51 protein-coding genes, 1 tRNA gene and 1 pseudogene (2 of these 53 cut by a window edge) are annotated in these 57,671 nt (G+C 72.6%); 36 read left to right on the forward strand and 17 right to left on the reverse strand.

Features of this window, described 5'->3' with window-relative positions:
* From AB0D29_RS20225 to AB0D29_RS20240, 4 genes are all read right to left on the reverse strand, one after another.
* Positions 1-883, reverse strand: partial view of a chaplin gene (locus AB0D29_RS20225; RefSeq protein WP_362855825.1) — the 5' portion only. 287 nt of this gene lie to the left of the window's left edge; the window shows 883 of its 1,170 coding nt (coding positions 1-883); it begins with the start codon at positions 881-883; its stop codon lies off the left edge, out of view.
* Positions 884-1,002: 119 nt separating this feature from the next.
* Positions 1,003-1,236: a chaplin gene (locus tag AB0D29_RS20230; RefSeq protein WP_362855827.1), complete on the reverse strand. Its 234-nt coding sequence runs from the start codon at positions 1,234-1,236 to the stop codon at positions 1,003-1,005.
* Positions 1,237-1,473: 237 nt separating this feature from the next.
* Positions 1,474-1,884 (reverse strand): rodlin, encoded by a 411-nt coding sequence (locus AB0D29_RS20235; protein WP_362855829.1) that lies wholly within the window; start codon positions 1,882-1,884, stop codon positions 1,474-1,476.
* A 118-nt stretch (positions 1,885-2,002) separates the two neighbouring features.
* Positions 2,003-2,257, reverse strand: a complete 255-nt coding sequence (locus tag AB0D29_RS20240; protein ID WP_362855831.1) for a chaplin — start codon at positions 2,255-2,257, stop codon at positions 2,003-2,005.
* A gap of 101 nt (positions 2,258-2,358) precedes the next feature.
* Here AB0D29_RS20240 and AB0D29_RS20245 point away from each other — a divergent pair, with 101 nt between their 5' ends.
* The 9 genes from AB0D29_RS20245 to AB0D29_RS20285 all read left to right on the forward strand — a co-directional run bounded on the left by AB0D29_RS20245 (position 2,359) and on the right by AB0D29_RS20285 (position 14,156).
* Positions 2,359-3,519, forward strand: coding sequence for a DUF3344 domain-containing protein (locus AB0D29_RS20245; protein ID WP_362855833.1), 1,161 nt, complete (start codon positions 2,359-2,361; stop codon positions 3,517-3,519).
* Positions 3,520-3,538: 19 nt separating this feature from the next.
* Positions 3,539-4,738 carry a glycosyltransferase gene (locus tag AB0D29_RS20250; RefSeq protein ID WP_362855835.1) on the forward strand — a complete coding sequence of 400 codons (1,200 nt, stop codon included), beginning with the start codon at positions 3,539-3,541 and terminating at the stop codon, positions 4,736-4,738.
* Positions 4,739-4,740: 2 nt separating this feature from the next.
* Entirely contained in the window at positions 4,741-6,273 is a 1,533-nt protein-coding gene (locus AB0D29_RS20255; protein ID WP_362855971.1) for a sugar transferase, read from the forward strand.
* Complete coding sequence (locus tag AB0D29_RS20260) at positions 6,273-7,679, forward strand: O-antigen ligase family protein (protein ID WP_362855837.1); 1,407 nt, start codon at positions 6,273-6,275, stop codon at positions 7,677-7,679. The genes AB0D29_RS20255 and AB0D29_RS20260 overlap by 1 nt, the downstream gene beginning before the upstream one ends.
* Positions 7,680-8,206: 527 nt before the next feature.
* The gene (locus AB0D29_RS20265; RefSeq protein WP_362855973.1) at positions 8,207-10,009 is read left to right on the forward strand and encodes a lipid II flippase MurJ; all 1,803 of its coding nucleotides are present in this window, start codon (positions 8,207-8,209) and stop codon (positions 10,007-10,009) included.
* Positions 9,999-10,778, forward strand: coding sequence for a polysaccharide deacetylase family protein (locus AB0D29_RS20270; RefSeq protein ID WP_362855839.1), 780 nt, complete (start codon positions 9,999-10,001; stop codon positions 10,776-10,778). The genes AB0D29_RS20265 and AB0D29_RS20270 overlap by 11 nt, the downstream gene beginning before the upstream one ends.
* Complete coding sequence (locus AB0D29_RS20275; protein ID WP_362855841.1) at positions 10,775-12,136, forward strand: glycosyltransferase; 1,362 nt, start codon at positions 10,775-10,777, stop codon at positions 12,134-12,136. The genes AB0D29_RS20270 and AB0D29_RS20275 overlap by 4 nt, the downstream gene beginning before the upstream one ends.
* Positions 12,137-12,183: 47 nt before the next feature.
* The gene (locus AB0D29_RS20280) at positions 12,184-13,017 is read left to right on the forward strand and encodes a lipopolysaccharide biosynthesis protein (RefSeq protein ID WP_362855843.1); all 834 of its coding nucleotides are present in this window, start codon (positions 12,184-12,186) and stop codon (positions 13,015-13,017) included.
* Positions 13,014-14,156, forward strand: a complete 1,143-nt coding sequence (locus tag AB0D29_RS20285) for a GNAT family N-acetyltransferase (protein WP_362855845.1) — start codon at positions 13,014-13,016, stop codon at positions 14,154-14,156. The genes AB0D29_RS20280 and AB0D29_RS20285 overlap by 4 nt, the downstream gene beginning before the upstream one ends.
* Before the next feature lie 608 nt (positions 14,157-14,764).
* Here AB0D29_RS20285 and AB0D29_RS20290 read toward each other — a convergent pair.
* A pseudogene (locus AB0D29_RS20290) lies at positions 14,765-15,913 on the reverse strand (glycosyl hydrolase); the annotation flags it as partial.
* 294 nt (positions 15,914-16,207) lie between these two features.
* Between AB0D29_RS20290 and AB0D29_RS20295 the strand changes: the two are divergent.
* From AB0D29_RS20295 to AB0D29_RS20315, 5 genes are all read left to right on the forward strand, one after another.
* A complete protein-coding gene (locus AB0D29_RS20295) occupies positions 16,208-17,716 on the forward strand; it encodes an ATP-grasp domain-containing protein (RefSeq protein ID WP_362855847.1) in 1,509 nt (502 codons plus the stop codon).
* Between the two features lie 67 nt (positions 17,717-17,783).
* The gene (locus AB0D29_RS20300; RefSeq protein ID WP_362855975.1) at positions 17,784-19,085 is read left to right on the forward strand and encodes an NAD(P)-binding domain-containing protein; all 1,302 of its coding nucleotides are present in this window, start codon (positions 17,784-17,786) and stop codon (positions 19,083-19,085) included.
* A 24-nt stretch (positions 19,086-19,109) separates the two neighbouring features.
* Complete coding sequence (locus AB0D29_RS20305; protein WP_362855849.1) at positions 19,110-19,394, forward strand: hypothetical protein; 285 nt, start codon at positions 19,110-19,112, stop codon at positions 19,392-19,394.
* A gap of 60 nt (positions 19,395-19,454) precedes the next feature.
* Positions 19,455-21,494, forward strand: coding sequence for a SpoIIE family protein phosphatase (locus AB0D29_RS20310; protein ID WP_362855976.1), 2,040 nt, complete (start codon positions 19,455-19,457; stop codon positions 21,492-21,494).
* 71 nt (positions 21,495-21,565) lie between these two features.
* Positions 21,566-21,733 carry a hypothetical protein gene (locus AB0D29_RS20315; RefSeq protein ID WP_362855851.1) on the forward strand — a complete coding sequence of 56 codons (168 nt, stop codon included), beginning with the start codon at positions 21,566-21,568 and terminating at the stop codon, positions 21,731-21,733.
* Positions 21,734-21,909: 176 nt separating this feature from the next.
* Here AB0D29_RS20315 and AB0D29_RS20320 read toward each other — a convergent pair whose 3' ends face one another.
* On the reverse strand, positions 21,910-22,344 hold the full coding sequence (locus tag AB0D29_RS20320) for a DUF6299 family protein (RefSeq protein ID WP_362855852.1): 435 nt from the start codon (positions 22,342-22,344) through the stop codon (positions 21,910-21,912).
* Between the two features lie 173 nt (positions 22,345-22,517).
* Between AB0D29_RS20320 and AB0D29_RS20325 the strand changes: the two genes are divergently transcribed.
* Both AB0D29_RS20325 and AB0D29_RS20330 read left to right on the forward strand, forming a co-directional pair.
* Complete coding sequence (locus AB0D29_RS20325) at positions 22,518-23,117, forward strand: hypothetical protein (RefSeq protein ID WP_362855853.1); 600 nt, start codon at positions 22,518-22,520, stop codon at positions 23,115-23,117.
* Between the two features lie 57 nt (positions 23,118-23,174).
* Entirely contained in the window at positions 23,175-23,669 is a 495-nt protein-coding gene (locus AB0D29_RS20330; protein ID WP_362855854.1) for a DUF5949 family protein, read from the forward strand.
* 86 nt (positions 23,670-23,755) lie between these two features.
* On the opposite strand, the gene AB0D29_RS20335 is transcribed toward AB0D29_RS20330, so the two are convergent.
* Positions 23,756-25,003, reverse strand: a complete 1,248-nt coding sequence (locus AB0D29_RS20335) for a cytochrome P450 (RefSeq protein WP_362855856.1) — start codon at positions 25,001-25,003, stop codon at positions 23,756-23,758.
* Between the two features lie 81 nt (positions 25,004-25,084).
* On the reverse strand, positions 25,085-26,251 hold the full coding sequence (locus tag AB0D29_RS20340) for a low temperature requirement protein A (protein WP_362855857.1): 1,167 nt from the start codon (positions 26,249-26,251) through the stop codon (positions 25,085-25,087).
* Positions 26,252-26,488: 237 nt separating this feature from the next.
* On the opposite strand from AB0D29_RS20340, the gene AB0D29_RS20345 reads away from it, so the two are divergent.
* From AB0D29_RS20345 to AB0D29_RS20395, 11 genes are all read left to right on the forward strand, one after another.
* Positions 26,489-27,658, forward strand: coding sequence for an MFS transporter (locus AB0D29_RS20345; protein WP_362855859.1), 1,170 nt, complete (start codon positions 26,489-26,491; stop codon positions 27,656-27,658).
* Between the two features lie 68 nt (positions 27,659-27,726).
* Entirely contained in the window at positions 27,727-27,897 is a 171-nt protein-coding gene (locus AB0D29_RS20350; protein WP_362855861.1) for a hypothetical protein, read from the forward strand.
* 308 nt (positions 27,898-28,205) lie between these two features.
* Entirely contained in the window at positions 28,206-30,476 is a 2,271-nt protein-coding gene (gene pflB / locus AB0D29_RS20355) for a formate C-acetyltransferase (protein ID WP_362855863.1), read from the forward strand.
* 59 nt (positions 30,477-30,535) lie between these two features.
* The gene (pflA, locus tag AB0D29_RS20360) at positions 30,536-31,333 is read left to right on the forward strand and encodes a pyruvate formate-lyase-activating protein (RefSeq protein WP_362855865.1); all 798 of its coding nucleotides are present in this window, start codon (positions 30,536-30,538) and stop codon (positions 31,331-31,333) included.
* Between the two features lie 68 nt (positions 31,334-31,401).
* The gene (locus AB0D29_RS20365) at positions 31,402-32,538 is read left to right on the forward strand and encodes an MFS transporter (protein WP_362855867.1); all 1,137 of its coding nucleotides are present in this window, start codon (positions 31,402-31,404) and stop codon (positions 32,536-32,538) included.
* Complete coding sequence (locus AB0D29_RS20370; RefSeq protein ID WP_362855868.1) at positions 32,535-34,865, forward strand: molybdopterin oxidoreductase family protein; 2,331 nt, start codon at positions 32,535-32,537, stop codon at positions 34,863-34,865. The genes AB0D29_RS20365 and AB0D29_RS20370 overlap by 4 nt, the downstream gene beginning before the upstream one ends.
* 6 nt (positions 34,866-34,871) lie before the next feature.
* The gene (locus tag AB0D29_RS20375; protein WP_362855869.1) at positions 34,872-35,528 is read left to right on the forward strand and encodes a 4Fe-4S dicluster domain-containing protein; all 657 of its coding nucleotides are present in this window, start codon (positions 34,872-34,874) and stop codon (positions 35,526-35,528) included.
* Positions 35,525-36,199, forward strand: coding sequence for a Rieske (2Fe-2S) protein (locus AB0D29_RS20380; protein ID WP_362855871.1), 675 nt, complete (start codon positions 35,525-35,527; stop codon positions 36,197-36,199). Before AB0D29_RS20375 ends, AB0D29_RS20380 begins: the two co-directional genes overlap by 4 nt.
* Positions 36,196-36,564, forward strand: a complete 369-nt coding sequence (locus tag AB0D29_RS20385) for a hypothetical protein (RefSeq protein ID WP_362855872.1) — start codon at positions 36,196-36,198, stop codon at positions 36,562-36,564. The genes AB0D29_RS20380 and AB0D29_RS20385 overlap by 4 nt, the downstream gene beginning before the upstream one ends.
* Positions 36,565-36,566: 2 nt before the next feature.
* Positions 36,567-38,000 carry a NarK family nitrate/nitrite MFS transporter gene (locus AB0D29_RS20390; protein WP_362855874.1) on the forward strand — a complete coding sequence of 478 codons (1,434 nt, stop codon included), beginning with the start codon at positions 36,567-36,569 and terminating at the stop codon, positions 37,998-38,000.
* Positions 38,001-38,037: 37 nt separating this feature from the next.
* On the forward strand, positions 38,038-38,256 hold the full coding sequence (locus tag AB0D29_RS20395) for a hypothetical protein (RefSeq protein WP_362855875.1): 219 nt from the start codon (positions 38,038-38,040) through the stop codon (positions 38,254-38,256).
* 49 nt (positions 38,257-38,305) lie between these two features.
* Here the strand turns inward: AB0D29_RS20395 and mscL are convergent, their stop codons facing one another.
* From mscL to AB0D29_RS20435, 8 genes are all read right to left on the reverse strand, one after another.
* A complete protein-coding gene (gene mscL, locus AB0D29_RS20400; protein WP_362855876.1) occupies positions 38,306-38,803 on the reverse strand; it encodes a large conductance mechanosensitive channel protein MscL in 498 nt (165 codons plus the stop codon).
* A gap of 123 nt (positions 38,804-38,926) precedes the next feature.
* Entirely contained in the window at positions 38,927-39,451 is a 525-nt protein-coding gene (locus tag AB0D29_RS20405) for a hypothetical protein (protein ID WP_362855877.1), read from the reverse strand.
* Positions 39,452-39,590: 139 nt separating this feature from the next.
* Positions 39,591-40,334, reverse strand: a complete 744-nt coding sequence (gene pyrF, locus AB0D29_RS20410; RefSeq protein WP_362855878.1) for an orotidine-5'-phosphate decarboxylase — start codon at positions 40,332-40,334, stop codon at positions 39,591-39,593.
* Complete coding sequence (locus AB0D29_RS20415; protein ID WP_362855879.1) at positions 40,331-40,810, reverse strand: hypothetical protein; 480 nt, start codon at positions 40,808-40,810, stop codon at positions 40,331-40,333. Before AB0D29_RS20415 ends, pyrF begins: the two co-directional genes overlap by 4 nt.
* A 59-nt stretch (positions 40,811-40,869) precedes the next feature.
* Positions 40,870-41,703 carry an S-methyl-5'-thioadenosine phosphorylase gene (locus AB0D29_RS20420; RefSeq protein WP_351288149.1) on the reverse strand — a complete coding sequence of 278 codons (834 nt, stop codon included), beginning with the start codon at positions 41,701-41,703 and terminating at the stop codon, positions 40,870-40,872.
* Between the two features lie 74 nt (positions 41,704-41,777).
* Positions 41,778-42,095: an FmdB family zinc ribbon protein gene (locus AB0D29_RS20425; RefSeq protein WP_362855880.1), complete on the reverse strand. Its 318-nt coding sequence runs from the start codon at positions 42,093-42,095 to the stop codon at positions 41,778-41,780.
* Positions 42,096-42,162: 67 nt separating this feature from the next.
* Positions 42,163-43,539, reverse strand: coding sequence for an MFS transporter (locus tag AB0D29_RS20430; RefSeq protein ID WP_362855882.1), 1,377 nt, complete (start codon positions 43,537-43,539; stop codon positions 42,163-42,165).
* Positions 43,540-43,904: 365 nt separating this feature from the next.
* On the reverse strand, positions 43,905-45,431 hold the full coding sequence (locus AB0D29_RS20435; RefSeq protein WP_362855978.1) for a potassium/proton antiporter: 1,527 nt from the start codon (positions 45,429-45,431) through the stop codon (positions 43,905-43,907).
* Positions 45,432-45,646: 215 nt separating this feature from the next.
* On the opposite strand from AB0D29_RS20435, the gene AB0D29_RS20440 reads away from it, so the two are divergent.
* A complete protein-coding gene (locus tag AB0D29_RS20440) occupies positions 45,647-48,523 on the forward strand; it encodes a penicillin acylase family protein (RefSeq protein WP_362855883.1) in 2,877 nt (958 codons plus the stop codon).
* Here the strand turns inward: AB0D29_RS20440 and AB0D29_RS20445 are convergent.
* Positions 48,518-49,132 carry a 5-formyltetrahydrofolate cyclo-ligase gene (locus AB0D29_RS20445; RefSeq protein WP_362855885.1) on the reverse strand — a complete coding sequence of 205 codons (615 nt, stop codon included), beginning with the start codon at positions 49,130-49,132 and terminating at the stop codon, positions 48,518-48,520. The genes AB0D29_RS20440 and AB0D29_RS20445 overlap by 6 nt on opposite strands.
* A 94-nt stretch (positions 49,133-49,226) precedes the next feature.
* Here AB0D29_RS20445 and galU point away from each other — a divergent pair, with 94 nt between their 5' ends.
* The 8 genes from galU to AB0D29_RS20485 all read left to right on the forward strand — a co-directional run.
* The gene (gene galU, locus AB0D29_RS20450) at positions 49,227-50,129 is read left to right on the forward strand and encodes a UTP--glucose-1-phosphate uridylyltransferase GalU (RefSeq protein ID WP_319727959.1); all 903 of its coding nucleotides are present in this window, start codon (positions 49,227-49,229) and stop codon (positions 50,127-50,129) included.
* A gap of 4 nt (positions 50,130-50,133) precedes the next feature.
* Entirely contained in the window at positions 50,134-51,480 is a 1,347-nt protein-coding gene (glp, locus tag AB0D29_RS20455) for a gephyrin-like molybdotransferase Glp (RefSeq protein WP_362855886.1), read from the forward strand.
* 74 nt (positions 51,481-51,554) lie between these two features.
* Positions 51,555-52,034: a cyclic pyranopterin monophosphate synthase MoaC gene (moaC, locus tag AB0D29_RS20460; RefSeq protein WP_362855888.1), complete on the forward strand. Its 480-nt coding sequence runs from the start codon at positions 51,555-51,557 to the stop codon at positions 52,032-52,034.
* The gene (locus tag AB0D29_RS20465) at positions 52,031-52,615 is read left to right on the forward strand and encodes a MogA/MoaB family molybdenum cofactor biosynthesis protein (protein WP_362855889.1); all 585 of its coding nucleotides are present in this window, start codon (positions 52,031-52,033) and stop codon (positions 52,613-52,615) included. The genes moaC and AB0D29_RS20465 overlap by 4 nt, the downstream gene beginning before the upstream one ends.
* Entirely contained in the window at positions 52,612-53,241 is a 630-nt protein-coding gene (locus AB0D29_RS20470; RefSeq protein WP_362855980.1) for a GNAT family protein, read from the forward strand. Before AB0D29_RS20465 ends, AB0D29_RS20470 begins: the two co-directional genes overlap by 4 nt.
* Before the next feature lie 169 nt (positions 53,242-53,410).
* Positions 53,411-54,445: a hypothetical protein gene (locus tag AB0D29_RS20475; protein WP_362855890.1), complete on the forward strand. Its 1,035-nt coding sequence runs from the start codon at positions 53,411-53,413 to the stop codon at positions 54,443-54,445.
* A gap of 78 nt (positions 54,446-54,523) precedes the next feature.
* Positions 54,524-54,597, forward strand: a tRNA-Ala gene (locus AB0D29_RS20480).
* A gap of 195 nt (positions 54,598-54,792) precedes the next feature.
* Positions 54,793-57,671 carry the 5' portion of a hypothetical protein gene (locus AB0D29_RS20485; protein WP_362855891.1) on the forward strand. It continues 1,111 nt past the right edge of the window, so only the first 2,879 of its 3,990 coding nucleotides appear in the window; the start codon lies at positions 54,793-54,795; its stop codon lies off the right edge, out of view.

A 57,671-nucleotide genomic window follows, 5' to 3' on the forward strand; every position in this document is an offset into this window, starting at 1 on the left:
CCGGGTGCTCCACGGGCTGGCTGCCGTGCGGCGGCCGGGGCTCGGGGCCCTCGTCCACGACGGGCGCCGGGCCGGGTGCCGGAGCCGGGAGCGTGTGCGGGGCCTCCTCGGGCGCCGGGGCGGGCTCCGGCGCGGGGAGCGTGTGCGGGGCCTCCTCGACGGGAGGCTGCGGTGCCGGGGCCTCGGGGGCGGGGGCCTCCTCGGCGGGCGGTGCGGGCGGCGCCTCCTGGACCGGCTCCGGTGCGGGCAGCGGGGCGGGCTGCTCCGCCACGGGCTCCGGCATCGGGTGCGGCGCCTCGGGCGCGGGCGCGTGGTGCTCGGCCGGGGGCGGCGCGGACTCGGAGTGGTCGTCGCACTCCTCCTCGCCCTCCTCCTTGCCGGGGCCGCCATAGCCGCCCTCGTGGCGGGGCTCCTCGTGGCGCGGCTTCGCGTGCCGGGGGCCCGCGGGGCGGGGCTCGTCGGGCCGGGACGCCTCGTGCCGCGGTTCCTCGTGGCGCCGCGACTCCTGGCGCTGCTCGGGCACCGCGTGCCGGCCACCGCGCTCGTCGAGGTAGCGCTCGAAGGCCTCGGCGTTCTCGGGGCTGAGGTATCGCCCGTAGTCGTACCCGTCGTCGGCGTGCGAGCCGGTCGACGTGGCGCACGTGTTGCCCATCGCAGGGTTGAGCGCCGCACCGCCGTCCACGCTGTTGCCGCACACGTTCGGCGCGAAGGTGATGGGTACCGAGACGCTGTTGCCGGCCAGCACACCCGGCGAATGCGAGACCTCGGCCGTCGCCCCGGGGTGCGCGTACGCCGCGCCGGTCGCGATCGACAGCAGACTCGACGCGGCCGCCGCCGTGAGCATCCCCTTGCCCAGTACCTGTCGGCTCAGTACCTGTCGCATGGGTCCTTCCCTGTCTACCGGCGCTGGGGCCGGTGCTGAATCGAAGGTGGCCTCGGAGTGCACCGCCGTGCACTCCGAGGCCACCCCGAGGAGGTTTGCCCTTGCGGGCAGGCGCTTCGTCAGGCGTTGACGCAGACGTTGCCGAACGAGGGGTTCAGCAGCGCGATGACGTTCACGGTGTTGCCGCAGACGTTGACCGGGACGTGCACCGGAACCTGGAGCAGGTTGCCGGACAGGACGCCGGGGGAGCCCACGGCCTTGCCCGCGGCGCCCGCGTCGGCCATGGCGGGGGAGGCTGCACCGACTGCCATCAGCGCGCCGGCGGCCAGCACCACTGCCTTCTTGTACGTCATTTTGATTTCGATCCTTCCCGCAGAGGCGTATCCACTGCAGAATTAACAACGAGCGGCGAGGGGAAAAGAAACCGCACATTTTCGGCGGCTGGCCGGCAATTCACTCCGATGCCCGGGGCGAATTCGGGGTGCCGGCTGATTTGTGTCGCGAATTACTCGGGCGGTACGGCCCGGCTCCACATGCGGCGAGGCCGCCGCGACCCGAAGGTGCGACGGCCTCGCTGGCGCGGGCCTCGGTCAGCTGCCGTTCGAGACGTTGCCGGACAGGACCGGGATGTTGTCCAGGATGTGCGAGAGGGCCTCGTCGCCCTTGGCCTGGGTGGAGTTCTCGGTGCACTGCTGGTTCTGCGGGCTGGACAGGACCGGGATGTCCTGGACGCCGATGTTGACCAGGGCCAGGACGGACTGGACGTTGGCCTTCGCGGGGAGCGCGATGCAGGGCTTGTTGAACGAGCCCTGGATCAGCGCCATTTGCGGGCTCATGTTGCCGTAGGTGGCCTGGTTGCCGTAGATCTGCGCGGCGCCGTTGCCCTGGACGGTGGTGACACCGCTGTCGTTCCCGATTGCCATCGCCTGCGGCGCCATGGCGGCACCGATGCCCACGACCGAGGCGGCAACCGCGGCCGAGGCCATCATCTTCTTGATCATTGTCGTCCCTTTTTTGCAGGATTGCCCGGTAGTGGAGCACCCGGATCAACGGACCGGCCCCGGCTCGGGTTGCGTGCATTCACCCGGATGCAGCCGTTTCGGGCGGCGCGGTTGACGATCAGGCGTTCACGCAGGTGTTCCCGAAGGAGGGGTTCAGCAGGGCGATCACGTTCACGGTGAGGCCGCAGGCGTTCACCGGGACGTCGACGGGGACCTGGAGCAGGTTGCCGCTCAGCACGCCGGGGGACCCGGCGGTGGCGCCCTCCGCGGTCGCTCCGCCGCCGCCGTGCGCGGAGGCGAGGCCCGCGCCGCCCATCAGCATGGCGACGCCCGCGACGGCGATGGTGGTGCCGCGCACCAGCCTCTTCTTCATCTCCGTATTTCCTTTCGGTTCGAGCAATGGTGCCCGGATAACGACTCGCCCGTTCCGAGGGTGCGTGCCATCGCCCAAAAGGCCGTACGAGCGAGTCCGGCGTGATTTCCGGCCCGATTTCTGCCAAAGTTCACTCCTGTTTTGTCCCCTTGATCGAAAATGGAGACAGGGTCATGGGTTCCTCCCGCAGAATCCTCGGCACGCTCGGTCTGCTGTCCTGCCTCACCCTTTCCGCGACCGCCCCGGTGGCGTGGGCGGCGCCCGGTCCCAAGGAGCTGCCCCGCGTTCCTTTCACCCAGCGTTACCAGGCCGTGCAGCACGGCGGGCTGGTACGTGCCTCCAACTCCGGCATCAGCTGCCGCAGGGAGGAAGCCCCGCAGGCCGAGCCGTGCGCCGACGTGAAGCGCGGCGCGGCCGGCGTCAACAGCGACTTCGAGATGTTCTACAGCGAGGTCGACAAGGACCCGGACACCTACAACTCCACCCGCGCCGAGCTCAAGGTCCCGCAGGGCGCGAAGGTCTCGTACGCCCGCCTCTACTGGGGCGGGAACCTGCGGGTGGGCGAGCAGAAACCGCCGGAGGACAACGGCCGCGTGCTGGTCGCCGAGCCCGGCGGCGCGTACAAGGAGGTCCTGGCCGACACGGTGATGGGCCACCGCACGGACGCGGGCAGCGATGCCTACCAGGCCTCCGCCGACGTGACCCCGCTGGTCCGCAAGGGCGGCGCCGGCATGTGGACGGTGGCCCAGCTCAACATCGCCATGGGCCACTCCGAGGTCGGGGCCTGGGGCGGCTGGACGCTGCTCGTCGCCTACGAGCACCCGCAGGAGCCGGTGCGCCGGATCTCGGTGTGGGACGGCTTCGAGGGGCTCGCCGCCCGCGCCGGGGACGGAACGGTCGAGATCGAGGGCCTGAACGCGCCGGCCGGGTCCGCGGGCCGGGTCGGGGTGGTCGCGTACGACGGGGACCGGGGCACCCTCGGGGACTCACTCACCGTGACGGCCGACAGTGGACGCCGGGTGAGCCTCAGCGACGGAGAAAATCCTTTTAATGATGTTATGAATTCCACGATCACGGAATTCGGCGATCAGTCGTTCGTGCGACAGCCCGAACATATGAATAATCTCGGATATGACGCGGACGTGTTCGACCTGAGTCCCGCCCTGTCCGGTGGTGCCCGCAGTCTGAGCTTCAGGTTCACGGGTGAAAGTCAGGGTCATTTCCTCGGTGTGCTCTTCGTTCAGACAGACGCGCGCCGCTGAACGTAGGAGACCACTCCACGTGCCCACACAACCTCGGGCGGCACAGCCCACGACCGTCCTCCATCTCGTACAGCCCGTCGACGGCGGTGTGGCCAGGGTCGTCACCGACCTCGTCCGCGCCCAGACCGCCGACGGCCTCCGCGTCGTCGTCGGCTGCCCGCCCGGCGGCACCCTCGGCGACGCCGCCCGCGGCGCCGGCGCCGAGGTGCTCACCTGGCGGGCCGGGCGGGCCCCCGGCCCCGGGCTGCCCGCCGAGCTGCTCGGCGCCCGGAAGCTGCTCCGCCGGGTGCGGCCCGACCTGCTGCACGCCCACAGCGCCAAGGCCGGACTCGCCGGGCGGCTCGCCGCGCGCGGCACCGTGCCCACCGTCTTCCAGCCCCACGCCTGGTCCTTCGACGCGGTCGGCGGGGCCACCGGCGCGCTCGCCCTGCGCTGGGAGCGGTACGCGGCCCGCTGGGCCGACCGGGTGCTCTGCGTCAGCGAGGCCGAACGCCGCGCGGGCGAGACCGAGGGCATCACCGCCCGCTGGTCGGTGATCCGCAACGGCGTGGATCTGGAGCACTTCCGCCCCGGCGGACCGGACCCCGGACAGGACCGGGCCCGGGCACGCGCCGAACTGCCGCTGCCCGCCGCCTTCCGGGACAGCCTGGAAGACGGGGGTCCGCTCGCCGTCTGCGTGGGCCGGATCTGCCTCCAGAAGGGGCAGGACATCCTGCTGCGGGCCTGGCCGGAGCTGTTGGGCACCGTCCCCGGAGCCCGCCTCGCCCTCGTCGGCGACGGCCCCGACACCGAACGGCTGCGGCGAACGGCCCCACCGGGCGTTCTCTTCGCGGGCGCCGCCGCCGACATCCGACCGTGGCTTCGGGCCGCCGATCTCGTTGTACTGCCGTCGCGGTGGGAAGGCATGGCGCTCGCCCCGCTCGAAGCCATGGCCTGCGGTCGGCCGGTCCTGGTCTCCGACGTCAGCGGCGCCCGGGAGAGCCTGCCGCCCGGCCAGGGACGCCCGTGCCTGGTGCCGCCGGAGGACCCGACGGCGCTGGCCAAGGCCCTGGGACAGCTGCTCGCCGAGCCACGGCTCCTCGCCGAACTGGGGGAGCAGGCCCGGCAGCACGCCCGGACCGACTTCGACGTGCGGCGGACCACGGAAGCGGTCACCGGCCTGTACCACGAACTGCTGGGCAGGCCCCGGCCCTTGAACCAGGAGCGCATCAGCCGATGACGATGGACAGCGCACCCGCCCGGCACACCGGGCAGGGCGGCACGGGGCCCGCCGGCGGCAGCGCCTTCGCGCCCGCGCCACACGCGGCAGGCCGCCGTTCCGCGACCGCCATCCACCCCCCGCGCGGGCCCAGGACGGACCAGGCCAGGTCCGCCGTGCGCCCGCGGCGGGTCCGTCGCCGCAGCCGGGTGCTGCCCCTGCTCACCGCCGACGCGCTGGCCGCCGTACTCACCGCGACGACCCTGCCAGGACCGGCGCTGCCGGCCCAGGCGGCGGTGCCGGCCGTCGTCGCCCTCCCCCTGCTGCTCGCCGCGCTGCACGCGCAGGCGGGGCTGTACCGGCCGCGGCTCGCACCCTCCGCGCTCCTCGAACTGCCCGCACTGGCCGGCCGGTCCGCCGTCCTGTGGTGCGGGGCGGCCGCCGTACTGGCCGCCGCGGACCCGGCCCGGGCCCTCGGCTGGCACGTGCTCTTCACCGCCGTCTGCCTCCAGGTCGTCCTGGTCTGCGCGGGACGCGGGCTCGTCAACCAGCTCCAGCGCCGCGCGGCCGTCCGCCGGCCCGCCTCCGCCCTCGTCGTCGGACCCGGCGCCGGGGCGGGCGCGGTGGCCGCCGCCCTGCACAGCCGCCCCGAGTTCGGGCTGCGCCCCGTCGGGCTCGCCGACACCTCGGCCGGCGCCGAGGCCGACAGCGGCGCCCTGCCCTACCTCGCCACCCACGAGGACATCCGGCGCGCGGTCATCCAGAACTCCGTCCGGCACGCGGTGTTCACCCGCCCGCCGGAGGCCGACGAGCGCACCGCCTCCCTGGTCCGGCTCTTCCACGACCACGGCTGCCGACTGTGGCTCGCCGACCCGGCCGGCACCGCCAAGGTCACCGGGATGCGCCTCGCGCACCCCGCCGACCAGCTGTGGGGGTACGCCGTGCAGCCGCTGCTGCCGCGCCCGGCACGGCCGCTGGAGCGCTGGGCCAAGCGGGGCATCGACTCGGCGCTCGCGCTGGTCGCGCTGGTCGGCGCCGCACCCGTGATGGGGCTGTGCGCGCTGGCCGTACGGCTCTGGGACGGGCCGGGGGTGATCTTCCGGCAGGAGCGGGTCGGCCTGTACGGGCGCCCCTTCACCCTGCTGAAGTTCCGTACCCTGCGCGCCGACGAGCACGAGGCCGCCACCCGCTGGACCGTCGCCGGCGACCGCGGGATGAGCCCGGTGGGCTCCTTCCTGCGCAAGTCCTCGCTGGACGAGCTGCCGCAGCTGTGGAACGTCGTGCGCGGCGACATGAGCCTGGTCGGCCCGCGCCCCGAACGGCCCTTCTTCGTCGCCAAGTTCTCCACCGTCCACCCCGGCTACGAGGCCCGCCACCGGATGCCCGTCGGCATCACCGGCCTCGCCCAGATCAACGGCCTGCGCGGGGACACCTCCATCGAGGACCGGGCCCGCTTCGACAACCACTACATCGACACCTGGTCGCTGTGGCAGGACCTGTGGATCCTCGCCCGCACCGCGGCCTCCTTCTTCCGCTTCCGGCTGGGGGGCAGCTGATGAGCCTCGTCGTCTCCGGTCACCGGGCCCTGCCCGGCCTGCCGGTCCTGTTGCGCCGGCACTGGCCGCTGCTGCCGCTCGCCGCGACCGTGCTGTTCCTGCTCGCCCCGCTCCCGGCGGGGGACGCGACCGCCTCCGGGAAGGTCGGCCCGGCCGACGCCGCCTCGCTGCTGCTGGCGTTCGTCTGCGGGGTGCAGGCGCTGCGCGGCCGGGTGCGGGCGCTGACCCCGCTGGGCGTGCTCGTGCTCGGCACGCCGGCCGTGGGCCTCGCGATCGCGACGATGACCGCGGGGGATCCGTACGCCGCCCTGCCCGGCTTCGTGCGCTACCTCCAGGTCTTCGTGCTCGTCCCGGCGGCCGTGGTGCTGCTGGTGCGCGACGCCGCGGAGTTCCGGCTGGCCGCCGGGTGCTTCGTGGTCCTGGCGCTGGTGCAGGGCGCGGTGGGGGTCGTGCAGTACGCCACCCACACCGGGGCCTCCTACCAGGGCCAGGACGTCCGTGCCGTGGGCACCTTCGGCCCCGGTGACGTCATGGGCATGGCCACAGTGGTGGCGTACGGGCTGATCGTGGCCACCGCGGTCGGGCTGGCGCCCGGGCTGCCGCGGCGCGTCCGGCGCATCGGCGGGGCCGCGGCCCTCGTGCTGGTGCTGCCGCTCGTGCTGTCGTTCAGCCGGGGCGTGTGGATCGCCACCGCCGGCGCGGCGGTGCTGGTGATGGTGCTGGCCGGGATCCGGCGGGCGCTGAAGGTGCTCCTCGCGCTCGCCGCGGCGGGCGTGGTCCTGGTGGGCGGGCTCGGTGTCGGCTCCGACATGGTCGCCGAGCGGCTGACCTCCATCACCCAGGTCTCCAGCGCCCCCGACCAGTCGGTGACCGACCGCTACACGATGTGGGCCGCGGCCGAGTCGATGTGGCGCGAGCGGCCGGCGGTGGGCGTGGGGCTGAAGGGCTTCCCGGCCAACCGCGACGGCCACTCCTCGCTGGGGCTCTCCTCCGGCAGCGACACCGCGGGCGCGGGACAGGCGTACCTGCGCCAGCCGCTGCTCTCCCCGCACAACATGTACCTGCTGATCCTGAGCGAGCAGGGCCTGATCGGGCTGATCGCGCTGGCGGGCGGCTGGGCCGCGCTGCTGGTGGCGGGGCTCCGGCGGCTCGCCGCCGGCGAGGGCATCCGGGACTGCGGGCTGATCGCGATCGGGCTGTTCGTGTGGCAGCTGACCGACTTCCTGTACGCGGACATCGGAGGGCCGTCCACGGTCCTCACCGGGGTGATCATCGGCCTGGCGGCATGGTGGGCGCTGCCCTCCCCGCAGGACGCGGGTCCACCGCGCGGAACGGCCGCGATGTCCGGGGCCTTCGGCGGTGCGGGTGCACGGGGTAGGGCCCCCGGGGTTGCGGCCCGCCCGTGACGGACACGACGCCTTGGCGGCCCGCCTCCGGCCCCCCGGCCGGGGCGGGCCACGCCCGTGTCCCGGGTGCCCCGGACTCCCGTCCCCCACGGGCCGCCCCCGGCTCCACCGGCACGCCCCGCCCGGCCGCGGCCCCCGGGAACGCCGCCGGCGCCCTCCCGGGGCGGGGTCCGGTCCTGCCCGGTACGCCCCCCGGACAGGACCCGGGTGCGCCCGGCTCGGCGGACCCCGGGTTCGTCACCGGCGCCCTGCCCGCGCGGGGCGGCTCCGCGGCGGGGGCCCGTTCGACGGGAGCCCCCGCCCCGTCGGATCCGGGCCCCGCCGTCCACGCCGTGCCGGGGCGCAACGTCGCCGCGGGGGCGTCCCGTACGGCCGGAGCCCCCGCGGCGCCGGGTGCGCGTGCGCGGGGTCCGGTGGATCCCGGGTTCGTCGCAGGGGCCGTGCCCGGCGGTGAGCCGGCCGTGCGGCAGCCCGTGTTCGGCTCCGCCGGCCATCCGGGCGGCGCCTCGGGAAGGCGCAGCGTACGGGTGGCGGCGCGCACCAGCGGCGCCCAGGCCGACGCGCCCGAGGCCTCCGTGCCCGCCGCCCCCGGCGGATCCCAGCCGCCGTCCACCGGGGGCCGGTTCGGCAGGGCCCGCGCCGCGGGCGGGACCTCCGCCCCCGCCGCCCCCGGCCACGGCCGGGCGGCCGGGTCCGCCGAGCTCCCCGATCCCGCCACCCCTGGCGGGAGTCCCCCGCTCGGGCGGTTCCTGGCGAAGGCCGCCGCGGTCACCGCCGGGCTGACCGCCGCCGGCGCGGTGTTCGGGCTCGTGCGCGACCAGACCATCGCGCACCTCTTCGGGGCCGGGCACGACAGCGACGCCTTCCTGATCGCCTGGACCGTGCCCGAGATGGCCTCGACGCTGCTCATCGAGGACGCCATGGCGCTGCTGATGGTGCCCGCGTTCAGCCACGCCCTGGCCCGCCGGGCCGCCAGCCGGGCCGGCCTCACCCGCAAGGAGGCCCGCGCACAGGACCCCGTACGGCTGCTCGTGGCGGCGACCCTGCCCCGGCTGGCCGTGTTCGTGGCCGCCGTCGCCTCCCTGCTCATCGTGGCCGCGCCGGCGGTCGTCGCCGTGCTCGCGCCCGGCCTGCCCGACCCCGAACTGGCCATCCAGTGCACCCGGATGACGGCCCTGACCGTCATCTCCTTCGGCATCGCCGGATACTTCAGCGCGGCGCTGCGGGCCCACCGCTCCTTCGTGCCGCCCGCCGCGATCTACGTCTCGTACAACGTCGGGATCATCGGCACCATGGTCGCCCTGAACGCCGTGTGGGGCGTGCGGGCGGCCGCGGCGGGCGTCGCCGTCGGCGGACTGCTGATGGTCCTCGTCCAGCTGCCCGCCTTCATCCGCAACGTGGGCTTCGGACCGCCGCGCGCCAAGCGGGCCCCGCGCAGCCAGCGCGACCGCGACCGCCCCACCCTCATCGCCTTCGGGGTCATCGCCCCGGTGATCTTCTTCGCGGTCTTCCGGCAGTCGCAGGTGCTCGTCGAACGGTTCCTGGCCGCCTCGCTCCCGCCCGGGGCGATCTCGCACCTCAACTACGCGCAGAAAGTCGCGCAGATGCCGATGGTGCTCTCCCTGATGATCTGCACCGTCACCTTCCCCGTCGTCGCCCAGGCCATGGCCGGCGGGGAGCTGGAGAAGGCCCGGCGCCGCGTCGAGCAGGACCTCGCGCTGGCCTCGCTCGCCGTCCTCATGGGCACCGCCCTCGTGATCGGCTACGCCCCCCAGATCATCCAGGTCCTCTTCGAACGCGGCGCCTTCACCCACCAGGACACCCTCGCCACCGCTTCCGTCATGCGGGTCTACGGACTCGGACTCCTCGGCCACTGCCTCGTCGGGGCACTGTCCCGGCCCTTCTTCTCGACCGCCCGGCCCACCTGGTTCCCGGCGTTCGCGATGGGTGCCGGACTGCTCGTCAACATCGTGGCCGGAGCCTTCGCCGTCGGCTGGTGGGGCACCTACGGGATCGCCGCCGCCAACGCCGCCGGCATCTCCACCACCGCCGCCCTGCTGCTCACCGGGCTCGGCTCGCGGATCATCGCCATCCAGGTCCGCCGGGTCGCCGTCAGCATCGGACGGCTCGCCGTGGCCGCCGTCGCCGCCTGCGCCACCGGCTGGATCGCCGGGCCGATGATCCCCGACCCGAAGCTCAGCGCCGCCCTCGGCTGCCTGCTGGTCCCGGCCATGTTCGGAGCCACCGGCATGGCCATACGCGCCCTCGAAGTCACCGCCCTGCCCGGTCAGATCTCCCAGTTCACGCAGAGGTTCCGCAATGTCCGCTGACACCGACACGGCCCCCGCCGCCGTGCTGGTCCCCGCCCGCCGGACCGCTTCGCCGTGGGTCCTGATGTACCACTCGGTCGCCGAGTTCACCGACCCCGCCGAGGACCCGTACGGGATCACCGTCACCCCGCAGGCGCTGGAGGCCCAGCTGACGTGGCTGCACTCCCGCGGCCTGCGCGGGGTCTCGGTCGGCGAACTCCTCCGGGCCCGCGCGGCCGGCCGCGGCGCCGGGCTGGTCGGGCTGACCTTCGACGACGGCTACACCGACTTCCTCACCCACGCGCTGCCGCTGCTGCGCCGCCACGACTTCACCTCCACCCTCTTCGTACTGCCCGGGCGGCTCGGCGTGGACAACGTGTGGGACCCGCTGGGCCCGCGCAAGTCCCTGCTCACCGCCGAGGGCATCCGCGAAGTCGCCGACGCCGGACAGGAGATCGGCTCGCACGGCCTGCTCCACCAGGACCTCACCGCGGCCCCCGACGACGTCCTCCAGCAGGAGCTCCGCGGCAGCCGCGACCTGCTGCGCGAGCTGACCGGGACCCTGCCCGAAGGGTTCTGCTACCCGTACGGGCACCTCGACGCCCGGGTCGTCGACGCCACCCGCGCCGCCGGCTACACGTACGCCTGCGCCATCGACCCGGGGCGGTTCGCCGGCCCGCACGCCCTGCCGCGCACCCACGTCAGCCAGGCCGACGGCGGTAGCCGGCTGCGGATCAAGCAGCTGCGCCACCAGGCGCAGGAGCTGCGTCGCCGGGCGGTGCGCCGGTGAAGGCCCTGCACATCATCACCGGCCTCGGGGTCGGCGGCGCCGAGCAGCAACTCCGGCTGCTGCTGCGGCACATGCCGATGCAGTGCGACGTGCTGACGCTGACCAACCCCGGGCCGGTGGCCGAGGGGCTGCGCGCCGACGGGGTCCGGGTCGTGCACCTGGGGATGCGGGGCAACCGGGACCTGGGGGCGCTGCCGCGGCTGGTGCGGTTCATCCGGCGCGGCGAGTACGACCTCGTGCACACCCACCTGTACCGGGCGTGCGTGTACGGGCGCCTCGCGGCCCGGCTCGCGGGCGCGCGGGCGACCGTGGCCACCGAACACTCCCTCGGCGAGGGAGAGATCGAGGGCCGGCCGCTGTCCGGCGGGGTACGGGCGCTGTACCTGGCCTCCGAACGCCTCGGCGCGGCGACCGTGGCCGTGTCCGACACCGTCGCCGCCCGCCTGGAGGGGTGGGGGGTGCCGGCCGCGCGGGTGCACGTCGTACCCAACGGGATCGAGGCCGTCCGCTTCCGTTTCGAGGAGGGCGTCCGGCGCTCCACCCGGGCCCGGACCGGCCTGCCCGAACGCGCCTTCGTCGTCGGCGGGGTCGGGCGGCTGGTCCCGGGCAAGCGGTTCGACGTCCTGGTGCGGGCCGTGGCCGCGCTGCCGGGGGCGCACCTGCTGCTGGCGGGGGACGGGCCGGAGCGGGCGGGGCTGCGCCGGCTGGCCGCCGAGCTCGGCGCGCAGAGCCGCATCCACCTGCTGGGGGAGCGGGACCCGCTGGGCGACAGCGCGGACGGCCGCACCCCCGGCATCCCGGCGCTGCTGGCCGCCATGGACGTCTTCGTCTCCCCGTCGCGGGAGGAGGCCTTCGGGCTGGCGGTCGTGGAGGCGCTGGCCGCCGGACTCCCCGTCCTGCACGTGACCTGCCCGGCCATCGACGACCTGCCGGCCGCCCAGGCCCCCGGGGCCCGCCGCATCGGCACCGGCACGGAGGAACTGGTCGCGGCGCTGCGGGGGCACATGGAGGCGGGAGCACGCCGGCTGCCCCCGCCGCCGGTGGTCCGCCGCTACGACATCGCCCGCAGCGCGCGGCAGCTGCTGGACGTGTACGACCTCGCCCTCTCGGCCGCGCCGGGCACCGCCGGGGCCGCCCGGGGCCCGAGTGCTCAGAGCGTTCAGACCGCTCAGAGCGTTCCGGGCGCTCAGAGCCCCTCGGGTCCGCCGGTCCCGGACCCGTCGCTCCCGGAGCCTTCCGGCCCGGGCGCGGCCGTACCCGGGCGGGTGCCCGGCGCCGCGGCCGCCACCGGAACCGTCGTCGGTGCCCGGCGCGAGCCGGTGGGCCCCGGACCGGCGGAGCCGACCGGAACCGGCTGAACCGTCCCCTCCCCGAACCACCCTCCACCCAGGAAGCGAGCACGCTCATGGCCGATACGACCGATCAGAAGAAGTCCGACAAGAACTCCGACAAGAAGCCCGAGCACAAGTCGGAGCAGAAGGCCGAGAGGAAGACCGCCGAGCGGAAGCCGGACCACCGCTCCGAGCGGAAGTCGCGGCGGCTGCCGAAGCCGCCCGCATGGTGGCCACTGCCCGTGTGCGCCGTGCTGGGGCTGGCCGCGGGCGGGGCGTACGGGGTGCTCAAGACCCCCGAGTACGCCGCCACCAGCTATGTCGTCGCCGTGCCCGACGAGACCACCGAGCCGGCCACCGCCCTCGGCTTCGCGCAGGCGTACGCCCGCATCGCCACCAGCAGTTCCACCCTCGGCTACGCCCAGCCCCGCGCGGGCGTCACCGCCCGTCAGCTGCGGACCCAGGTACGGGCCGAGACCTCACCCGAGTCCCCGATGATCGCCATCACGGGCACCTCGAAGAGCCCGTCCGAGGCCGCCGACATCGCGAACGCGGTGGCCGACGCCCTGTCGCTGAGCAGCAACCAGGCCGCCAAGAACACCGGGGTCCAGCTGCTCCTCTTCAACCAGGCCGTCGCCCCGACCGAGCCCGCCTCCCCGTCCGCCGCCATCAGCGGCGCCGTCGGGATGTGCGCCGGTGGGCTGCTCGGCGGGCTGTGGCTGCTCGCCCGGCCGGGCCGGGCACGGCGCTCCGAGGAGCACGGGGACGGGCCCGTGGTCCAGGCCCCGGCGCGGGCCGTGGCCGCGGCGCCGGCCGAGCCCGCGGTGGCGTCCCCCGTCGAGGAGTACGCCTCGCTCCCCGCCCAGGGTGAGCCCACCTCGGCCAAGGAGAAGGAGTCCGTGCGATGAGTTCGGGCTCCGCCGGGGCCCTGTCGGTGACGCTGTGCCGCGACCCCCGGCAGTTCGCCGCGCTGGAGGAGTCGTGGAACCGGCTCTTCCGCGGCTGTCCCACCGCCACCCCCTTCCAGAGCCACGCCTGGCTGCACTCCTGGTGGCTGTCGTACGGGAAGGACGGCCGGCTCCGGATCGTCCTCGTCCGGCGCGGCGAGGAACTGGTCGGCGCGGCCGCGCTGATGCTCGTACACCGGCCGATGCCGCTGCTGGTGCCGCTCGGCGGCCCCATCACCGACTACTTCGACGTGCTCGTGGCCGCGGAGCACGCCGAGCAGGTCGTCCCGGCGCTGGCCCGCGGGCTGCACCGGGCCGCCCGGCGGGCCGTCGTCGACCTGCGGGAGGTGCGTCCGGGGGCGGCCGCCGAGGAGCTGTACCGGCAGTGGCCCGGGGCCCGCGCACGGCTCGCCGACTCCACGTGCATGGAGCTGCCCACGCTGCCGTTCGACGAGCTGGTCAAACGGATGCCGGCGTCCGGCGCCCAGCGGGTGCGGGCCAAGCTGCGCAAGACCGACGCGGCCGGGATCGAGGAGCACGAGGTCACCGAGCAGGAAGTGCCGCGTGCCGTACGGACCCTGCTGCGGCTGCACGAGAAGCAGTGGCGCGGCCGCGGGGTGACCCCCGAACACCTGAGGCCCCGCTTCGCCGAGCACCTGACCCGGGCCACCCGGCGGATGGTGCGGGCGGGGGAGGGCCGGCTGACGGAGTTCAGGCTGGACGGGAAGGTGGTGGCGGCCAACGTCACGCTGCTGTCGGCCGGACTCAGCGGCGGCTACCTCTACGGGGCCGACCCGGACCTGCGGACCCGGAAGGTGGACGTGGCGACGCTGCTGCTGCGCTACGAGGCCGGGCGGGCGCTCGCCGAGGGCAGGCCGGTGGTGAGCTTCCTGCGCGGCAACGAGCCGTACAAGAACCACTGGCGGCCCGAGACGGTCGTGAACCAGCGGTTCCTGCTGGCCACCAGCGCGCTCGCGCCCCTGCTGCGGCTGCACGAGTCGCAGCTGACGGGGCGCGAGCGGGCGGTGGACGCGCTGCGGGAGGCGTTGCCGGCCGCCAGGGACTGGCGGGCGCGGCTCAACGAACTGCGGGTGCGATGACCCGTCTAGAAGGGCCAGAAGCCGGAGTCCTTGCCCCAGTCGAGCCTGATGCAGACCGACTGCTTGCCGACCAGCTTGGAGAGCCACTCGCCGAAGTTGAGCGGCACGCACCACTGCGAGCTGTTGACCGGCGGCTGCTGCGGCTGCGGCAGGGGCCTCGGAGGCGTGGGCTCGGGCTTCGGCACGGCGGGCGTGGGCACGACGGGCGGGGCCGAGGGAGAGGGCGACTGGACCGGGACCTCGGGGCTCGGGGCCACGGGCGTGGGCCCGGGGACCTCGGGCGAGGGCTCGGGTACTTCGGGAGTCGGGACCTCGGGGGTCGGGACGAGCGGGCTGGGCGTGACCGGCAGCGGGACCTCGGGCTTCGGGGTGACGGGTGCCGGGGTGACCGGCGCCGGGACCTCGGGCTTCGGGGTGACCGGCGCCGGGACCTCCGGGCTCGGGCTGACGGGTGCCGGGACCTCCGGGCTCGGGGTGACCGGCGTGGGGACGAGCGGGCTCGGGGTCACCGGCAGCGGGACCTCGGGGCTCGGCGTCACGGGGCCGGGGGCCACGGGCGAGGGCTTGGGGATCTCGGGCGTCGGGACCTGGGGTGTCGGGACCTGGGGCGTCGGGATGCCGGGAGTGGGGACCGAGGGCGTCGGGATCTGCGGGGTCGGGATCTGGGGCGTCGGGAACGACGGCGTGGGCACGACCGGCGTGGGCACCACGGGGGTCGGGACCACCGGGGTCGGGACCACGGGCGTGGGCACCACCGGGGTCGGGATCACCGGGCCGGGCCGCTCGGGCGTCAGCGCGTCGCGGAAGACCCTCGCGGACTCCGGGTTCTGCTTGCACTGCCACACGCCGTGCGGGCAGTAGTCGGTGATGGTGTGGTAGAGCGGCTTGTGCTGCGCGATCCACTTCAGCATGCGCCGTACGTACTCCGGATTGTCCCCGCGGCGGAAGAGCCCCCACTCCGGGTACGAGATCTGCTTGCCGTGCGCCTTCGCGAAGTCGACGTGCTTCTGGAGCCCGTACGGCTGGGTGATCTGGTCGTCGAAGGTCTTGCCGGGAGCCTGGTCGTACGAGTCCATGCCGATGATGTCGACCACGTCGTCACCGGGGTAGCAGTGCGTCCAGCCGATCGCGTCCGTACCCCTGTTCGGGGCGAAGTCGAACTTGAACTCCGCTCCGGGCACCGCGCGCATCGTGGTGACGATGCGCTTCCAGTACGCCTTCCAGCTCTCCGGGTCGGGCGCGCAGCGGTGGGTGTAGGTGGTGCCGTTCATCTCCCAGCCGAGCACGATGACCGTGTCCGGGACGCCCAGCGACACCAGCCGCTCGGCGAGCCTCCGGAAGTGCCGGTCGAAGTCCCCGTCGGCGCCCGCCCTGATCAGCCGGGCCACCTCGTAGTCGGGCACGCGGCCCTCGTTCCGTTCCTGCATGGGCACGTTGAGGACGAACATCCGGTCGTCCTCGGCCAGGCGCCATTCGGCCCAGTCCTCCAGGAACGAGACCCGGCCCTCGATGCCGGCCCACTGGTCACCGGGGAGATAGGTGTGTCCGACCCGGATCTCCCTGCCGCCCAGCCAGTTCGACAGGTGCGGGATCCGGGCCACTCCCGGCGGCCCGAAGTCGAGGTAGGCGCCCATGGCGATGTCGGAGCCCTTGGACCGGTCCTCTCCGGGAGCCGCGAGCGCGGCCCCGGTGGCGAGCAGTCCGGCCGTGACCGTACCGATGCAGGTGCTCGCCAGTCGGCGGCGTGGTCTGGGCATGGCGTCTCCCGAGCTTTCCTGAATCGGTGTGCTTTCCAAAGACGTTAGGCATCAGATCTGACGAATGGCCTGTTCGGTGACTGCCGCGTAGGCCATTAGCAGGTGCACACCACCCCCGCTTGGTCCGACTAGGTGAAAGACACCGTTGCCATGCACGCGTATCTCAACCATGTGCCCGCCGTAGTGCTCAGACTCGATCGGAATCCGTTCCACCACGGAACCCTCGGCGCCGTCAGATCCCTTGGCCGCAAGGGCGTGGAGGTCCATGCCGTCGTCGAGGCCGGGGGAGGTCCCATGGGGCGTTCGCGGTACCTGCGCGCCGTGCACGCCGGGCCGGCCGGCGGGTTGGACCCGGAGGCGCCCGAGGCGCTGCTGGAGTGCCTGACCGGGGTGTCGGAGCGGATCGGCCGTCAGGCCGTGCTCATCGCCATGGACGACCTGAGCGCCATCGCCGTGTCCCGGGTCGCGCCCATGCTGCACGAACGGTTCCGGATCCCCCATCAGCCCGACAACCTGCCCGCCCGGGTGGCCGACAAGGCCGAGCTGTCGCGGCTCTGTTCGCGCTGGGACGTCCCGCACCCGGAGACCGTGATCCCGGCGAGCGGGGCCGAGGCGGCCGAGGCGGCCTGGCGGCTCGGCCTGCCGGTGGTCGCGAAGTGGAGCCGGCCCTGGCTGCTGCCCACCGGGGCCGACGGGCTGCGGAGCACCACGCTGGTGCACACCGCCGCCGAGGCGCGCCGGCTCTACGAACGCTCCGCGGAGGCCGGCAGCCGGCTGCTGCTCCAGCGGTTCCTGCCGGCCGGTCCGGACACCGACTGGTTCTTCCACGGCGCCTTCGCCAGGGGCGGGCGTCCGCTGCTCGCGGGATCGGGTCGCAAGGAGCTTTCCTGGCCGGTGCGGACGGGGCTGACGGCGGTGGGGCGCTGGCTGCCGGATCCGGCGGTGGAGGCGGCGGCGCTGCGGCTCGCCGAACAGCTTGGCTACCAGGGGATCCTGGACCTGGACTTCCGCCGGGACGAGCAGGGGTGCTTCCGGCTGGTGGACTTCAACCCCCGTCCGGGCGCGCAGTTCCGGCTGTTCACGGACGCGGCCGGACTGGACGTGGTCCAGGCGATGTACCTGGATCTGACGGGCCAACGGGTCCCGCAGCCCTCGGGCGGTCCGGGCCGGGTGTTCGTCGCCGAGAACTACGCGCTGCTGGCGGCGGTCCGGGGCGGTGCGCTGCCGCGGCGCCGGGCGGCGGAGCACGTGGTGGGTTCTGCCGGTCCGGCGGCGGCGGCGCCGTCCGGCCGGCCGGACGGCGCCGCGGAGCAGGTCCCGCCGGTGGTCGCCGGCCAGCGGACCGGCCCGGGGCGGGCGACGGAGCCGGAGCCGGGCCCGGAGCACGACGGCGCGGACCGGCACGGCCCGGACCACGACGGCGCGGACCGGCACGGCCCGGACCACGACGGCGCGGCAGCCGGTGCGCAGCCGGCGCCGGCGGGCCGGCCCGTGCGGCCGGGGCGGGGCGGCGGGGTCGAGACGGCCTGGTTCGCCGCCGACGACCTGCTGCCGTTCCTGGCGATGCTCGGCGCCTTCCTCGGGCGCGGTGCGGGCAAGGGGGTGCGGGTCCTGCGCGGGGTCCCGGCGCAGGGCCGCCGCACGGCGCGCGCGGTCGCCCGTACGCCCCGCCAGCGCGGGGAGCAGCCGGCGGCCGCTCCCCCTCCCCCTCCCCCTCCCGCCCCCGCTCCGGCCGCCGGGTCCGTCTCCCGTCCCGTCCCACCGGAGGCGTCGGCCGAGCCGGACGAGCTGGTGACGCGTTGACCACGACCGGCGCGGCGGACCGGGCCGGGCCGGTGACCATCGAGGTGGAGGAGCGGCCGTGACGCGGATCGACGATCTCGTGGTGATCGGCGCGGGCCCGTACGGGCTGTCCATCGCCGCCCACGCGGCGGGCGCGGGGCTCGGCGTACGGCTGCTGGGCCGGCCCATGGCCTCGTGGCGCGACCACATGCCCGACGGCATGTACCTGAAGTCGGAGCCCTGGTCCTCCAACCTGTCCGCGCCGGACGGGCGGTACACCCTCGCCGATTACTGCGCCACGCGCGGACTGGCCGCGGAACACGGCACTCCGCTGCCGATCGACACGTTCAGTGCGTACGGGATGTGGTTCGCCCGGCAGGCCGCACCGGAGGTGGAGGAGGTGACCGTCACGGAGGTGACCCCGCAGGGCGACGGCTTCCGCGTCCGCACCGCCGAGGGACCGCCCCTGCTCGCCCGTACGGTCGCCCTCGCGGTCGGGGTGATGCCCTTCGTCCACCACCCCGAGGGGCTGCGCGAGCTCCCGCCCGCCCACTACTCGCACAGCAGCGGCCACCGCGACCTGACCCGCTTCGCCGGCCGCGAGGTCGCGGTGCTCGGGGGCGGGCAGGCGGCCCTGGAGACGGCCGCCCTGCTGGCCGAGCAGGGCGCCCGGCCGTGCCTGGTCGCCCGGCGCACCCGGCTGAACTGGAACACCGTCCCGCAGCCCCTGGACCGGCCCGCGCTGCGCGCCCTGCGCGATCCGCACAGCGGCCTCGGCACCGGCTGGCGCAGCTGGGTGTGGTCGGAGCTGCCCTGGGCGGTGCGCCGGCTGCCCGCGCCCACCCGGGAGCGGATCGCGGCGACCGCGCTGGGTCCGGCCGGCGCCTGGTGGCTGCGGGACCGCTTCGAGCGCCGCGTGCCCGTCATGCTCGGACACCGGCTGCACCGGGCGGTCGCGGTGGGCGAGCGGACCCGGCTGGGGCTGTCCACCCGGGCGGGGGAATCCGTGGTCCTCGACGTCGCGCACGTCATCGCGGCCACCGGCTTCGTCCCGGACCTGGCCCGGCTGGAGCTGCTCGACGCGGGGCTGCGGGCGGGGCTGGAGACCGTGGGGCGCAGCGGGGCGCCGGAGCTGAGCCACTGCTTCGAGTCCTCGTGGCCCGGGCTGTTCTTCGCGGGGCTGCTGACGGCTCCCTCATTCGGCCCTTCCATGCGATTCGTGCACGGCGCGGGCTTCACGGCGGGGAGACTGGTGAGAGGAGTCCGCAAGCGCCTCGGCGCCCGGGGTCCGCGGCCGGGCTCCACCGGTGTCGCCCGGTTCGACAGGGCCGCTTCCCCCGGGCGTCCTCCGGGGGTACCCCCAGGGCATCCGACGACGTATCTGCGGTGAGATCCGCGGTGAGAGGGGTCCGTGATGAGCGCGGAGCGAGCACAGGGCCGCGGCTGGGTACGCATTCCCGCCAGCCGCGCGGAACAGCCCGCCACGACGGCCAGGGCCGGCGGGTTCGAGCGCGCCCCGCACGCGGCTCCGTACGCGGGGCCGTACGGGGGTCCGTACGCGAGCGCCCCGGCCGCCGACCCGGCCACGATCTACCTCTCGGTCGTCAAGCGCTGGCGGGAGGCCGGGCGCACCCTTCCGGGGCATCCTGACGAGGAGTGGGAGCGGCTGATCTCGCAGCCGTGCTGGCCCGGCCGTTAGGTGGTGTGGAAGGTGGCAGCGGCGGAGCGCGAGGGACCGGAGCCGGTCCGGCGGACCCCGGTGACCGCGCCGGGGGAGCGGCTCGCGCTGAACGGCATGGGCAGCTTCGAGTGGGACCTGGACGCCGGGACGGTGGAGCTGGACGAGGCCGCGATGGCCGTCTTCGACCTGGGGCCGGAGGAGTTCGACGGCACCCCGGAGGGGGTCGCGCTGCACGTCCGGCCGGAGGACGGGGTCCGGCTGACCGAGGCCATCGCGGGGGTCCTGGAGAGCGGCGGGGACACGTACGGCGCGTACTTCACGGTGCAGCGGCGCGACGGCCTGGACCAGTGGACGCACACCTCGGGCCGGGTGCTGCGGGACGGCGAGGGGCAGTCGCGGCGCATCGTGGGGATCGTCCGGGACGCGACGGCGGAGCTGGCCCACGCGACGCTGCTGCGCAAGCTGGAGGCGGCGCGCGCCCAGCAGACGACGATCGTGCAGCGGACCACGGAAGCCCTGTCGAGGGCGGTGACGGTGGACGACGTCACGGCCGCGCTGACCGGCGCGGGCGCGCTGGAGCGGCTCGGTGCGGACGGGCTGGCCCTGGGGCTGGTCGAGGGCGGCACCATCAAGATCATCGCGCTGAGCGGGGAGTCGCTGGAGATCCTCAGCGAGCGGCGGTTCACCCGGCTGGACGGCACCCTCCCGCTGTCGCACGCGGTGCTCACCCGGCAGGCACGTTTCGTCACCTCGCTGTCCGAGCTCGGCGGGGAGTTCCCGCTGCTCGCGGACTACCTGAACCGGATCCGGTTCGACGCGGCCGCCTACCTGCCGCTGATCGCGCAGGCCAAGGCCATCGGCGGGCTGGTGCTCTTCTACCGGCGGCGCAGCGAGTTCAGCCCGGAGGAGCGCAACCTCTGCCTGGGCCTGGCCGGCATCGTGGCGCAGTCCCTCCAGCGGGCGCTCCTCTTCGACCAGGAGCGGGAGTTCGCGACGGGCCTGCAGGCCGCCATGCTGCCGCGGCGGATCCCGGAGATCACCGGCGGCGAGATCGCGGTCCGCTACCACGCCGCCTGGAGCGGGCGGGAGGTCGGCGGGGACTGGTACGACGTGATCTCGCTGCCCCGCGACCGCGTCGGCATCGTGGTGGGCGACGTACAGGGCCACGACACGCACGCGGCGGCCATCATGGGCCAGCTGCGCATCGCGCTGCGGGCGTACGCGGGGGAGGGTCACCCGCCGTCCACCGTGCTGGCCCGGGCCTCGCGCTTCCTCGCCGAACTGGACACCGAGCGCTTCGCCACCTGCATGTACGCGCAGGTGGACCTGGAGACCGGAGGCGTACGGGCGGTCCGCGCGGGCCATCTCGGACCGCTGATCCGGCACACGGACGGCCGTACCGGCTGGCCCAAGGTGCGCGGCGGCCTGCCGCTGGGGCTGGCCTCGGTCTTCGAGCAGGAGGAGTTCCCCGAGACCCGGCTCGACCTGGTCCCCGGGGAGACGCTCGTGCTGTGCACGGACGGCCTGGTGGAGGAGCCGGGCACGACCATCACCCAGGGCATGGAGGCCCTGGCGCAGGCGGTGCGCAGCGGCCCGCAGGCGCCCGAGGCACTCGCCGACCACCTCTCGGACCGGCTCTGGGAGCGCTGGGGCTCCGGCGACGACGTGGCCCTGCTGGTGCTGCGCCGGGCCCCCGACCCGGGCACCCACCGGGCGCCGCGCATCCACCAGTACGTCCACCAGGCCGACCCTGAAGGCCTCTCGGAGGCCCGGTACGCCCTGCGCCAGGCCCTGCGCGACTGGGGCATGCCGGAGCTCGCCGACGACGTGGAACTGGCGGCCGGGGAGCTGCTGGTCAACGCCCTCCTGCACACCGACGGCGGGGCGGTGCTGACCATGGAGGTGCTGCCGGAGCCGGTCCGGCGGATCCGGCTGTGGGTCAAGGACCGCTCCAGCGTGTGGCCGCGCCGGCGCACTCCGGGCGAGGCGGCCACCACGGGGCGCGGGCTGCTGCTGGTGGACGCGCTGGCCACGCACTGGGGCGTGGAGTCCCGGGGCGACGGCAAGGCGGTGTGGTGCGAGTTCACCGTCGGGGGCAGCCCCCGGAGCGTGGAGTGAGCGGATGGTCACCCCGGGTTGTGGGGCGCGGGAGACGGGGTGATGATGCCGTCCATGGAACGGATCGTGTTGTGCGCGGGCTGAACAAGGCCGCCGTGACGGGAGTCCTGGCCCTGGTCCTGCTGGCGGCCGGAGCGCCGACCGTCGTGGACTGGACGACAGGGCGTCCGCACGCGGACGCCGAGTGCCGCTCGGTGGCCTTCATGTCGATGACGGACGTCGCCCCGGAGTGCCGCTGACGGTTCCGGGTCTGCTGGTCTGCTGGTCTGCTGGTCTGCCGGTCTGCCGGTCTGCCGGTCTGTCGGATCTGCCGGGCGCGCAGGGTGTTCCGGGGGTACCGGGCCCCGGGCGCCCGGCCCCGGCAGCGGCGGCTACCGGGCGGGCGCGTGCCACGGGCCCGTCGTCGTGCGGTCGCTCAGTGCCCCTCGCGGACCTGGACGTCCTTGCTGTCCTGGGCGACCGTGGTGACCGACCGCGGCATGAAGCCGGAGAGCCGGATCTCCTGGATCTCCCCGGTGACCCTCGCGTGACCCGGCCGCACGTGCACGAAGGAGACCGGCGCGTGGGCGACCCACGTGCGCTCCTTGCCGTCGCAGACGACCTCCTCCGCGCCGAGGCTGAGCCGGGTGCCGTCCTGGACGAGCGTCGCCTTGATCTGCATCGCCCCCTCGGGTGACGCCTGCTCGCAGTGGTAGCTGCCGGAAAGGGTGACGCTGCCGTCCTGCGCGAGGTGCGCGTGCGGGTGTACGGAAATGCCCTGGTTGAAAACGGTGGCCCCGGCCGGGACGGTGAATACCGTGGTGGCGGCCAGTGCGGAGAGGGCTGCCAGTGCCATTCGGCGGCCGGACATGCGCATTCTTCCTCCAGATGGGATCGGGGTGACGGGAATCCGCCGGAACGCATTGTGCTGGCAGTTGGCCGCAACCGGCCGCACGCACTCCGCGGGCGCACTCGTGTCGGTGAGTGCAATTGCCCGCTCGGGCGCGTGAGACTGACCGAAATACATCCCCGAAGGGATCCCGAATGCGTCAGTCCGCCGCTCGTCGCCACACCCCCGTCCTCGCCGCCGCCCTCCTCCCGCTGCTCCTCTTCGGTGCCACCGCCTGCCAGAGCGCTCCAGGGGAAGCCGCGCTCGCCCCGGCCGTGGCGCCCGCCGTCCCGGTGGACGACGGGGCGCCGGGCGGGGAGGCGCCCGTACGGCCCGCCGCGAAGGCCGCCCATGTGGGTGACTCCGTACGGGTGGACGGTGCGCAGGTCGGCCGGCACCTCCAGGCCGTGCTGGCCGCGTACGTGGACCCGGCGATCAGCGTCGAGAAGAACTACGCCCCGCCCGCCGGAAAGCGCTGGGTGGCCGCCCAGATGTCCTTCGTCAACGTGGGCGGGGCCTCGTACGGGGCGCTCGGACGCGTGTGGGCGCACGACAGCGCGGGGCAGCGCCACCCGGTCGTGTCCACCGGCGAGCTGACCACCGGCAAACCACTCGTCTTCGATTCCCTGGAGGTCGGTGAGCGGGCCGAGGGATGGGTGGTGTTCGAAATCCCGGAAAACGCGCGCATTGTGCGCCTCCAGTACCAGGACGCGAACATGCAGACGAATTCCGGAGGGGGATTCTGGGAGGTCTAGCCCGCCCGGGTGAAAGGCCGTGAAAGGCCCGGGGGCGGGACCACTAGGGTGCGGCGCATGACTTCTACTCAAGCCGAAATCGACAGGTCCCAGCTCGGCACCCTTTCGGTGCTCGCCTGGATCGGCGACCCCTCCGAGGCGCACGACATCCCGTACCTCCTCGCCTACACCCTCGGCGACGGCCCCAAGGGCCGGGAGGCCGGCGAGGCGGCGGCCCGCGGGCTGCTGGAGGAGATCGGCCTGCCCATCGGCGACGTCGTCATGGACGGCACCCGCAACCCGGCCGCCTTCCCGGTGCAGATCCTGCTGGAGGGCGACCAGATCGCGCTCACCCTGCCCGGGATGAACGCGACGTGCACCGCCCCCAAGGAGTGGGTCGCCGCCGCGGACGAGAGCGGGCAGGCCTACTTCCTGTTCGCCACGCGCGCCTGGCCCGAGGCGGTCCCCGGCCAGCCGGTCGACGCGGAGACCCTGCAGGCGTTCGCGGGCGACGAGTCCGTGCTCACGGGCAGCGCCCACTGCGTCCTCGCCGTGCGGCGCCTGCAGAAGTAGCCGCACCCCCGGGTGCCGCCACCACCCGCTCCGGCCGCCGGGCTCCCAGCCCGCCCGGTGGCCGGTCCCGCTCCCTCCGGGCGGCGTCAGGGGCGTTCGAAGGCGAACTTGAGCGAACGGACCCGGTTGTCGAAGTTCGACCCGGCCAGGTCCGGCAGACCCACCGCCCGCAGCCCCACCGGCCGGGTGAGCAGCTCGCGGAAGAGCGCCTTCATCTCCACCCGGGCCAGGTGCGCGCCCAGGCAGAAGTGCGGGCCGCCGCCGCCGAACCCCAGGTGCGGGTTGGGCGAGCGGGTGATGTCGAAGGCGTCCGGATCGGGGAAGACCGCCTCGTCGCGGTTGGCGGACGCGTAGTACAGCACCACCTTGTCGCCCGGCCGGAACACGTGCCCGTCCATGGTGTGCTCGGCGGCCACCGTCCGGCGGAACTGGATGATCGGCGTCGAGTGGCGGATCATCTCGTCCACCGCGCCGTCCGCGTACTTCTCGAAGTCCGAGAGCAGCAGGTCCCGCTGGTCCGGGTGGTCGGTGAGCAGCGTCAGCCCGTGGGTGATCGCATTGCGGGTGGTCTCCACCCCGGCGACCATCAAGAGGGAGAAGAAGGCACCGAGTTGGCGGGCCCCGAGGGCTTGGCCGTCCACGTTCGCGCAGACCAGCGCCGAGATCAGGTCGTCGGTGGGGTTCTTGCGCCGCTCCCGGCCGATGCCCGCCACCATCCGCTGCATGCGGGCGAGCGCGCGCAGCCCGCGCCCGGGCATCCGCAGCCGGGCCGTCAGTCCCCGTTCCACGCCGATGTTCTCCGAGGCGTGGTTGACGCGGTCGGCGATCTCGGCGCGGTAGTGCTCCGGGATGCCCATCATGTTGCAGATGACGTCCAGGGGGAGCCGGGAGGCCACCGCCGAGACGAACTCGTCCGGTTCGTCGGCGAGCACGTCGTCCACGATGCGGGCCGCCACCGCGTGGATGTCCTCCTCGGCCGCGGCCAGCAGGCGGGGCGTGAACGCCCGCTGGACGATCTTGCGGAGCTGGGCGTGGTCGGGGCCGTCGAGATTGACCATCGAGTCACCGAACAGCGCCCGGACCCAGCGGGCCGGTTCGGGGGTGGTCACACCCGGGGCGCTGGCGAATACCTTCGGGAGGCGACTGGCCTCCTGCACCTGGGCGTGCCGGACGAGCGCCCAGTGCCCGGTCCCTTCGGGGACGAAGACGGGCGCGCCTACGGCTCGCAGGCGGGCGAAGGCGGCGAGTCGGTGGGCGGGCGGCTGCTGCCAGAAACCGGGCTCGGCCAATTCCCTGCCGGGGTCTTCGCCGGGGCGTTGTGGGGGGAGAGTCATGGCCTGGAAACGGTGACGGGGGCGCGGGAGTGACGGTTCCGCGCGGCCCGTCTGCCGGGGCTCCGCCCCGAACCCCGCGCCTCAAGCGCCGGCGGGGCTGAATTGGCCGGGCCTCGTCGACAGGGTCACGCCGACCGCCACGGTCGCGGTCGACACCAGGCCAGCCCAGAGCACGGCGTACGGCCCCGTCCACATGCAGGCCAGTACGGCGAGCGCAGCGACCGGCAGCACCAGCTGCTCCGCGAGGCCGCGCTTGAAGTGCCGGGAGTGCAGCAGCCACACCATCAGCAGGAACAGCGCGGCCGGCACGGTCACGGCCGCGTTGGCCGCGACCTGGGAGATGTGCGCCTTGTGGACCGCGTGCTCCACCGCGACCTCGATGCCCGCGCCGATCGCCGCACCCGAGGCGAAGATCAGCAGGTGGCCGTACCCCCACGGGATCGCCTCGCGGTTGGAGGTCAGGTGCTCGTGCATCGGTACGGCGAAGTAGATCCACCACGCGGCGAACACGATCAGCAGCCCGCCCGCGGCGATGGGCAGCAGGAGGTCGAGGGCCTCGTGCTCGTCGAGCGCGGACTTGACCGCGACCGTGCTCGCGGCGATCGTCTCGCCGAGCACGATGATGGTGAACAGGCCGTACCGCTCCACGATGTGGTGGGCGTGCCAGGGGGTCTGGTGCCCGCGTTCGGCGATCACCGGAACCAGCAGCTCGCAGGCGGCCACGACCAGGAACAGCCACCGCTTCCAGTCGTTCGGGGCGAACAGCAGTGCCACCCAGCCGAGCTGGCAGAGCACCAGTCCGGTCGCGTACTTCAGGGCTGCCGTGCGGGCCGCGCCGGTCTCCCCGGAGGCCGCCCGCAGCCACTGCGCCGTCAGCGCGACGCGCATGATGATGTAACCGACGACGGCGACGGTCCAGTCGTTCTCGTCGAAGGCCCGGCTCACCCCGGCCGCGTAGACGAGGACGCCGGCGATCTGGACGAGGGTCGCGATCCGGTAGGGCACGTCGTCGCAGTCGTAGGCGGAGGCGAACCACGTGAAGTTCATCCACGCCCACCACACGCCGAAGAAGACGAAGAAGTAGCCGATCACCCCGGTGACGGGATGGCCCTCGGCCAGCGAGTGCACCAGCCGCTGCCCGCACTGCGCGATCGCCACGACGAAGCAGAGGTCGAAGAACAGCTCCAGGGGGGTGGCCGCGCGGTGGTCCTCGTGGCGGCTGCGTGCGGTCATGGGGGAGTAGGCCATACCGGCCAGGAGACCAGAGGGACCGGCCTGCGGCAGGCCGGACGCGCTGCGGGCGCCGCGCGTGTGCCCCGGGCGGCGGGGCGGGGCGCACGGGCGGCGGGCGCGGCAGCGACCAACGCACTGGGGGCGACGGGACCTTGTCCCGTGGCCCCGAGTGCCTTCTCCTCTGCCGCGGGGTGCCCCCGGGACCGGAGCCTGGACAGGTCAGCATCCTTCTCGCAGTTCAGGACCCCCGCCATGAGCTCCGCCACGCAGGAAGTACAGAGGCAGCTGCCGATCGCCGACCCGGCGCAGTACCGACCGGGCCGCACCATCACGCAATGGTCGCCGGAGGATCCGGCCTTCTGGCGCTCCACCGGCAAGAAGGTCGCGACCCGCAACCTGTGGATCGCGGTGCCGGCCCTGCTGGTGGCCTTCGTGGTCTGGCAGGTCTGGAGCATCACGGCGACCAACCTGAAGGACGTCGGCTTCGGCTTCACCCAGTCCCAGCTGTTCTGGCTCACCGCGGTCCCCGGCATCACCGGAGGCACGGCCCGGATCTTCTACACCTTCCTCGGCCCGATGATCGGCCAGCGCCGGTTCACGGCGATCTCCACGGTCGTACTGGTCGTGCCGCTGCTGTGGCTGGGCTTCGCGGTGCAGAACACGGACACCTCGTACGGCACGATGGTCGCGATCGCCGCGCTGTGCGGCATCGGCGGCGCGAACTTCTCCTCCTCGCTGGCCAACATCGGCTTCTTCTACCCCAAGCAGGAGAAGGGCAATGCGACCGGGATCAACGGCGGCCTGGGCAACCTCGGCGTGTCCGTGGTCCAGCTCCTCACCCCCATCCTGATCACCTCGTCGGTGCTGGCCATCGGCGCGGGCCAGAAGAAGGCGAACGGGTCGGAGATCTACCTCCAGAACGCCGCCTTCGTGTGGGTGCCGGTCGTGATCGTCCTGGCCCTGGTGGCCTGGTTCGGGCAGAACGACCTGAAGGTCGCCTCCACCCCCTTCAGCCAGCAAAAGATCATCTTCAAGCGCAAGCACAACTGGCTGATGACCTGGCTCTACGTCGGCACCTTCGGCTCCTTCATCGGCTTCGCGGCGGCGCTCCCGCTGCTGATCAAGACCACCTTCCCGGCGTACTCGGTGGCCACCTACGCGTGGATGGGCCCGGCGCTGGGTGCGCTGGCCCGCTGGGCGGGTGGCTGGATCGCCGACAAGCTGGGCGGTGCCCGGGTGACGATCCTGTCCTTCGTGGGCATGGCCGCGTCGATCATCGGCGTGACTTCCTGCCGGCCGGCTCCGACCAGGGCTCCTTCGCGGGCTTCTTCCTCTGTTTCCTGTCGGCGTTCTTCTTCTCGGGCATCGGCAACGGCTCGACGTTCCGCCAGATCCCGGTCATCTTCCGGGGCCGGCACCTGAAGGGCCTGACGGAGGGCACCCCGCAGTACGCGGCCGCCCTGAAGCAGGCGGAGATCGAGTCGGGCGCGGTGACCGGCTTCACGGCCGGCATCGCCGCCTACGGCTTCTTCTTCATCCCGGCGATGTTCGCCAACTTCTCCGTGACGAGCGCGATGTGGGGCTTCGTGGCCTTCTACGCCTCCTGCATCGTGGTGACCTGGTGGTTCTACGCCCGCAAGGGCGCCGAAGCCCCGAGCTGAAAGGTCAGCCCCGCCGGCGTTTGAGGCGCTGGGGGTCCCCCCGGACGGAGTCTGGGGGAGGGCTCGGGGTCCGGCCCCCGCAACGGCGCCGCAGACGCCTCCCGCGCGAAATCTTGTGAAGATTTTCACAAGCGCGCGAGGGGCTTTCGGCCCGCGCGAAACCCCAGGTCAGGGCTGAGGCAGTCGTCCCGGCGACCCGACCGCCGGGACTTCCGACCCCCAGGTCAGGACCATCGCGGCGGCAAATGATCGATCAAAAGGCGTGCAATGGACACAAGCAATGAGGCGACTCGAAGAAGGTGCGGGCGATGACTGCCACCCCTGCGGAGACCACGAGGAACGGCGAGGCCTGGGACGGCTTCAAGGGCGGACTCTGGCGCGACGCCGTCGACGTCCGCGACTTCATCCAGCGGAACTACACGCCGTACGAAGGCGACGACGCCTTCCTCGCCGGCCCCACCGCCCGCACCACCGCCGTGTGGGAGGCCATCACGGACAAGTTCCCGGAGGAGCGCGAGAAGGGCGTCCACGACATCGCCCACGACATCCCGTCGACGATCACCGCGCACGCCCCCGGCTGGATCGACCGTGACAAGGAGCTGATCGTCGGCCTCCAGACCGACGCCCCGCTCAAGCGCGCGATCATGCCGTACGGCGGCTGGCGGATGGTCGCCGGCGCCCTGGAGACGTACGGCTACCCGGTCTCCGAGGAGCTGGAGAAGGTCTTCACCGAGTACCGCAAGACCCACAACACCGGTGTCTTCGACGCCTACACGCCCGAGATCCGCGCCGCCCGCAAGGCCGGCATCGTGACGGGCCTCCCCGACGCGTACGGCCGCGGCCGCATCATCGGCGACTACCGCCGCGTGGCGCTCTACGGCGTCGACCGTCTGATCGCCTTCAAGGAGGAGGAGAAGGAAGAGCTGAACTCCCTCCCGGCGGGACACCGTTCGCTGGAGGAGACGATCCGCCTGCGCGAGGAGCTCTCCGAGCAGATCCGCGCGCTCGCCGAACTCAAGGCGATGGCCGCCTCCTACGGCCACGACATCTCCCGGCCCGCCGCCACCGGCCGCGAGGCCGTCCAGTGGCTGTACTTCGCCTACCTGGCCGCCGTGAAGGAGCAGAACGGCGCCGCCATGTCGCTCGGCCGCACCTCCACCTTCGTCGACGTCTACCTCCAGCGCGACATCGAGGCCGGACTCCTGACGGAGGAGCAGGCCCAGGAGCTCGTCGACGACTTCATCATCAAGCTCCGCATCGTGCGCTTCCTGCGCACCCCCGAGTACGACGAGCTGTTCTCCGGCGACCCGACCTGGGTCACCGAGTCGATCGCCGGCATGGGCGAGGACGGCCGCCCGCTGGTCACCCGGACCTCCTTCCGCTACCTCCAGACCCTCTACAACCTGGGCCCGGCCCCCGAGCCGAACATGACGGTCTTCTGGTCGCCGCGGCTGCCGCAGGGCTTCAAGGAGTTCTGCGCCCGCGTCTCGATCGACACCTCCTCGGTGCAGTACGAGTCCGACGAGCTGATGCGTCCGCGCTTCGGCGACGACACCGCCATCGCCTGCTGCGTCTCCGCGATGCCGGTCGGCAAGCAGATGCAGTTCTTCGGTGCCCGCGTGAACCTCGCCAAGACCCTCCTCTACGCGATCAACGGCGGCCGCGACGAGAAGTCCGGCGCCCAGGTCGGGCCCGAGACCGGCGCCCTCACCTCCGAGGTGCTGGACTACGACGAGGTCATGGCCAAGTTCGACGAGCAGATGGAATGGCTCGCCGCGACCTACGTGCACGCCCTCAACGTCATCCACTACAGGCACGACAAGTACGCGTACGAGCGCATCGAGATGGCCCTGCACGACCGCGACGTGCGCCGCACCATGGCCTGCGGCATCGCCGGCCTGTCGGTCGCCGCCGACTCCCTGTCCGCCATCAAGCACGCCGAGGTCACCGCGGTGCGCGACGAGAGCGGTCTGGTCACCGACTACCGCGTGGAGGGCGCGTACCCGGCGTACGGCAACAACGACGACCGCGTCGACGACATCGCGGTGTGGTTGGTCGAGGAGTTCATGAGGAAGGTGCGCGGGCACGAGACGTACCGGGGCGCCGAGCACACCCAGTCCGTGCTGACCATCACCTCGAACGTCGTCTACGGCAAGAAGACCGGCAACACCCCGGACGGGCGCCGGGCCGGCGAGCCCTTCTCCCCGGGCGCCAACCCGATGAACGGACGCGACACCCACGGGTACGTCACCTCCGCGCTGTCGGTCGCGAAGCTCCCGTACCAGGACGCCGAGGACGGCATCTCGCTGACCAGCACGGTCACCCCCGACGGCCTCGGCCGCACCCCCGAGGAGCGGATCGGGAACCTGGCGGGCGTGCTCGACGGCTACATGGCGAGCGACGGCTTCCACATGAACGTGAACGTCCTCGACCGGGACACGCTCAGGGACGCCATGGAACACCCGGAGAAGTACCCGCAGCTGACCATCCGGGTCAGCGGCTACGCGGTGAACTTCGTCCGCCTCACGCGGGACCAGCAGCTCGACGTGCTGAACCGCACCTTCCACGGCTCGCTGTAGAGCCCGCGCCCGAGCGGGACACCCGACAGGAACGCCCGACAGGAACAGGAGTGCCCGCCATGACCGTCCTCCTCGGCTCGAACACCACCCGCGCCGTCACCCCGGCGGCGGCCGTGACCCGGCGGCCGAGCGAGGGCTCGGTGCACTCCTGGGACCTGTCCACCGGCGTCGACGGACCGGGCACGCGCTTCGTCACCTTCCTCTCCGGCTGCCCGCTGACCTGCCTGTACTGCCACAACCCCGACACCTGGAAGATGCGGGGCGGGAAGCGGACCTCGGCCGACGACGTGATCGCCGAAGCCGCCAAGTACCGCAGGTTCATCGCCGCGTCCGGCGGCGGGGCCACCGTCTCCGGCGGCGAGCCGCTGCTCCAGCCCGTCTTCTCGGGGGAGCTGCTGCACCGGATGAAGCACGAGCTGGGTCTGCACACCGCCCTGGACACCTCCGGGTTCCTCGGCGCACGCGCCACCGACGCGCTGCTGCGCGACGTGGACCTGGTCCTGCTCGACATCAAGTCCTGGGACCGGGACACGTACCGGAAGGTCACCGGCCGGCCGCTGCGGCCCACCCTGGACTTCGCGCAGCGCCTCGCGGACCTCGGCAAGGAGGTGCACCTGCGCTTCGTGCTGGTGCCGGGCCTGACCGACGCGCGCGAGAACATCGAGGGCGTCGCCGCCTTCGCGGGCTCCCTCGGCAACGTCTCGCGGGTCGACGTGCTGCCCTTCCACAAGCTCGGCGAGGGCAAGTGGCAGGCGCTGGACATGAACTTCACGCTGCGCGACACCCCGTCGCCCACGGCGGAGCAGATGGCCGGGGCGAGGGCGATTTTCGCGGCGCGGGGACTGACGGCGGTGTGACCCCGTTCGGCCTAATGACAGGTATGACATAGCGGGCCGAACCGGTATAGATCACCTAGCTTGGTGCTGTGCCCGAGCCATCAGAAGCCCTTGCCGCCCCGCCCCCGCCCCCCGGGGCCGCAGGCGCCGCCGAGGCCACGGAGACCCAGCCGGCCCCGCCCCCGCCAGCCCCGGGCGCACGGCGGTCGGTCACCGCGCGGGCCACCCTGGCCGGCACCGTCGTCTCGCTCCTGCTCGTCGCCGCGATCGTGCTGGGCAGCCGGCTGCTGCGCGACTTCGACTCGGCGCTGCTGCCGTACGCCGTGGCCACCGTCTTCCTGGCCTTCGGCGTGGCCTACCGGTACACGGTCTGGGTCTCCGCGCCCGGCGCGCGCCGCCTCTTCAAGAAGGGCTTCGGCAGCTTCTTCTCGGCCGACAACTTCCGCAAGGCGCCCACCGCCCTGCCGAGGATGATCGCCACCTACCTCGGCTTCCAGAAGTTCCTCGGAGCCCGCTCGCGCGGCCGCTGGGCCGCCCACCAGCTGATCTTCTGGGGCTGTCTGCTGGCCGCCGCCATCACCTTCCCGCTGACCTGGGGCTGGTTCACCTTCACCTCCGACAGCGGCGCCGGCCCCGGCTACGAGATGCGGATCTGGGGCTACAAGGTGATCGGCTTCAACGCCCTGAACGTCCTGGGCTGGCTGATGTTCCACGGCCTGGACATCGCCGCCGTGCTCGTCATCCCCGGGGCCTCGTACTTCCTGTGGCGCAGGATGAAGGACCGCGGAGCCATCACCGGGCAGCGCTTCGCCTACGACCTGCTGCCGCTGATCTGCCTGATCGTGATCTCCGTGACGGGTCTGCTGCTGACCTTCTCGTCGATCTTCCTGCACGGCGGCGGCTACGAGTTCCTGGCCATCCTGCACATGGTGTCGGTGGTGTTCACCCTCATCTACATCCCGTTCGGGAAGTTCTTCCACATCGTCCAGCGCCCGGCCGCCGTCGGCATGCAGCTGTTCAAGTACACGGCCCGCCAGGACGAGCAGGTCTTCGCCTGCAAGCGCTGCGGGGAGCCCATCGACACCACCCCGTACGTGGAGAACCTGCGCGGCACGATGCAGGACCTGAAGCTCGACTTCAACGCCTTCGTCGAATACTGCCCGCGCTGCAAGCGGGTCCTGCGCGGCAACGCCTACCTGACCCACGTCAAGAAGGGCTTCAAGTGACCGCGACCGACCCCGCCGAGGCCGGGTCCCGGCCCGTGTCGATCCCCCTCGACCCCTCCATCGCCCCGCCCGGCACCCGCAACTTCCGCGACGCGGGCGGCATCCCCGCCGACCAGTGGCACGCCGACCAGAACGGCGAGACCCTCGTCCCCACCCACTGCTGCTTCTGCGGCGTGCAGTGCGGCATGTACCTGCGCGTGGACCGGGGCGGCAAGGTCTTCGGCGTGGAGCCCCGCAACCACGACATCAACCGGATGCGGCTGTGCCCCAAGGGGATCAACGCCTACCAGCAGGTCAACCACCCCGACCGGCTGACCGCACCGCTGCTGCGCCGCTCCCGGGACGAGGAGTTCCGCGAGGCCTCCTGGGAAGAGGCCCTGGACTTCACGGTCTCCGAGATCCGCCGGATCCAGGGCGACCACGGCAACGACGCCTTCGGCCTGCTCGGGGGCGCCAGCCTCTACTCCGAGAAGACCTACCTGGTCGGCAAGTTCGGCCGGGTCGCCCTCAAGACCCGGCACGTCGACTACAACGGCCGTCTGTGCATGGTCAGCGCCGCGGGCGCCAACAAGCTGTCCTTCGGCATCGACCGGGCCGCCAACCCCTTCTCCGACATCCTCCTCACCGACTGCCTGCTCATCGCCGGGTCGAACGTGGGGGAGTGCTTCCCGGTGATGACCCAGTACGTCTGGGGAGCCCGGGACCGGGGCGCCGCCCTGATCGTCGTCGACCCGCGGGAGACGGCCATCGCCCGCACCGCCGACGTCCACGTCGCCCTCAAGCCCGGCACCGACTCGGCCTTCTTCAACGCCGTGCTCCACGTGATCGTCGCCGAGGGCCTGACCGACGAGCCGTACCTCGCCGCCCACACCACCGGGTGGGACGAGGTCAGGAAGACCGTCCAGGACTACCCGCCCGCCCGTTCCGCCGAGATCTGCGGGATCCCCGAAGCGCAGATCGTCCAGGTGGCCCGGATGTTCGGCGGCGCCGACAAGGCCATGGCCTTCCACGCGCGCGGCGTAGAACACCACTCGCAGGGCGTCGAGAACTGCCTGTCCATCATCAACATGTGCGTCGCCACGGGAAACCTCGGCAAGCCGGGCGCCGGCTACGGCACCATCACCGGCCAGGGCAACGGTCAGGGCGGCCGCGAGCACGGCCAGAAGGCCGACCTCCTCCCCGGCGGCCGGTCCATCACGAACGAGGAACACCGCCGCCAGATCTGCCGGATCTGGGGCATCGAGGAGTCCGAACTCCCACCCGCCGGCACCTCCATGATGGAGATGGTCTGGCAGATGCAGCGGCGCGAGATCCGCGGTCTGATCGGCATCTGCAACAACCCCTTCGTCTCGCTCCCCAACTACGCCACGGTCAAGCAGGGCTACGACACCCTCGAATTCCACGCACAGTTCGACTTCTTCCTCTCCGAGACCGCGACCAACGCCCACGTGGTCTTCCCCGTCACCGTGTGGGCGGAGGACGAGGGCGTCATGGCCAACACCGAGGCCCGCGTCGTCAAGCACAACAAGGCGCAGGAGCCCCCGGCCGGGGTGCGCACCGACACCTGGGTGATGTGCGAACTCGCCAAGCGCCTCGGCGCGGGCGACAAGTTCGCCTTCACGAGCTCCCGCGAGGTGTTCGAAGAGCTGCGCATCGCCTCCGCCGGCACGGTCAACGACTACTACGGCATCACCTACGAGCGCCTGGAGGAGACCGGCGGCATCATGTGGCCCTGCCCCTCCACCGACCACCCGGGCACCCCGCGCCTGTTCGAGGGCGGCAAGACCTACCACCCCGACGGCAAGATCCACATGCAGGTCGTCGAGTGGCACGCGCCGATGGACCCCTACACCGAGGAGTACCCCCTCTCCCTCACCACCGGCCGCACCGTCGCGCACTTCCTCTCCGGCAACCAGACCCGCCGTCTGGGAGCCCTCGTCGAACAGACCCCGCGCCCGTGGGTGGAGGTCCACCCCTCGCACGGCTACCGCAACGGCGATCCGGTCCGGGTGGTCACCCGCCGCGGCAGTGAGGTCTTCCCGGCCCTGGTCACCGAGGCCATCCGCCCGGACACCGTCTTCATCCCGTACCACTGGCCCGTACCGACGGCCGCGAACGCCCTGACCATCGACGCCCTCGACCCCCGCTCGAAGATCCCCGAGTACAAGGTCTGCGCCGCCCGGATCGAGCCCGCCGAGCGGATCGACGAGGTCCCCGCGCCGCCGACGGCCCCGGGCCACGAGGCCTATCCGGAGACCCAGGTCTCGCGCACCGATCCCCTGCCCCCCACGTCCTCGCAGGGACGTGGCACGGCGGAGAGGAGCTGACCCGCCATGATGGGCCGCACGATCTTCATCGACCCGGGTCGCTGCATCGGCTGCCAGGCCTGCGTCTCCGCCTGCCGCGAATGCGACTCGCACCGCGGCAAGTCGATGATCCACCTGGACTACACCGAGCCCGGCATGTCCGTCGCCTCCCTTCCGACCGTCTGCATGCACTGCGAGGACCCGGTCGCGCCCTGCGCCGAGGTCTGCCCCGCCGACGCGATCCTGGTGACCGCCGACGGTGTGGTCCAGCAGGCCGACACCACCCGCTGCATCGGCTGCGCCAACTGCGTCAACGCCTGCCCCTTCGGCGTCCCGAAGATCGACCTCCAGGCGAAGCTGCAGATGAAGTGCAACCTCTGCTACGACCGCACCGCCTACGGCCTGGCCCCCATGTGCGCCACCGTCTGCCCCACCGGCGCCCTCTTCTACGGAACCCCCGAAGAGCTCCAGGCCGAGCGCCCCGGCGTCCAGGTCGCGGACTCCTTCGCCTTCGGCGACGTGATGGTCAGCACCGGAGTGGCGATGGTCGTCCCCGCCGACAAGGTCCAGTGGCCCGTCCCCGGCGGTCTGCCCGTGGTTGAGATCAATGGAGTGGATATGCGCGAAGAGCATTCGAACAAGGGTGGCGGCGGGCGACGGGTGGGCGGAGTCGACGTCCGATGAGCGTGACCGAACAGCCCCCTCCGTCTCCCGTCCCGGGCCCCGAGCCCGACGGGGACGCTGCCGCCGACCAGCTGCGCGACCGGATCAGCGCCGACTCCCTCACCACCCGCCGTGACTACCTGCGGATCGTCGCCACCGTCTCCGGCGGTCTGGCCATCGGCGGTGTCGGCGTCGCCGCGGGCATCCTGCACCGGCACGGCGACAGCCAGACGCTGCCCGAGCCCAAGAAGGTCACCGACCAGCTGGCGCCGGGCCAGTCCGTGGCCTTCCGCTTCCCCGGCGACGAGGACCGGGCCCTCGCCGTACGGCTGGCCGACGGCTCCCTCGTCGGCTACTCCGCCGTCTGCACCCACCTGGCCTGCGCCGTGCTGTGGCGCGAGGACCGGGGCAGCGACGGGGAGCTGTACTGCCCCTGCCACGAGGACGTCTTCGACGCCCGTTCCGGCGAGGTGACCGCGGGCCCGCCGCCACGGCCGCTCCCCAGGATCTTCCTGACCGAACAGGCCGACGGCAGCGTCTGGGCCATCGCCACGGCCCGCTCGGGAGAGCCGGCCAAGGAGGCCCTCTGCCGGCAGTTCGGCGATTCCCACCCCTTGGCGGCCCAGCAGCTGGGCTGCCCCGGTGCGGGCCGGGCCGGGGCGAGCACCCCGCCCGAGAGGAGGCGGACATGAGCGACGCACAGCTGCCCCCGCGCCCGGAGTACCACCCGGGCAGTGCCCGGCCCCGGCTGAACCGGCCGGTGCGGGAGCGGTATCCGCAGATCCGCTCCACCAGCGGCTACGGAGACCCGCGGATCCGGCACACCGGCCCCGGCCCCGGGGCCGGCACCGAGCAGGAGCCGGAGCGCTCCTCGAAGCTGAACGCCCGTCTGACCCTGGCCCTCACCGTGGTCATCGGCCAGCTCTGGGCCCTCACCGTCACCGTCAACGAGTGGATGGAGGGCAACACCGGCACGGCCTGGTGGGGCGCGGGATTCCTGATCATGTCCTTCCTTGTCGTGATCGGACTGTGGCTCCTCGACCCGAAGGACCGATGACCATGTCCATACCCACACCCACGCCCACCCCGCGCCCGGTGCGCTCGCACCGGGCGGAGACCTACAAGCCCGGCGCCACCATCGGCGACTGGCGCCCCGAGGACGACGGCTTCTGGCAGGCGACCGGCCGCACGGTCGCCCAGCGCAACCTGTGGGTCTCGATCCCCGCGCTGATGCTCGGCTTCGTGGTCTGGCAGGTCTGGTCGGTCACCGTGGTCAAACTGAACGACGTCGGCTTCGCCTTCTCCAAGTCCCAGCTGTTCTGGCTGACCGCCATCCCCGGCATCACCGGCGGCACCTTCCGGATCCTCTACACCTTCATCGGGCCGATCTTCGGCGAGCGGAAGTTCACCGCGTTCAGCACGGTCATCCTGGTCGTGCCCATGCTGTGGCTCGGCTTCGCGCTCCAGGACAACGGCACCCCCTATTGGGAACTGGTGCTGATCGCGGCCGTCTGCGGCATCGGCGGCGCGAACTTCGCCTCCTCGATGGCCAACATCGGCTTCTTCTTCCCCAAGCGGGAGAAGGGCAGCGCCAACGGCCTCAACGGCGGTCTCGGCAACCTCGGCGTGAGCGTGGTCCAGCTCGTCGCCCCGCTGGTGGTCACCGCCGCCGTCCTGGGCGCCCCGGCGGGCGGTCCGCAGCACGACGCGAAGGAGAACACCGACATCTGGCTGCAGAACGGCGCCTTCCTGTGGGTGCCGCTGCTGGTCGTCATGGCGCTGCTCGCCTGGTTCCTGATGAACGACCTCAGGGTGGCCGCGGCCCCCTTCAGCCAGCAGAAGATCATCTTCAGGCGCAAGCACAACTGGCTGATGACCTGGCTCTACGTCGGCACGTTCGGGTCCTTCATCGGCTTCGCCGCGGGCCTGCCCCTGCTGATCAAGAACAACTTCGAGGCGCAGGGCTACCAGGCCACCACCTATGCGTGGATCGGCCCCTTCATCGGCGCGCTCATGCGCTGGGCCGGCGGCTGGCTCTCCGACAAGATCGGCGGCGCCAGGGTCACCATGCTGTCCTTCGTCGGGATGGCCGCCGCCCTGGTCGTGGTGATCTTCGCGCTGCCGTCCGGCGAGGACCAGGGCAGCTTCTGGGCCTTCTTCATCGGTTTCCTGGCGGCCTTCGCCTTCTCCGGCCTCGGCAACGGCTCGACCTTCCGGCAGATCCCGGTCATCTTCCGGGACCAGCACATGCGGGAGGCCGAGGGCAAGGGGCCCGAGGCGCAGGCCGCGGCCCTGAAGCAGTCGGAGATGGAGGCGGGCGCCGTCACCGGCTTCTCCTCCGCCATCGCCGCCTACGGCTTCTTCTTCATCCCCGCCATGTTCGCGGCGATGACCGTCACCAGCGCGATGTGGCTGTTCATCGGCTTCTACGCCAGCTGCCTCGCGGTGTGCTGGTGGTTCTACGCCCGCAAGGGCGCCGAGGCCCCCAGCTGAGCGGGGCCGCGGCCGGGGCCGGCCGTACCCTGGAGGCATGAGCAGCGCCCCCGACCCCGACCCGCAGTCCTCGCGTCCCACCCCCGCCGCCGGGGCAGAGCGGCCCCGGCCGAAGCCGAAGCTGGTCTTCGACGACCCGCTGGACCGGCAGTCCTCGGACGACACCGACCGGGGCTGGGGCGAGCGGCCGCCCGCCGGCGGAAGCGCGGCCGACCTGGCCCGCTTCCTCGACGAGAAGCCCCCGCACCACATCTGACCGGCCGAGGCCGCCGGTGCGGCCGGCCCGGTCAGGCCGGCCGGACCGGTCAGAACGCGTCGCGCGAACCCGACTGGCCGCTGCCGCCGCCGTTGGCGCGCTGCGCGACCAGCTCGTCCCGGATCTCCTTGAGGACCTCCAGCTCGGTGATCTCGACGAGCTCCTGGACGCCCTCCCGGGCCTTGCGGCGGGCCTCCTGCCGCGCGAGGTACTTCGCCATGGGCAGGACCATGAGGAAGTAGACGACCGCTGCGGTGATCACGAAGGTCAGCGTGGCGTTCAGCACCGAGCCCCAGAGGATCTCCACGCCCGTCGGCTGGCCGTTCGGGCCGACGCCGCAAGGGCTCTTGAGGCAGGACTTGTAGCCGTCCAGGCTCTGCGTGCCCACCGCGCCGATCACCGGGCTGATGAGCCCCTTGACCACCGAGTTCACGATGTTCGTGAACGCGGCGCCGATGACCACGGCCACCGCCAGGTCGACCACGTTGCCGCGCATCAGGAAGGCCTTGAAGCCTGCCAGCACGCTCTCCTTCTTCTTCTCGCTCACGACTGAGCCTCTCTTCACATCTGCCGAACACGGAGCCAACGGTTCCGAAAGCTACGGCAGTCCGGGCGCGTCGTGTCCAATCGGCCCCCACGTCAAGGTGAATTGACCGGCCGCGTGTGCGGGTCAACACAGCGTCACCGCCAGCCGCGTCACGGCGCCCGCGCCCACGAGATCCCGCGCGGTGTCCCGGGGTACGGACAGGACCACCAGCGCCCCGCCGTCCCCAACACCCTGCTCGGGACGGGGCACTTCGGCGACCCGGGCCCCCGCGGCCACCACCCTGGTCGGTCCGGCGCGTTCCGCCGCGACCACGTCGACCCGGTCCCCGGGCCGCAGCAGCCGCACCGTCGCGGCGTCCGCGATGCGCACCGGGGCCGACACCAGCCGCACCGCCGCGGGCGGTGCGCCGCCCTGCGCGGCCCGGGCCGGCGGTGGCGCGGCGCCCCGGGAGGCCTGCGCCTGCGCCCCGCCCACCGCCAGGGCCGCCGCCACGACGGCCAGTCCGGCCGAGGCGGCCCGCCGCCTGCGCCGCAGGGCCCGGCGCAGCCGGTCCCCGCCCCGCCCCACACGAAGCGGGGGGAACGGCGGGACCGGGCGCGCGGGGGGACACGCGGAGGGAATCGAAGAAGCCGTGGAACAACGGGACATGACGAACACCACCAGACCGAGTGAGTTGCTGTGCCCGGACCCGTCGCCCGGACACCTCTCACGATCCGGCCTCCCCTGGAATCCCGCCCGAGCCTGTGGACGATCCCCAGCCTGTGGACAACCCCGTCACCCGCAGGAGTCAACAGGCGGCCCGGGCCCGCCGCAGCGCGGCCACCGGGTCGGCGGCCCGGGCGATCGACCGGCCCACCACGACGTGCGAGGCCCCGGCCGCGAACGCGGCCTGGGCAGTTCCCGGCCGCGCGTGCCCGCCCGTCGCCCCGTCCGGCCCCGTCACCCCGTCCGGCCCCAGGGTCACGTCCGGCCCCAGGGTCACGCCCGGCGTGACGATCAGCCGCTCCGGACCCAGCAGTGCGCGCAGCACCCCGGCCTCCCGCGGCGAGGCGATGACCCCGTCGCATCCGGCGCCCACCGCCAGCCGGGCCAGCCGCAGCACCTGCTCCTCGGTGTCCGCCTCGATGCCGATGTCGGCGAGGTCGCCGGCGGTCATGCTGGTGACCACCGTCAGCGCGAGCACCCGCAGCCGCGGGAACTCCCGCGCCGCCTCCACCGCCGCGGCCATGATCCCCGTACCGCCCATGCCGTGCACGGTCACCATGGACGCACCCAGGGCCCCGGCCGCCCGCACGGCGCCGGCGACGGAGTTCGGGATCTCGAAGAGCTTCAGGTCGAGGAAGACCTCGTGCCCCCGCTCGACGAGGTCCCGCGCGAGTCCGGGGCCGGCGGCGGTCAGCAGCTCCAGGCCGATCTTGTAGAAGCGGCACGCGTCGCCGAGGCGCTCGACGAGCTCCTCGGCGGCCCGGCGGTCGTCGAAGTCGAGGGCGACGATGACCTCGCGGTCGGCGAAGGGGAAGTCCGTGTTCACGCCGTCATTGTCAGGTGCAGCCCGAGTGCGCCGAGGAGCCGGTCCGTGAGGTCCTCCGCGCAGGCCTCGGAGCCGGTGAGAGCGGCCCGGATCCCGTCCGCGTCGGCGGTCAGCCCGGCAGCGGCCGCCCAGTCGAGCGCGCCCGCCAGGGCCGCCTCCACGGGGAACCGCTCGACGGGTATCTCGTAGTCCTCGGCCGCGTCCCGGTTCAGCAGCGCCTTCCAGCGGCCCCCGGCGAAAGTGGCGGCCTCGACGAAGCCGACGTCACTGTCCAGGTAGGCCACCGTGAGCACCGGCGCCCCGGTCCGCCGCGCCAGCGCCGCCGCGGCGCCGTCCGGCTGGTCGGGGTAGTGCACGGCCGACCAGCCTCCGCCCAGGTCCTCGTCGCAGTCGACCGCGCACCCGGCCTCGGCCGCGAACTCCCGCAGCTCCGCCACCGTGGCATGCGCCACGGCCATCCCGCCCCAATTCCCCATGCGGGCAGACTAGGGAGTCTCACTGACAACGCAGCCGCGATGCCCGTGGCGGGCGGCGATCACGGCAGCTCGATGCCCAGGTCCCAGCCGTCGTGCGCGTGCGTGCACAGGCAGGCACGGGACTCCGTCGCCGGCAGGGCCGCCACCGCGTCGAAGAGGACCTCGCGCAGCCGGCCGACGTTCTCGCCGAACACCTTCAGGACCTCGGTGTGGGAGACGCCCTCACCCGTCTCGGCGCCCGCGTCCAGGTCCGTGACCAGGGCCATCGAGGTGTAGCAGAGCCCCAGCTCGCGCGCGAGGATCGCCTCCGGGTGCCCGGTCATCCCGACGACCGACCAGCCCGCGGCGGCGTGCCACTGCGACTCCGCCCGCGTGGAGAAGCGCGGCCCCTCGATGACGACCATGGTTCCGCCGTCCACCGGCTCCCAGTCCCGGCCCCGGGCCGCCGCGATCGCCACGGACCGGCCCACGGGGCAGTACGGGTCCGCGAAGGTGGTGTGCACGACGTTCGGCACGCTCCCGTCCGGCAGCGGCTCACCGTCGAAGAAGGTCTGCGCACGGGACTTCGTACGGTCGACCAGCTGATCGGGAACGAGCAGCGTGCCCGGTCCGTACTCGGCCCGCAGGCCGCCGACCGCGCACGGGCCCAGCACCTGGCGGACGCCGACCGAGCGCAGGGCCCACAGGTTGGCCCGGTAATTGATCTTGTGCGGCGGGACGGTGTGGCTGCGTCCGTGCCGGGGGAGGAAGGCCACCTGGCGGCCGGCCAGTTCACCCACGTACAGCGAGTCGCTCGGGGGCCCGTACGGGGTCTCCACCTGGACCTCGGTGACGTCCTCCAGGAAGGAGTAGAAGCCCGAACCGCCGATGACACCGATCTCTGCGTTCACCATGCGGCCCACCCTAACCGGGCATGCCGAAGGCCCCGCTGCCCGGTCAGGGCGGGCGGGGCCTCAGGTCGAAGCGATCAGGCGGCCGACGTGGAGCTGCTGCTCGAGGACGACGAGGACGTCGAGGAGGACGAAGCGGCGGGCGCGGCGGCGGTCGACGTCGTGGACGTGGACGAGCTCGACGCCGGCTTCGAGGCAGGGGTGCTGCTCGACGAGGCGCCACGGCTGTCGTTCCGGTAGAAACCGGAGCCCTTGAAGACGATGCCGACCGCGGAGAACACCTTCTTCAGGCGTCCGTCGCAGCTCGGGCACACGGTCAGCGCGTCATCGGTGAACTTCTGCACGGCCTCAAGGCCCTCACCGCACTCGGTGCACTGGTACTGGTAGGTCGGCACGAATTTCCTCCTGGCACTCTGACTCAATGAGTGCTAACGACGCTCCATGGTGACGTATTCCGGCGGATCAGTCCACCGTCACCGGCACGCGGTGACCCATCCCACGCTCGTTCACCCGGTTACGAGCGGCCGGCGCGGAGGCGTTCGGGCCCGCCGCGGCGGCCGGAGCGGCGGCCGGAGCAGCGGCCGCGGCCGCCGGCCCGGACGAGTTCACGATCCGGCTCGGGGCCTTCGGGGCCAGCTTCCCGCGCAGCGCCAGCAGGGTGGCCAGCGCGAGCGCGGTGGCGGCCATGGGCACCAGGAAGCCGTACGAGGAACCGTGCGCGTCCGTCAGGCGGCCGGCCAGCGTGACCGCGATGGCCTGACCGAAGGCGATCGAACCGGTCAGCCAGGTGAAGGCCTCGGTCCGGGCGCCCGCGGGAACCAGCTGCTCGACCATCGTGTAGCCGGTGATCAGCGCCGGGGCGATGAACAGGCCCACGACCAGGCCGAGTGCGCCCAGCAGGATCATCGAGTGGGCGGCCCACAGGACGGACGCGGCGGCGGTGAGGCCGATGTAGCCCAGGATCAGCCGGCGGCGCGGGCCGATCTTCCAGGCGACGGCGCCCATGGCGATGCCGGCGATCATGTTGCCGGCGGCGAAGACGCCGTAGAGCAGGCCGTTGGCGCCGGGGTTGCCGATCTCGTTGGAGAAGGCGGCGAGCGAGACCTGCATGCCGCCGAAGACGGCGCCGATCCCGAGGAAGGCGAAGATCAGGACGCGCAGGCCCGGGAAGGACAGCGCGAAGGCGCGCTTCTCACCGGTGGCCGACGGGGCGTGCGGCTTGGGCTGGGTGGCGCGACGGGCCGCGAAGAGCAGGCCGCCGAGCAGCGTCAGCGTGGCCTCGGTGACCAGACCGGCCGCCGGGTGGACGCCGGTGCACAGGGCGGTCGCGAGGACCGGGCCGACGACGAAGGTGAACTCGTCGGTGACGGACTCGAAGGCGGCGGCCGTGGGCAGCAGCGGCGAGCCCTCCAGCTTGGCGGCCCAGCGGGCCCGGACCATCGGGCCGACCTGCGGCACCGAGGCGCCGGTGGGGACGGCGGCGATGGCCAGCGCCCAGACCGGGGCGCCCAGGAGGGCGAGCGCGGCCAGGCCGCTGACGGCGGCGGCGTGCGCGAGGACCACGGGGAGCAGGACGGCGCTCTGGCCGAAGCGGTCGGTGAAGATGCCCATCAGGGGGGCGGAGAGGGCCATCGAGACGCCGGTGACGGCGGCGACGATGCCGGCGCTGCCGTAGGAACCGGTGGTGTGCTGGACCAGCAGCAGGATGCTGATGGTCAGCATGCCGAAGGGGAGACGCGCTGCGAAGCCGGGAAGTACGAAGCCGAGGGCACCGGGCGTGCGCAGGAGCTGTCCGTAGCCGGGGCGGGCGGAGTTGTCGGTCGTGACCGCGGATGTCACGGCCTTGCCTTTCCGCTGCCTGGTAGAGCGTCCCCGTCTGCGGACGGTGCTTCGCTTTGTGAGCGGCCGCACCCGTACATGTGGGAGCCCCGAGAGCTGTCCTCTTGCGCAGAACCGAGTGATACCTGGGCGCCCACTGCGGGTGGTGCCACGGCCGCTTTGCGGTCGCGCCAGCTCTGCGTCAGGCAGAGTTGGTTCGATCTGTTGTGCCTTCATCGTACAGGCGATCCCACTACCACGCCCTGTGATTGCGCCGACAACCTGTGTCTTCACCTGCGATTAACGGGAGCTTCGCAAGAAAAGGGCTTGGAAATAGGGATGAAACAGGGCAGATCGCACCGAAAATAGCGAATTAGAACGTCGCTCTAACGCGATCCGTTCCCGTTCCCCGTGCCCAGCCACCCCGCCAGCTTGCCGCCCCGCGCCACCGCCCGCAGCCGCGCCTCGGCCGCGTCCCGGACCGGATCCGTGGCCACCACCAGCAGCTCGTCCCCGCGCCGCAGCACGGTCGACGGCAGCGGTACGAAGCTCTTCGCGTCCCGGACCACCAGCGTGACCGAGGCCCCCGGCGGCAGCCGCAGCTCGCTCACCTCCACGCCGTGCATCCGCGAGGCCGGCGGGATCTCGAAGGAGAGCAGGTGTCCGCGCAGCTTCTCCAGCGGCGCCGACTCGATGCCGAGGTCGGAGGCGGTCTCCTCCCCCTTGCCGAGGTTCAGCTTGCGCGCCAGCCAGGGCAGGGTCGGTCCCTGCACCAGGGTGTAGACGACGACCAGGACGAAGACGATGTTGAAGACGCGGTCGCTGCCCTCGATCCCGGTCACCATGGGGATGGTCGCCAGGATGATGGGCACGGCGCCGCGCAGGCCCGCCCACGACATCAGGGCCTGCTCCTGCCACGGGATCCGGAAGGGCAGCAGGCTGATGAAGACCTCCAGGGGCCGCGCCACCATCGTGAGCACCAGCCCGATGACCACGGCGGGCCAGAAGTCGTTGACCAGCTCGTGCGGGGTGACCAGCAGGCCCAGCAGCACGAACATGCCGATCTGGGCGATCCAGCCGAGCCCGTCCGCGAACCCCCGGGTGGCCGGCCAGTGCGGGAGCTTCGCGTTCCCGAGCACCATCGCGGCCAGGTACACCGCGAGGAAGCCGGAGCCGTGCGCGATCGCGCCGGCCGCGTACGCCGTGATGGCGATGGCCATGACGGCGATCGGGTAGAGGCCGGAGGCGGGCAGTGCCACGTGCCGCAGGCCGTACGCGCCCAGGAAGCCCACGGTCAGGCCGATCGCGACGCCGATGGCCAGCTCCAGGGCGATCTTGCCGAGCAGGACGTACCAGTCGTCCACCGGGCCGACGGTGGCGAAGGCCACCACCAGGATGACGACGGGTGCGTCGTTGAAGCCGGACTCGGCCTCCAGGACGCCCGTGATCCGGGAGGGCAGCGGGACCTTGCGCAGCACCGAGAAGACGGCCGCCGCGTCGGTCGAGGAGACGACCGCGCCGATCAGGAGGGCTTGTCGCCATTCCAGTCCGACCAGGTAATGCGCTCCTGCCGCCGTCACGCCCACGCTGATCGCGACGCCCACCAGTGACAGCATGATCGCCGCCGGCAGGGCCGGCTTGATCTCTTTCCACTTCGTGCCCAGACCGCCCTCGGCGAGGATCACCACGAGCGCGGCGTAGCCGATGACCTGGGTCAGCTCGGCATTGTCGAATACGACGTTGCCTATGCCGTCCTGGCCTATCGCGACGCCTATGCCGAGGTAGATGAGCAGGCTGGGCAGACCGCTGCGTGAGGAGACGCGCACCGCCGCGACGGCGACGAGCAGTACGAGCGAGCAGACCAGCAGGAGCTCATTGAGCGTGTGGACAGTCAGCGGGCGGCCCTCCTCAATGCGCCCGGCGGATCGATCCTCCCGGCGACAAGTTCGGCAAGTAGTTCGTTACCTTACCTAATCTTTGACGCGCCCTTTACGCGATAACCACATTGTGAAACGCCTGTTCGCCCCTGTCGTTCGGACCTCTACCCCTGGAGGATCAACGAAGGCGGTCCTGCGCCTATGGTTGCTCCCAGCACTCCCAGGACCACCCTGCCCCTCTAAGGACAGCGATGCCCGCCAACGAAACCGCTCCTCCCGCCAAGAAGAAGGGACGACGCGCCCGTCTGATCGTGCTCGTACTGGTCCTGGCGCTCTTCGCGGGCCTCGGCTACGGGGCGTACTGGGGCGTGGACAGCGTGCGCGCCTCCTTCCCCCAGACCACCGGCTCCCTCAAGGTGCCCGGCCTGACCGGGACCGTCGACGTCAAGCGCGATGCCCACGGCATTCCTCAGCTCTATGCGGACAACGACGACGACCTGTTCCGCGCGCAGGGCTTCGTGCACGCCCAGGACAGGTTCTGGGAGATGGACGTCCGCCGCCACATGACCTCCGGGCGGCTCTCGGAGATGTTCGGCTCCGGCCAGGTCGAGACCGACGCCTTCCTGCGCACGCTCGGCTGGCGCCAGGTCGCCGAGGCCGAGTACGAGAACAAGCTGTCGCCCGAGACCAAGAAGTATCTGCAGGCCTACGCCGACGGGGTCAACGCGTACCTGAAGGGGAAGTCCGGCAAGGACCTCTCCGTCGAGCACGCGGCGCTCAAGCTGAGCGACGACTACCAGCCCGAGCAGTGGTCGCCGGTGGACTCGGTGGCCTGGCTCAAGGCGATGGCGTGGGACCTGCGCGGCAACATGCAGGACGAGATCGACCGCGCGCTGATGGCGAGCAAGCTCTCGCAGGCGCAGATCGACGAGCTCTACCCGCCGTACCCCTTCGACCGCAACAAGCCGATCGTCGAGGGCGGCAAGGTCGAGGGCGGCAAGTACACGCCCCAGGGCTCCGGCGCGACGGGCTCCACCGGTTCCGGCAACGGCACCGGCTCGGGCAGCGGCGCCGCCCTGGGCTCCCAGGCCTCCACGGGGACGGCCGCCCCGGCGGCCGGCACCGGAGCGGCCGCGGGAACCGGCCTCGCCGACAACGTCACCGCCCAGGGCGCGACCGTGGGCCTGCGCGACCACCTGACCGCCCTCGCCGCGACCCTGGACAAGGTCCCCGCGATCCTCGGCCCCAACGGCAGCGGCATCGGCTCGAACTCCTGGGTCGTCTCGGGCAGGTACACGACCACCGGCAAGCCGCTGCTCGCGAACGACCCGCACCTGTCCCCGCAGCTGCCCTCGGTCTGGTACCAGATGGGCCTGCACTGCCGCACCGTCTCGGCCCAGTGCCAGTACGACGTGGCCGGCTACACCTTCTCCGGCATGCCGGGCGTGGTCATCGGCCACAACACCGACATCGCCTGGGGCATGACCAACCTCGGCGCCGACGTCACCGACCTCTTCCTGGAGCAGGTCAAGCCCGAGGGCTACGTCTACGACGGCAAGGTGCTCCCCTTCGCCACCCGTGAAGAGGTCATCAAGGTCGCGGGCGGCGACAGCAAGAAGATCACCGTCCGCACGACCAACAACGGCCCGCTCGTCTCCGACCGCAGCGAGGAGCTCGCCACGGTCGGCACCCGGGCCCCCGTCGCCAGTTCCGCCCCCGACCGCGGCGACGGCTACGCCGTCGCCCTGCGCTGGACCGCGCTGGACCCGGGCAAGACCATGGACTCGGTCTTCAAGCTCAACCGCGCCAAGACCTTCGACGACTTCCGCAAGGCCGCCGCCGATTTCGACGTGCCCTCGCAGAACCTGATCTACGCCGACAACAAGGGCCTCAACGGCAACATCGGCTACCAGGCCCCGGGCCGCATCCCGATGCGCGGCCAGGGCGACGGCCGGATGCCCACCCCCGGCTGGGACTCCAAGTACGCCTGGAAGGGCGGCAAGGACGGCAACGCGGGCTACATCCCGCAGGGCGAGATGCCCTTCGACTCCAACCCGTCGCGCGGCTACATCGTCACCGCCAACCAGGCCGTCGTGGAGAGCGGGACCGGCGCGGGCAAGTACCCGTACCTGCTGACCACCGACTGGGGCTACGGCGCCCGCAGCCAGCGGATCAACGACCTCATCGAGGCGAAGATCAAGGACGGCGGGAAGATCTCGACCGATGACATGCGCACCATGCAGATGGACAACAGCAGCGAGATCGCCGCGCTGCTGACCCCGATGCTGGCGAAGATCCAGGTCTCCGACCCGGGCGTGCGCGCCGCGCAGAAGCTGCTGGACGGCTGGAACTACACCCAGGAGCCCGACTCGGCGGCCGCGGCCTACTTCAACGCGGTCTGGCGCAACATCCTCAAGCTGTCCTTCGGCGACAAGATGCCCAAGGAGCTGCGGATCGAGGGCAGCTGCATGAACGTCCTCGGCAACGGCACCGGCCCCGCCGACGACCTCGCCAAGACCGTCCGCGAATGCGGCACCCGCGGCCCCGACTCGGCGCAGCCGGACGGCGGCGACCGCTGGTTCGAGGTGGTCCGCCGCCTGGTCAAGGACGAGAAGTCGCAGTGGTGGAGCTCGCCCAGGACCCTGACCCAGCCCGCGACCACCACCCGCGACGAGCTCTTCGCCCGGGCCATGAAGGACGCCCGCTGGGAGCTCACCGCCAAGCTCGGCAAGGACCAGTCCACCTGGAGCTGGGGCCGGCTGCACCAGCTGAACCTGAAGAACCAGACGATCGGCACCGAGGGCCCCGGCTTCATGCAGTGGCTCCTCAACCGCGGCCCGTGGAACCTGGGCGGCGGCGAGGCAACGGTCAACGCCACCGGCTGGAACGCCTCCAGCGGGTACGGGGTCACGTGGGTGCCGTCGATGCGGATGGTCGTGAACCTCAACGACCTCGACAAGTCCCGCTGGATCAACCTGACGGGAGCCTCGGGGCACGCGTACAACTCCCACTACACGGACCAGACGACGATGTGGGCCAAGGGCGAGCTGCTGGAGTGGCCCTTCGGCAAGGACGCCGTCGAGAAGGCCACGGTCGACACCCTGACCCTCAAGCCGGCCGGTTCATGAGCTGAAGCGGCGCACCCCCGACGGGGTCGCCACCGCTTGTACGGGGTGGTCGTGCGGTTCCTCCGGGACCCGCGCGACCACCTCGTCGTCGTAGAGGAGCACCACCAGCGCGGGACGGACCCCGGCGCGCTCCAGCCGCTCCAGCACGCGGTCGTACGAGCCTCCGCCGCGGCCGAGCCGCATGCCGCGCCCGTCGACCGCGAGGCCGGGCAGCAGCACGGCGTCGGCCCCGGTCACCGCGTCGGGTCCGAGCGCCGGCCCGGTGGGCTCCAGCAGGCGCATCTTCCCGGGGTGGGCGGCCTCGGCGAGGCTCTGCGGGCCTTCGTACGCCGCCCAGTCGAGGTCGTTGTCGGGCAGCAGCAGGGGCAGCAGCACGCGCTTGCCGGCCGCGCGCAGGGCGTCGAGGAGCGCGCGGGTGCCGGGTTCGGTGCCGACGGAGACGTACGCCGCCACCGTCCGCGCGTGGGCCAGTTCGGGCAGTTCGAGGGCCCTGACGGCGAGTGCGGCGGCCGCGGTGCGGCAGGCTTCGGGGGACAAGGCGCGGCGGGCGGCGAGGAGTTCGCGGCGCAGCCCGGCCTTGGCGGACGCGGTGGGCGGGTTCTCGGTCACGAGGAAATCAAATATCCTTGCGAATCGGGTCATACATGGATCTACCTACTGCGATCTCGTCGGGCGTTCGGCAGGACCCACTATCGTTCGGGGCATGACTATGTTGCACCCCGTGATCAAGAAGGCCGTGATTCCGGCCGCTGGCCTCGGCACCCGCTTCCTTCCGGCGACCAAGGCGACCCCGAAGGAAATGCTCCCGGTTGTGGACAAGCCGGCCATCCAGTACGTGGTGGAGGAGGCCGTCGCGGCCGGGCTCGACGATGTCCTCATGATCACTGGGCGTAACAAGCGTGCCCTGGAAGACCACTTCGACCGGAACTACGAGCTGGAGTCGGCGCTCATCGCCAAGGGCGACGACGACCGCCTGAAGAAGGTCCAGGAATCCAGCGACCTCGCGACCATGCACTACGTCCGCCAGGGCGACCCGCGGGGCCTCGGCCACGCCGTGCTCTGCGCCGAGCCGCACGTCGGCCGCGAGCCCTTCGCCGTCCTGCTCGGTGACGACCTCATCGACCCGCGCGACCCGCTGCTTCGCCAGATGGCCGACATCTACGCCCGCACCGGCGGCACCGTCATCGCGCTCATGGAGGTCGACCCGGCCAGCGTCCACCTCTACGGTTGCGCCGCCGTAGAGGCCACCGACGAGCCGGACGTGGTCCGCATCACCGGCCTCGTCGAGAAGCCGGAGCCCGAGGACGCGCCCAGCAATTTCGCGGTTATCGGACGCTACGTCCTCAACCCCGCGATCTTCGACATACTGCGGGAGACCGAGCCGGGCCGCGGCGGGGAGATCCAGCTCACCGACGCCCTGCAGAAGCTTGCCGCCGACGAGAGCGTCGGCGGCCCGGTGCACGGCGTGGTCTTCCGGGGCCGTCGCTACGACACCGGGGACCGCGGCGACTACCTGCGGGCCATCGTCCGCCTCGCGTGCGAGCGCGAGGACCTCGGCCCCGAGTTCCGCACCTGGCTTCACCGTTACGTCACGGAGGAGATGTAGCACCTTGAGCAGTTCCGCACCGCAGGACACCGACCACCGTCTGTGGTCCGTGGACGAGCACCTCGCGGACGTCCTCGCGGCCGTCCGGCCGCTGGAGCCGATCGAGCTCCAGCTGCTGGACGCCCAGGGCTGCGTCCTGGTCGAAGACGTCACCGTGCCCGTCGCCCTCCCGCCCTTCGACAACAGCTCCATGGACGGCTACGCCGTCCGCACGGCCGACGTCCAGGGTGCGAGCGAGGAGTTCCCCGCGGTGCTGACGGTCATCGGGGACGTCGCGGCGGGCAGCGGTGAGCTGCCCACCGTGGGCCCCGGCGAGGCCGCCCGGATCATGACCGGCGCCCCGCTGCCGCCCGGCGCGGAAGCCGTCGTACCGGTGGAGTGGACCGACGGCGGCACGGGCGGCGGCGCGGCCGCCGGGATGACCCCGGCCAGCGCCGCCCCCGAGCACGCGGGCGGCGAGGTGCGGGTGCACCGCGCCGCCGAGGCGCGGGCGCACGTCCGCGCGCGCGGCAGCGACGTACAGGCCGGCGACCTGGCACTGGCCGCCGGGACCGTCCTCGGGCCGCCGCAGATCGCCCTGCTGGCCGCCATCGGGCGCGGCACCGTGCGGGTACGGCCGCGGCCGCGCGTGGTGGTCCTGTCCACCGGCAGCGAGCTGGTCCAGCCCGGCGAGGCGCTCACCTCGGGCACGATCTACGACTCCAACAGCTTCGCGCTCGCCGCGGCCGCGCGGGACGCCGGCGCCATCGCCTACCGCGTCGGCGCCGTCGCGGACGACGCCGACACCCTGCGCGCCACCATCGAGGACCAGCTGATCCGGGCCGACCTGCTGGTCACCACGGGCGGGGTCAGCGTCGGCGCGTACGACGTGGTCAAGGAGGCGCTGTCCTCCGTCGGCTCGGGGGACGAGGCCTCCGGGGACGTGGAGGGCGGCGGGATCGACTTCCGCAAGCTCGCCATGCAGCCCGGCAAGCCGCAGGGCTTCGGCACGATCGGCCCGGACCACACCCCGCTGCTGGCCCTGCCCGGCAACCCGGTGTCCTCGTACGTCTCTTTCGAGCTGTTCGTGCGCCCCGCGATCCGCACCCTGATGGGCCTGCCGGAGTCCGAGGTCCGGCGGCCGAGCGTCCGGGCGGTGCTGACGGCCGACAAGGCACTCGGCTCCCCGGCCGGCCGCCGCCAGTTCCTGCGCGGCAAGTACGACGCCGAGAGCGGCACGGTCAGCCCGGTCGGCGGATCGGGCTCCCACCTGATCGCCGCGCTGGCGCACGCCGACTCGCTGATGGTCGTACCGGAGGACGTCACCTCGGTGGAGCCCGGGACCGAGCTGGAAGTGGTCCTGCTCGGCTGAAGTGCGGCCGGTGCGGGTAGCGTGTTGCACCACACAGGCCCCCCGGGGGCCCGGACGGAAGCGACGCGCAGAGTATGAGCACGCAGAGCAGGCTGACCCACATCGACGAGGCCGGCGCGGCCCGGATGGTCGACGTCTCCGAGAAGGACGTCACCACCCGGACGGCCCGGGCCAGTGGACGGGTTCTGGTCTCCCCCCGGGTGATCGAGCTGCTGCGCGGCGAGGGCGTCCCCAAGGGCGATGCCCTCGCCACCGCGCGGATCGCCGGGATCATGGGGGCGAAGAAGACCCCCGACCTGATCCCGCTCTGCCACCCGCTGGCGGTCTCCGGCGTGAAGGTCGACCTCTTGGTCGCCGACGACGCCGTCGAGATCCTCGCCACCGTGAAGACCACCGACCGCACGGGCGTCGAGATGGAGGCGCTGACCGCCGTCGCGGTCGCCGGCCTCACCGTGATCGACATGGTGAAGGCGGTCGACAAGGGCGCGGTCATCACGGACGTCCGGGTGGAGGAGAAGACAGGCGGCAAGTCCGGCGACTGGGCGCGCTCGTGAACGCCCCGCGCGGCGGTGAGGTGCACAGCCACGTCGGCCACGTCGACCCCGTCCCGCAGGCCCAGGAACCCGCCGCCGCGGGCCGGGCGCTCGTCGTCACGGCCTCGAACCGGGCCTCGCAGGGCGTGTACGCCGACAAGGGCGGCCCGCTGCTGGCGCAGGCGCTGGAGGAGCTCGGTTTCACGGTGGACGGCCCGAGGGTCGTCCCGGACGGCGACCCCGTCGAGCAGGCGCTGCGCGAGGGCGTGGCCGGCGGCTACGACGTCATCCTGACCACCGGCGGGACCGGCATCTCGCCGACGGACCGCACCCCGGACGCCACCGCGCGCGTGCTGGACTACGAGATCCCGGGGATCCCGCAGGCCATCCGCGCCGAAGGCCTGGCGCATGTGCCGACCGCGGCCCTGTCCCGGGGCCTCGCGGGAGTCGCCGGGCACACCCTCATCGTCAACCTCCCGGGTTCGACGGGCGGGGTCCGCGACGGCCTCGCCGTCCTCTCCCGCATCCTTCCGCACGCCGTGGACCAGATCCGGGGCGGCGACCACCCCAGACCGGCGGGACCCTCCGGGAGCGAGAGCTGAACGGCCCCTCCTGGCCGGTCGTCCTCACGGACGGCGACGTGACCCTCCGGCCGATAAGACTGCGGGACCAGAAGGCCTGGCGCGAGGTCAACCGGCGCAACCGCGACTGGCTCCGGCCGTGGGAGGCGACGATTCCGCCGCCCGCGCCGTGGGGGCCGGTGATACAGCGGCCCACGTACCGCCAGATGGTCCGCCACCTGCGCGCGGAGGCGAACGCGGGCCGGATGCTGCCCTTCGTCATCGAGTACCAGGGCCGCCTGGTGGGCCAGCTGACGGTCGCCGGGATCACCTGGGGCTCGATGTGCGCGGCGCACGTCGGCTACTGGGTGGACCGCGAGGTCGCGGGCCGCGGCGTGATGCCCACGGCGGTCGCGCTGGCGGTGGACCACTGCTTCGGGAAGGTCGGCCTGCACCGGATCGAGGTGTGCATCCGCCCCGAGAACGGGCCGAGCCGGCGGGTCGTGGAGAAGCTGGGCCTGCGCGAGGAGGGACTGCGTCCGCGCTACCTGCACATCGACGGGGCCTGGCGCGACCACCTCGTCTACGCGGTCACGGCGGAGGAGGTGCCGGAGGGGCTGTTGCGCCGCTGGCACCGGGCCCGGCACACGAAGACACCGCCGAAATAGATAACCGAATATCTGTTCGAATTAAGGGGAGTGGCAAGGGGTCGCGGGCCGATTCGCCCATAACCTGATCCGAAGAATCACAAAAAAAGTCCGTGATATCAGCGAGATCGCGCGACACACCGGCCCAATTGGCCGATCCCCCCGCCCGCGCCCCTCTACGGTGTGAGGTGTGAGCAGCAGCGGCCTCATCTACGCAGTCATTGTCGGGGCCTGGGCCGCCTACTTGGTGCCCATGTGGCTCCGGAGGCAGGACGAGCTGAACGAGGCCCGTCCGACGGAACGCTTCTCCACTGCCATTCGGCTGCTTTCCGGCCGGGCGGGAATGGAGCGCCGTTACGCCAAGGGGCTGCGTGAGCGCGGTGACGAGGAGGCGGGGCCCCAGCCCCACGCGGACCCGGACGCCGCGACGGAAAAGGTGAATTCCGTCGACGCCGACGCCCGGGCCGTCGTCGTGCCCGCGACCAGGGCGGAGCCGAGACCGGCCGCCGCCGAGCGGGAGCAGCGCGCCGAGCGGGCCCGGCGCGAACAGCGCCTCCAGGTCCTCGCACGCCGCCGGCGCACCACCGCGCTCCTCTTCCTCGTCTTCACCCTCGGTGCGGTCGTCGCGGCGGTGGGCGGCCTGCGCTTCCTGTGGGCCCCCGCGGTGCCCGCCCTCCTGCTGAGCGCGTACATCGTGCACCTGCGGGTCCAGGAGCGCCGGCGCTACGAGTTCACGATGGACCGCCGGCGTGCCGAGGCGGCCGCGCGGCAGCTGCGCGAGAACCGGCCGCGCCGCCGCGACCCGGGGGAAGCCGCCCCCGCGGGCGCCGAACCGGACCCTGCGCCACCGGTCTCCCCGCAGGAGGCCGGGCGGCGCGCGCTCGTCGAGCAGACCGACCACGCCGAGTGGGTGGACCAGCAGCGCGAGCGCGAGCGCGGCCCCGCCCGCGGTGACAGCTGGGAGCCGGTCCCGGTCCCGCTGCCGACGTACGTGACGGCCCCGGTCGCCCCCCGCGCCACCGGCCCGGCGGCCCCGGACGCCTGGAGCGCGACCCGCTCCAGCACGGCCGAGCCGACGGAACCCCGCCTGCGCGCCCAGCCCGCGGCCCCCAAGCCGGAGGCGAAGCCGCAGACCACTCCGCGCCCCCGCGGCCAGGCCGGCGCCCGCACCCCGCTGTTCGACCAGTACGAGAGCGACGACCGCCCGCGCGCCGCCAACGAGTGATCGGTGACCTGCGCGGACGCTCCGGGAAACGCGTTTTGGAGCAGCCGCGCGGGGATGCTAATGTTTCACACGTCGCAAGGGCCTGTGGCGCAGTCTGGTAGCGCACCTCGTTCGCATCGAGGGGGTCTGGGGTTCAAATCCCCACAGGTCCACAGACGATGAAGATCCCGTCCGATCGCAAGATCGGGCGGGATCTTCTGCATTCCCGATGCTTTCCCGGCGCCTCCCGGCGCGACCGTACCGGCGGGTAAACCCCCTGCGTCCCGTCGGTCGGTGGTGGATAAACTCCGCCTGCCCGTAACTCCCGTGATGGTCACCGGGGTCGGGCCGCGTTGACTGGGGGGTTCATGAGATTGCTGCCGATCGGCAGAAGACCGGGGGACAGGCGGGGGAGGGGCGCCCGTGCGGGTGTCGTCTCCGGGGCGTTGCTGCTCGCCGTCCTGACCGCCTTCACCGGCCAGACCGGATCCGCCTTCGCGGCGGCGGCGCCGCCCGGGGCCGGCGCCTCGGCGCAGGCTGAGCCCGCCGCGCCGGCCGGGCCCAAGGCCCCGCCGAAGGCGGACCCGAAGGCCGACCACGAGGCCGCCGTGCGCGCGCTCGGGAAGAGCGCCGCCGCCGAGGCCTGCCCGGCGGCCCTCGCGCCGCACACGACCGTCACCTGCACGGTCGACCCGTACAAGACCGCCTCCTTCACGCTCGCGCTGCCGCAGCAGAAGGACGTCGTCCTCTACCAGGTCGTCACCCAACGTTGGGCCAACTACAAGCTGGTGGCCCCGGACGGCACCACGGTCACCTGTGAGAACGTCCTCGGTTCCGGCAGCTCCGGCGGGGCGCAGCGCTGCCCGACGGGCACGGCGGGCACGTACAAGCTGGAGGTCACGGACTCCTACGGTGCGGAGAACGCCATCTCCGTGTCGTACGTCCCGCTGCTCTCCTCCACCGCCTGCAGGGCGGTCGGCGCCGCCGACCGCAAGCTCGGCGCCCCGACCGTGTTCCACGGCTCGCCGGCCGCCGGCTCGGCGGGCGACTGCTACACGCTGGACCTGGCCCCGAACGACGTGCTGCGCACCTTCGCGTCCACGTACCGGGTGGGTCAGGACGTGTTCGACGCCACCGGCAAGATGGTCTGCAGCACGGACATCCACCGCGGCGAGACCCTCGACTGCAAGCTCACCGGTACCGCGCCGTTCCGGATGTCGGTGCTCCAGGGCTCCGGTACCGCCGAGGACTACGACCTCACCGTGGCCCGGCTCTCCCGGCCCGAGGGCTGCGCGGTGGTGGAACCGCAGGCATTCGGGGCCGCCCCGGACCTGAGCTCCACGGCCCGCTGCCGCACCCTGCGGGTGGCGCAGGCCGCACAGCACACGTTCGCTCCGGTCGCCTCCGGAAGCCTTCCGTACGGCGCGCTGTTCGACGCCCAGGGCGCCGCGATCACCGCCTGCGGACAGGGCGCCTGCGACCTGACGCCCGGTGACCACACCTGGGCCGTCGACCCGCGGAGCACCGACGTCGGTGCGTTCGGCATGGCGTTCCACTCCGCCAAGGAGACCCGCGGCTGCACCGCGACCCACGACAACGGTCTGGTGGCCGGTCCGGCCACCGGCACCTTCGGCGGGCCCGGGCAGCAGCTCTGCCTGACCCTGCCGACGGCGACCGGCAACGGTCTCTACCTGCTCAACCGGCCGCCCGCCGAGGGCACCAGCGCGGCCGTCACGGTCTACGACTCCGCCGGCGCCAAGCAGTGCGAGGAGGACGGCTACGCGTTCTACGTCTGCAAGCTGACCGGCACCGCCCCGTTCCGTGCGGTCCTGAGCGGCACGGAGTCCCAGGCGTTCCGGCTGGTCATCCACCGGACCGGCGACGCCGCGGGCTGCGCCGCCTGGCCGCAGACCGGGTTCGACGGGTCCTGGGGTGCCGAGGTCCCGCTCGGCGGGGAGGCACGGCAGCAGTGCCTGAGCCTGCCGGCCGACAAGCACTCCACGGCCGAGTTGATCGACTACACCAACGAGCAGAACAAGGTGAACGGCACGATCCAGGTGGTCGACGCCGCGGGCACCACGGTGTGCTCGACCGTCGGCGGCTCGACCACCACCTGCGCTCTCGGCGCCGGAGTGCCCTACACCGCCATGGTCGTCTTCACCGGCTGGGGAACGGACACCTACAAGGTGGTCCGGCGTGACATCTCGCCGACCGCGAAGTGCACCACGCCCGCCTCCACGAAGGTCACCGGCCAGTCGACCCCCTTCGACCTGACCTCGGCCCTGGACGCCCGCTGCGTCCGGATCACCGGCGCCGCCACGGACAAGTTCTGGCTGAGTTCGCGGACCCTCGCGGACCCGCGGTACGGACCGTCGACGCTGCTGATGGCGGTCGACGCAGGCGGGAAGGTCGCCTGCCGTCAGTGGGGCATCTCCTGCAGGGTCACCGGGTCGACGTCGTACGTCGTGATCGTGCTCGCCTCCGGCTACCAGGACAAGCCGATCCACACCGACGTGGACACCTGGAAGGTCGGCACGGCAGACGGATGGGCGCCGGAGTGCACGGCCAACCCCCTCTCGGTCAAGGGGTTCCCGGCGCGGAGCGGAGTGCTCTCCGAGTCCGCGACGGGCTACTGCGCCGTGGTCGACATGAAGCCCGGTCAGGCCTTCAAGGTCGCCGGGAACAGCAGCTCGACCAGCAGCGAGCACCCGTCCCTGAACCTGCACGGTTCGGCTCAGTGGGCGAGTACGGGCGTCGAGTTCCAGTGCACCCAGTTCGCGGGCGTCTTCGGCGCCCGGTGCCTGACCCTCGGGAACGCCGAGGCCGGCCAGGCCGTACTCCTGATGAGCGCCGGCCGCAGCGCCACGCCCGTGGAGTACAGCATCCAGGGACTGTGCGACTCCGAGTGCACGCTCCCGCAGCCGGGGGCCGTGCCCACGTCGATCAGCCCGGCGACGGGCGCCGCCGGCACGCGGAACCACGCCGTCGTGCACGGTACGGGGCTCACCCTGGACACCAAGCTCCACCTGGTGCGCAGTGACACGGGCGGCGATCCGCGGCCCGTCATGAAGGTGCTCTCCGTGAACGCCGACGGCACCGCGATCGACGTGCTGGTCGACACCAACGGGCTGGCGCCGGGCACCTACGACGTGGCGCGCGACGGCTACGTCTCCACTCCCGGTGTGCCCTCCCCGGGCTACCTGCCGAAGGCGTACACGGTGACGGCCGCGGCGGCGCTCTCCAAGAG

Source organism: Streptomyces sp. NPDC048424, assembly GCF_040651555.1.
Taxonomy (GTDB): Bacteria; Actinomycetota; Actinomycetes; order Streptomycetales; family Streptomycetaceae; genus Streptomyces.

What these genes read in the sequence shown, in the direction of transcription:
- AB0D29_RS20335 (WP_362855856.1), bottom strand. Translation starts at nt 25,003, where the DNA reads ATGACTCTCCCCCCACAACGCCCCGGCGAAGACCCCGGCAGGGAATTG.
- AB0D29_RS20385 (WP_362855872.1), top strand. Translation starts at nt 36,196, where the DNA reads ATGAGCGACGCACAGCTGCCCCCGCGCCCGGAGTACCACCCGGGCAGT.
- AB0D29_RS20320 (WP_362855852.1), bottom strand. Translation starts at nt 22,344, where the DNA reads ATGTCCGGCCGCCGAATGGCACTGGCAGCCCTCTCCGCACTGGCCGCC.
- AB0D29_RS20255 (WP_362855971.1), top strand. Translation starts at nt 4,741, where the DNA reads ATGGACAGCGCACCCGCCCGGCACACCGGGCAGGGCGGCACGGGGCCC.
- AB0D29_RS20330 (WP_362855854.1), top strand. Translation starts at nt 23,175, where the DNA reads ATGACTTCTACTCAAGCCGAAATCGACAGGTCCCAGCTCGGCACCCTT.
- AB0D29_RS20345 (WP_362855859.1), top strand. Translation starts at nt 26,489, where the DNA reads ATGAGCTCCGCCACGCAGGAAGTACAGAGGCAGCTGCCGATCGCCGAC.
- AB0D29_RS20405 (WP_362855877.1), bottom strand. Translation starts at nt 39,451, where the DNA reads ATGTCCCGTTGTTCCACGGCTTCTTCGATTCCCTCCGCGTGTCCCCCC.
- AB0D29_RS20395 (WP_362855875.1), top strand. Translation starts at nt 38,038, where the DNA reads ATGAGCAGCGCCCCCGACCCCGACCCGCAGTCCTCGCGTCCCACCCCC.
- AB0D29_RS20285 (WP_362855845.1), top strand. Translation starts at nt 13,014, where the DNA reads ATGAGTTCGGGCTCCGCCGGGGCCCTGTCGGTGACGCTGTGCCGCGAC.
- AB0D29_RS20380 (WP_362855871.1), top strand. Translation starts at nt 35,525, where the DNA reads ATGAGCGTGACCGAACAGCCCCCTCCGTCTCCCGTCCCGGGCCCCGAG.
- AB0D29_RS20270 (WP_362855839.1), top strand. Translation starts at nt 9,999, where the DNA reads ATGTCCGCTGACACCGACACGGCCCCCGCCGCCGTGCTGGTCCCCGCC.
- AB0D29_RS20375 (WP_362855869.1), top strand. Translation starts at nt 34,872, where the DNA reads ATGATGGGCCGCACGATCTTCATCGACCCGGGTCGCTGCATCGGCTGC.
- AB0D29_RS20305 (WP_362855849.1), top strand. Translation starts at nt 19,110, where the DNA reads ATGAGCGCGGAGCGAGCACAGGGCCGCGGCTGGGTACGCATTCCCGCC.
- AB0D29_RS20260 (WP_362855837.1), top strand. Translation starts at nt 6,273, where the DNA reads ATGAGCCTCGTCGTCTCCGGTCACCGGGCCCTGCCCGGCCTGCCGGTC.
- AB0D29_RS20390 (WP_362855874.1), top strand. Translation starts at nt 36,567, where the DNA reads ATGTCCATACCCACACCCACGCCCACCCCGCGCCCGGTGCGCTCGCAC.
- AB0D29_RS20230 (WP_362855827.1), bottom strand. Translation starts at nt 1,236, where the DNA reads ATGACGTACAAGAAGGCAGTGGTGCTGGCCGCCGGCGCGCTGATGGCA.
- AB0D29_RS20240 (WP_362855831.1), bottom strand. Translation starts at nt 2,257, where the DNA reads ATGAAGAAGAGGCTGGTGCGCGGCACCACCATCGCCGTCGCGGGCGTC.
- AB0D29_RS20440 (WP_362855883.1), top strand. Translation starts at nt 45,647, where the DNA reads ATGCCCGCCAACGAAACCGCTCCTCCCGCCAAGAAGAAGGGACGACGC.
- AB0D29_RS20280 (WP_362855843.1), top strand. Translation starts at nt 12,184, where the DNA reads ATGGCCGATACGACCGATCAGAAGAAGTCCGACAAGAACTCCGACAAG.
- pflA (WP_362855865.1), top strand. Translation starts at nt 30,536, where the DNA reads ATGACCGTCCTCCTCGGCTCGAACACCACCCGCGCCGTCACCCCGGCG.
- galU (WP_319727959.1), top strand. Translation starts at nt 49,227, where the DNA reads ATGACTATGTTGCACCCCGTGATCAAGAAGGCCGTGATTCCGGCCGCT.
- pflB (WP_362855863.1), top strand. Translation starts at nt 28,206, where the DNA reads ATGACTGCCACCCCTGCGGAGACCACGAGGAACGGCGAGGCCTGGGAC.
- AB0D29_RS20295 (WP_362855847.1), top strand. Translation starts at nt 16,208, where the DNA reads ATGGGGCGTTCGCGGTACCTGCGCGCCGTGCACGCCGGGCCGGCCGGC.
- AB0D29_RS20415 (WP_362855879.1), bottom strand. Translation starts at nt 40,810, where the DNA reads ATGGGGAATTGGGGCGGGATGGCCGTGGCGCATGCCACGGTGGCGGAG.
- AB0D29_RS20420 (WP_351288149.1), bottom strand. Translation starts at nt 41,703, where the DNA reads ATGGTGAACGCAGAGATCGGTGTCATCGGCGGTTCGGGCTTCTACTCC.
- AB0D29_RS20235 (WP_362855829.1), bottom strand. Translation starts at nt 1,884, where the DNA reads ATGATCAAGAAGATGATGGCCTCGGCCGCGGTTGCCGCCTCGGTCGTG.
- AB0D29_RS20340 (WP_362855857.1), bottom strand. Translation starts at nt 26,251, where the DNA reads ATGGCCTACTCCCCCATGACCGCACGCAGCCGCCACGAGGACCACCGC.
- moaC (WP_362855888.1), top strand. Translation starts at nt 51,555, where the DNA reads ATGAGCACGCAGAGCAGGCTGACCCACATCGACGAGGCCGGCGCGGCC.
- AB0D29_RS20325 (WP_362855853.1), top strand. Translation starts at nt 22,518, where the DNA reads ATGCGTCAGTCCGCCGCTCGTCGCCACACCCCCGTCCTCGCCGCCGCC.